This window comes from Mycobacterium sp. 852002-40037_SCH5390672 (genome assembly GCF_001665875.1).
In the GTDB taxonomy this organism is placed as follows: Bacteria; Actinomycetota; Actinomycetes; order Mycobacteriales; family Mycobacteriaceae; genus Mycobacterium.
The window spans coordinates 110,805-168,475 of the sequence record NZ_LZTA01000014.1 but is presented as its reverse complement, the minus strand read 5'-3'; the positions used below and the strand labels follow the sequence as shown (position 1 = coordinate 168,475).

Sequence of the window (57,671 nt, the reverse complement as noted above, 5' to 3'; positions counted from 1 at the left end):
GCGGACGCGATACACCCCGGTTACGGGTTCCTCTCGGAGAACGCAGACTTCGCGGCCGCCGTTTTAGGCGCCGGTCTGACATGGGTCGGGCCGCCGGTGGATGCGGTGCGCGCGATGGGCTCCAAGATCGAGTCCAAGAAGCTGATGGCCGCGGCCGGGGTACCCGTGCTCGACGAGCTCGACCCCGACACCGTCACCCAGGCACAGCTGCCGGTGCTGGTCAAGGCCTCCGCGGGCGGCGGTGGCCGCGGGATGCGGGTGGTGCGCGAATTGTTGGCGCTCGCCGAGGAAGTCGCCGCAGCGCGGCGGGAAGCGCAGTCCGCCTTCGGGGATCCGACCGTGTTCTGCGAGCGCTATCTGCCCACCGGACACCACATCGAGGTTCAGGTCATGGCCGACAGCCACGGCACGGTGTGGGCGGTGGGGGAACGGGAATGCTCGATCCAGCGCCGCCACCAGAAGATCATCGAGGAGGCCCCGTCGCCGTTGGTGCAGCGCATCCCGGGCATGCGCGCCAAGCTATTCGACGCGGCCCGGTTGGCCGCCGAAGCCATCGGTTACACCGGGGCGGGGACGGTGGAGTTCCTCGCCGACAACAACGGCGAGTTCTACTTCCTGGAGATGAACACCCGGCTGCAGGTCGAACACCCGGTGACCGAAGAGACCACCGGACTCGATCTCGTCGAACTGCAGCTCGCCATCGCCGACGGCGCCCGCCTGGACGCGCAACCTCCTGCCGCCCAGGGACATTCGATCGAAGCCCGGCTCTACGCCGAGGACCCCGCCAAGAACTGGCAGCCGCAGGCCGGCCTGGTGCGAGCATTCGGAGTGCCGTCGGTTCGGGCGGAGTTCAGCTCGCTGGGACAACGGACCGGGATCCGGCTGGATTCGGGCATCGTCGACGGGTTCACCGTTTCGATCCACTACGACCCGATGCTGGCCAAGGTTATCTCCTATGCCCCGACGCGCCGTCAGGCGGCCCTGGTTCTCGCCGGCGCGCTGGCCCGCGCCCGCCTGCACGGCGTGCGTACCAACCGCGATCTGCTGGTGAACGTGCTGCGGCATCCGGCCTTCCTCGACGGTGCCACCGACACGGCGTTTTTCGAGACCCACGACCTGGCGCTGCTGGCGGCCCCACTGGCCGACGCCGCGGCGGTCCGCCTGTCCGCCATCGCAGCCGCACTCGCCGACGCCGCGCACAACCGGGCTGTTGCCCCGGTGTCGGGTGCCGTTCCCAGCGGCTGGCGGAATCTGCCGTCGGGGTGCCAGGTCAAGGACTACCACGACGACGCAGGTGACGAGCACCGGGTTCAATACCGGTTCACCAGAACCGGTTTGATACTCCCCGACGACCCGTCTGTGCACCTGGTGTCGGCCACGGCGCACGATGTCGTGCTGCGGGCGGACGGTGTCGACCACGGCTTCTCGGTGCGGCGCTACCACGCGGGCGATTCCGACATCTATGTCGATTCCGCACGCGGACCGGTGCACCTGATTGCGCGGCCGCGTTTCCCCGAGCCCGGTTCGACCGTCGAAAAGGGCTCATTGGTGGCGCCGATGCCCGGCAGCGTCATCCGGCTCGGCGCCGCGATCGGCGACACCGTCACCGCCGGCCAGCCGCTGATCTGGCTGGAGGCCATGAAGATGGAGCACACCATCGCCGCCCCGGTCGACGGGGTACTGGCCGAACTCAATGTCAAGACCGGTCAGCAAGTCGAAGTTGGCGCTGTGCTGGCAAGAGTGGAAGCGCCACAATCAGAAGGAGATTCAGCATGACCGACACCAGCTTCATCGAGAGTGAGGAGCGTCAGGCCCTCCGCAAATCGGTGGCCGCGTGGGCGGCCAACTACGGCAGCGAGTATTACCTGCGCAAGGCCCGCGCTCACGAACACACCGACGAATTATGGTCAGAGGCAGGCAAACTCGGCTTCCTCGGCGTCAATCTGCCCGAGGAGTACGGCGGCGGCGGCGCCGGGATGTACGAGCTGTCGCTGGTCATGGAGGAGATGGCGGCCGCGGGTAGCGCGCTGCTGCTGATGGTGGTGTCGCCCGCCATCAACGGCACCATCATCAGCAAGTTCGGCACCGAGGAGCAGAAGAAGCGCTGGATCCCCGGTATCGCCGACGGGACGCTGACGATGGCGTTCGCCATCACCGAGCCGGATGCGGGCTCCAACTCGCACAAGATCACCACGACTGCCCGCCGCGACGGCAGCGACTGGATCCTCAAGGGCCAGAAGGTTTTCATCTCCGGCATCGATCAGGCGCAGGCGGTGCTGGTGGTCGCCCGTACTGAGGAGGCCAAGACCGGCAAGCTGCGGCCCGCGCTGTTCGTGGTGCCTACCGACGCGCCGGGCTTCAGCTACACCCCGATCGAAATGGAGTTGATCAGCCCTGAACGCCAGTTCCAGGTCTTCCTCGACGACGTGCGGCTGCCCAGCGACGCGCTCGTCGGCGCCGAAGATGCCGCCATCGCACAGCTTTTCGCCGGGCTCAACCCCGAACGCATCATGGGCGCGGCGAGTTCCGTCGGGATGGGGCGGTTCGCCCTCGACCGGGCCGCCGAGTATGTCAAGACCCGCCAGGTGTGGGGCACGCCGATCGGCGCGCACCAAGGCTTGTCACATCCGTTGGCGCAGTGCCACATCGAGGTCGAGCTGGCCAAGCTGATGCTGCAGAAGGCCGCGGCCCTCTACGACTCGGGCAACGACATGGGCGCGGCCGAAGCCGCGAACATGGCCAAATACGCTGCGGCCGAAGCGGCTACGCGGTCGGTGGATCAGGCGGTGCAGTCGATGGGCGGCAACGGGCTGACCAAGGAGTACGGCGTGGCGGCCATGCTGACCTCGGCCCGGCTGGGTCGCATCGCCCCGGTCAGCCGCGAGATGGTGCTGAACTTCGTCGCGCAGACCTCGCTGGGTCTGCCCCGAAGCTACTGATGGACGCGCTCGTCGAATACGCCGGGCCCGCGGACACGGGCGGGCCGTACGCGCGGCTGACGCTGAACTCACCGCACAACCGCAACGCGCTATCCACCACTCTGGTCAACCAATTGCACCAGGGCCTGCGCGACGCCTCGGCCGACCCCGCGGTACGGGTGGTGGTGCTGGGCCACACCGGCGGCACCTTCTGTGCCGGTGCGGATCTGAGCGAGGCCGGCGGGGGCGATCCTAGTGGCGATCGCCAGGGCGGCGCAGCCGGGCGAAGCGGGTCGCCACCGTCGGCATACGACATGGCCGTCGCGCGGGCGCGGGAGATGACCGCCTTGATGCGGGCCATCGTCGCCTCGCCACTGCCGGTGATCGCCGCCATCGATGGGCACGTCCGGGCGGGCGGATTCGGCCTGATGGGTGCGTGCGATATCGCGGTCGCCGGCCCGCGCAGCACCTTCGCGCTCACCGAGGCCCGGATCGGCGTCGCCCCGGCGATCATCTCGTTGACGCTGCTGCCGAAACTGTCGTCGCGGGCCGCGGCGCGCTACTACCTGACCGGCGAGACGTTCGGCGCCGGCCAGGCGGCGGAGATCGGACTGATCACCGTGGCCGCCGACGACGTCGACGCCGCGGTCGACAAACTGGTCTCCAATATCGGCCGTGGTTCGCCTCAGGGCCTCGCGGCTTCCAAGGCACTGACCACGGCGGCGGTGCTGCGGGGGTTCGACCGCGATGCCGAACGCCTCGCCGAGGAGTCGGCCCGGCTCTTCGTCTCCGACGAAGCCCGCGAGGGCATGCTGGCGTTTCTTCAGAAGCGCGCACCCCACTGGACGAGTTAGCCAGCCGAGAAGTTAGCCAGATGTCAAACAGTGGCTCTGGCCGAACGGCCGGCGGTGCGATGCGGGCCGGCGCAAGGTTGCAGTTTAGCCAATCCTCTTGCAGCAAAACCTGTACGTCGTAGGCTCGTGGGTGATGAGCAACTCAACGCAACGGGATGCGGAGGACACGCGCGGCGAGCCGTCGCGCGCGGCCGACACCGACCGCATCCAGATTGCGCAGTTGCTCGCCTATGCGGCCGAACAAGGCCGCCTGCAGCTGAATGACTACGAAGACCGTCTGACCAGGGCATACGCAGCGACGACCTATGAGGAACTGGATCGGCTGCGGGCCGATCTGCCGGGGACGCCGATCAGCCCGCGCCGCGGCGGCAAAACCAATCCGGCGCCGTCGACGCTGCTGCTGGCTTTGATGAGCGGGTTCGAGCGGCGCGGCCGATGGAACGTCCCCAAGAAGCTCACCACCTTCACCCTGTGGGGCAGCGGAGTGGTCGATCTGCGCTACGCAGACTTCACCTCAACCGAGGTCGACATCCATGCGATGTCGATTATGGGCGTGCAAAACATTTTGCTGCCGCCCGAGGTCAACGTCGAGGTGCACGGCCGCGGCGTGATGGGTAACTTCGACCGCGCCGTCCACGGGCAGGGCACCCCCGGAGCCCCGACCGTGCACATTCGCGGCTTCTCGCTGTGGGGCGGGGTCGGAATCATCCGCAAAGCCCGCCGACCACGCGGCTAGCGGAAGCCTTTAGTCGGGCACGTAATCAAACGTGTCGGGGTTGGGCCCATGGCGTCCGGACTCACCCTTGTCCAGCGCCGAGATCGCATCCATCTCGGAGTCGTCCAACTCGAAGTCGAACAGGTCGAAGTTGGCTTTGATCCGTTGCGGTGTCACAGATTTCGGGAAGACGATGTCGCCCCGCTGAATGTGCCAGCGCAACACCACCTGCGCCGGTGACCTGTCGCGGGCCTCGGCGATGCGGGTGATCACCGCGTCGTCGAGGACCCTGCCCTGGGCGATGGGCGACCACGCCTCGGTCGCGATGCCGTGCTCGCGCCCATAGGCCCGGACTTCGTCATTGGCGAAGTAGGGATGCACCTCGATCTGGTTGACCGACGGGACGGTGTCGGTTTCGGCGGCGAGCCGATCCAGGTGTGCGACTTGGAAATTCGAGACACCGATGCTGCGGGCGCGTCCGTCGCGCGCGAACTCTTCGAACACTTTCCACGTGGAGACGAAGTCGCCGTCGTAGAGCGTGGGCAGCGGCCAGTGGATGAGGAACAAATCGACGTAGTCGGACTCCAGCTTCTTCAGCGTCTGGTCGAAGGCGCGGCGCGCATCGTCGGGCTTGTGAAATCCGTTGTTGAGCTTGCTGGTGACGAAGACCTCGCCGCGGTCCAGACCCGCGTCGCGAATGCCTTGCCCGACTTCCTTTTCGTTGCCGTACATCTCGGCCGTGTCGATGTGACGGTACCCGATCTCGAGCGCTTTCCTCACCGCCGCGGCGGTCTCGTCGGGCTTGATCTGAAACACGCCAAAACCCAGCTGCGGAATGCCGACACCGTCGTTGAGTTCGATCGTTGGAACCTTGCTCATGCGTCTCCTCCTTCTTCGTCCCTGTACCCCGTCGAGAACGCACCTACCCCTTGACCGGCGTTGCCGCCCGGCGCGCCGAGAAGCTAACGGCGGCGCGACCGCAGGTAGTCGCCGACCACGGCCGCTCCCAATCCGTCGAGATCGGGCACCACGACCCGTCCCTCGACACGTCGGGCGACCTGGTCGATGAACCGGGCCAGACCCGGATCGCTGCCCAGCCGAAAAATGGTGATCTGGGCGCCCAGGCGCGCCATCTCGTCGAAACCGCGCACGGTGTGGGCGATGGTCCGCGGATGCGGTGGATAGTCGAAGAACACGGTCGTGCCGTCACCGTCGAAGTCCTCCAGGTGCGCGGTCGGCTCACCGTCGGTCACCACCAGCACGACGGGCTGCGCGTTGGGATGCCGGCGCAGATGACGGCCGGCCAGCGCCAGCGCGTGATGCAGGTTGGTGCCCTGCTCGTAGACCCCTTCCAGACCGGTGAGCTCGGCGGCGGTCACCGTTCGGGCGTAGCGGCCAAAAGCGATGATCTGCAAGGCATCCGACCGAAAGCGCGTGCACACCAAGTGGTTGAGCGCCAGGGCCGTTTGCTTCATGGGCAGCCAGCGATTCTCCATCACCATCGAGAATGAGGTATCGACCAGCAGTGCGACCGCGGCCTGGGTACGTGTCTCGGTTTCGGAGATCTCGACGTCGTCGACGGTGATCTTCAACCGGCCGTCCGGGCCGTCCGCGGTGGCGGTTCCCGCCTGTCGCAGCACGGCGTTGGTCAATGTCCGGGAGATGTTCCACGGCTCGGTATCCCCGAACTGCCAGGGCCGAGTCGCGCCGGTGAGTTCGCCGGCCGCTCCGGCGCGCCGATGATCGCGCTCGCCGCGACGCCCGGAAAGTTGTTGTGCCACATCGCGTAGCGCCGCCTCACCAAGCTGGCGCATGGCCTTCGGCGACAGCCGCCATTGTCCGTCCGAACCGCGGTCCAAAAAACCCTGATTGACCAGTGCGCGTTCCAATTCGGCAAGTGTGCGGGCATCGACGGCCGCCTCGTCGCCGAGCTGGCGTGCCAGCGCGTCGAGGTCGACGTCGTCCATGGTGGCGCCCGGATAGCTCTGCGAGAGCTGCTCGGCCAGTTGCTCCAGCTCGGCGATGTCGGACAGCGCCTGGGTGCCCTCGCCCATGCCGAACGGGTTGTCGCCGGAGAACTGCTCGGACCCGCTCCAGTCCTCCCCCGGCCGCGCCGCCTGCAGGTGCGCATCGAGCCGATTCAGCGCCTGCATCAGCGACGGAGAGCCGAAAGCCTGCTGCGCCAAGGCATCCAGCTCCGCGCGTTGCTCGGCACTCAGACTGTTGCGGAATCGCTGCGCGGCGGCGGCGCGCTTGGCAAGCGAGTCCAGCAGCTCATCGACGTTGCGCGGGTTCTCCGGAAAGAACTCACCATGGGAGTCCATGAAATCTTCAAAATCTTGTTGGGTGTCCTCACCGCGGGCGTGCTTGTCCAGCAGCTCGTTGAGGTCATTGACCATGTCATTGACCCGCTGACGATCCTCGTCGGTGGCGCCTTCCAGCGCCTGCTTCATGCCCGCGAAACGTTGGTCGAGCATCTCGCGGCCGAGCAGATCCTTGATCTGGTCGTACTTTTGGCGGGCCTCGCCGCTGCGCCAGTTGTAGTCGGAGAGCTCCTGGACGGCCTTGGCCGGCGACGACGGCAGCGCGTCCAACTGCAGTTCGCCGAAGCGGGCGTCGTCGTCGAGTGCGCGGGCCAGCTCCTTGCGTTCGGCCAGCACGGCCTCGTCCAGCAGCTTCTTGATCTCCTGCAGGGTTCCATCTAAGTTGTTGCGCCGCAACAACTCCCGTCGCCGCCGATTGGCCTCGGCGGCCAGCCGGTCCGCTCCGGGCAGGTCCTTGGTGCCGCGGCGCAGCAGTTCGGACAGCGCACGGCGCGGCGACGTGCCGGCCATGACATCCTGGCCGATCTGTTCGAGCGCCTCGCGCAGATCCACCGGCGGGGCCAGCGGGTCGGGCCCGCCAGTGTAGGCCGAGTATCGAAGAGAGTGCCCCTTAACGGGTTCAGCCATAGACGGTTTGACCCTCCCCGGATACCTTGTCGATTCGCTTGGCCAGGTACAGGGCCTCGAGCGCCAGTTCCAGCGCCGCGGCGCGTTCGCCTTCCGACTGCGCACCGACCTTGGCCGCGATCTTGTCCACCACCGCCAGGCTCGGGACGGCGGCCAGCACGTCCTTGGCCGACACCCGCTCTCCCGTCGTCACCGCCGAACCGCCCTCGACCGCGGTCACCAACGAACCGACGTCGATGCCGCCCAGCACCCGCGAGGCGGTGTCCGCGGTCGCCCGGCGCAACAGGTGCTCGAGCACGGCCTGTTCGCGACCTTCCTCGCCGGACTCGAATTCCAGCTTGCCGCGCAGGACGTCGATCACCGTGCCCAAGTCGACCACCCGGGCCACCGGATCCGTCTCCCCCAGCACCGCGCCGCGATGCCGCGCGGCGGCGGCGACGGTCTCCGCCGCCGCAATCGCGAACCGCGCTGACACCCCGGAGCGTTGATCGACGGAGTTGGACTCCCTCAGGTAGCGGGCGAACCTGGCGATGATCTGCATCAGGTAATCGGGAACCTGGGCGGACAGGTGCGCTTCTTGCGCGATCACGCCGATTTCCGCGTCCAGCTCCAGCGGGTAGTGGGTCCGGATCTCCGCACCGAAACGGTCTTTGAGCGGGGTGATGATGCGTCCCCGGTTGGTGTAGTCCTCGGGATTGGCGCTGGCGACCACCAACACATCCAGCGGCAGGCGCAGAGTGTAACCGCGGACCTGGATGTCGCGCTCCTCCATCACGTTGAGCATCGACACCTGGATGCGCTCGGCGAGGTCGGGCAGTTCGTTGACCGCAACGATGCCCCGGTGCGCGCGCGGAATCAGTCCGTAGGCGATGGTTTCCGGATCCCCGAGGCTGCGGCCCTCGGCGACCTTGATCGGGTCGATGTCACCGACCAGGTCGGCCACACTGGTGTCCGGGGTGGCGAGCTTTTCGGTGTAGCGCTCGCTGCGGTGCTTCCATTCCACCGGCAGGTCGTCGCCCAAGGTGGCGGCCTTGCGGATCGACTCCGGGGTGATCGGCGAGAAAGGGTGCTCACCGAGTTCGGCGCCGGCGATCACCGGTGTCCACTCATCGAGCAATCCGGTCAGCGCACGCAGCAGCCGGGTTTTACCCTGGCCCCGCTCACCGAGCAGGACGAAGTCGTGGCCCGCGATCAAGGCCCGCTCGAGCTGGGGCAAGACGGTGTCGTCGAATCCCAGAATGCCCGGCCAGATGTCTGCGCTATCTGGCCCGTCGGCTAAGGCGGTGAGCAGATTCTCGCGGATTTCCTGCTTGACTCCCCGTTCACGATGACCGGCGGCACGCAGTTCGCCGACGGTGCGGGGCAGGTTGCTCGGTGACGTCACCACTCCACGCTACGACGCGCGCTCAGACGAGTCATGTCAAGGGCGTTCACTGCACGCTTATTGACATCCGCGTCGGTCGCGTGCGCCGCTGCTAATGCGCGAAGTGGCGCGCCCCGGTCAGATACAGCGTGATGCCGGCGTTGGCGGCCGCGGCGGTCACCTCTTCGTCGCGCACCGATCCTCCGGGATGCACGATCGCCTTCACTCCGGCGCCGGTCAGCGTCTCGAGTCCGTCGGGGAAGGGGAAGAACGCATCCGAGGCAGCGACCGCGCCGCGCACCCGATCGCCGCCGCGTTCGACGGCCAGCCGCGCGGCGTCGACCCGGTTCACCTGACCCATGCCGACGCCGATGGTGGCGCCGCCGCCGGCGATCACGATCGCGTTCGATTTGACCGCGCGGCACACGCGCCAGGCGAACACCAGGTCGGCCAGCGTCGCCGGATCGGCGGGTGAGCCGGTGGCCAGGCTCCAATTCGCCGAATTGTCGCCGTGCGCGTCGAGCTCATCACGCTGCTGCACCAACAGCCCGCCGCTGATCGGCCGCAGCTCGGTGCCACCGGTCAACGGCTCCGAGCCCACCAGTACCCGGATGTTCTTCTTGCGGGTCAACACCTCCAGGGCCGCCGGCTCGTAGGCGGGCGCGACGATGACCTCGGTGAAGATGGTGCTGACGTACTCGGCCATCTCAACGCTCACTTCGGTATTGGCCGCGATGACTCCGCCGAATGCGCTCAGCGGATCGCACTCGTGCGCTTTGCGGTGTGCGTCGGCGACCGATGCCGACGAGATGGCGATCCCACATGGGTTGGCGTGCTTGATGATTGCCACGCAGGTCTGCTCGTGATCGAAGGCGGCCCGCCAGGCCGCGTCTGCATCGGTGAAGTTGTTGTAGGACATCTCTTTTCCGTGCAGCTGCTCGGCCTGCGCCAGTCCCGGCCAGGCACCGGGGTCGCCGTACAGCGCCGCCTGCTGGTGGGGGTTCTCGCCGTAACGCAGCATCGCCGAGCGGCGCCAGCTGCGGCCCAGCCACTTCGGAAAAGTCGTCGGCGGATGTTCGGGAGCCAGCGTCGACTCCATCCAGCTCGCGACCGCGATGTCGTATTCGGCGGTGTGCGCAAACGCCAGCGAGGCCAGCTTTTTGCGCTGAGCGAGGCTAAAGCCGCCTTCGCGGACCGCGGCGAGCACTCCGTCATAGCCCTGTGGGTCGGTGATCACCGCCACGCTGGGATGGTTTTTCGCGGCGGCCCGCACCATCGAGGGGCCGCCGATGTCAATCTGTTCGACGCATTCGTCGATGCTTGCCCCGGAGTCGACCGTCTCGGTGAAGGGGTACAGATTGACGACGACGAGTTCGAACGCCGCAATCCCGAGTTCCTCCAGCGCGGCGGCGTGCTCCGGTTTGCGAAGGTCCGCCAGCAGGCCCGCGTGCACCCGCGGGTGCAGTGTCTTGACTCGGCCGTCGAGCACTTCGGGAAAGCCGGTCAACTCCTCGACTCGGGTTACCGGAATGCCTTGGCCGGCAATGACCTTCGCCGTGGATCCGGTCGAGACGATCTCGACGCCCGCGGCCGCCAAGTCCTGGGCGAGGTCGACCAGCCCGGTCTTGTCGTAGACGCTGATCAAGGCGCGCCGGATCGGCCGTTTGGCATCGTCCCGCCAGTCGTCGGTGCTCATCGGTTCGTCGCCTTTCGTCCGATCGTCGCTTTTCTCCCGACCAGGGTCAGGCCTCCTGTTGCGATCGCGGCCACCACGTCCACCAGTAGCTTCCGTTCGGTGACTTTGATGCGTTCGTGCAGAGTCTCTTCGGTGTCGCCGTCGAGCACCGGAACGGATTCCTGCGCCAGAATCGGCCCGGTATCCGTCCCGGCGTCTACCAGGTGCACCGTACAGCCTGTGACCTTCACACCGTAGGCCAACGCGTCGGCCACTGCGTGCGCACCCGGGAACGCCGGCAACAGCGCCGGATGGGTGTTGATGACGCGGCCGTAGAACCGCGAAAGGAATTGCGGCCCAAGTATTTTCATGAAGCCTGCGGAGACCACCAGGTCGGGGGAATGCGCGACGGTCGCCTCGGTGATTGCCGCGTCCCAGGCGTCGCGGTCCGGGTGATCGCCGAGCCGGACGGTGAAGGCCGGTACGGAGGCCGCCGCGGCGATCTCGGTGGCCAGACAGTCGCGGTCGGCACCGACGGCGACCACCCGGGCCGGATAATCCGCGATGGCGGAAGTCATCAGAGAGTTCAGCAGCGACCCGGTGCCCGACGCCAGTACCACTACCCGCGCCGGTGCGTTCGGGGGCACATGGAGCGGTTCGACCACATCGGCGAGCCTAGCCCGACGACGATGCGCGTCGCGCAGCGACGTGAGGAGGAGTGGGGCAGCGACGTGAGCAGCAGTCGGGCAGCGACGTGAGCAGCAGTCGGGCAATCGACTCTGGCGACGACGTAGGCCCGACGATCAGGCTGGCCGCATAGGGAATTGCCCGCCTCTGAGCGACAATCACCGCTGTCGCGCTCGGGCGAACCGAAGTTGTCGCTGCGAGGCGGGCAAAACGATTAATCCCCGGAATCTCGCTCGGTCGCTCCGCGCTCCGGTTCGCCGGGAGGGCGCTCGCCGTCGGTAACCGGCGGATCGCGTTCGCCGGATTCGTCCGGCGGCGCATCGCGCACGTCGCCCGGGTCGGCCGGGTCGCCGGAGCCCACCGGGATCTCGTCGTCCCCAAGCTCCGCATCCTCGGGCAGCCGATCGTCGTCGAAAACGCCCGCGAAGTCCGCGGGTTCCTCGGTCGCCGCGGCGGGCGCCGGTTTGGGAGGCTTGAGCCGCCGGGGACGACGCCTGATTCCGCCGGTCATCGCCACGGTGACTCCGCCGACGACCGCGAACCAGAGGAAGACACCGATGAGCAGCGCGCCCTGGTCGACGCCGACGTGGCCGAAGTTACCCAGCTGGCCGCTGCCGGCGTACGCGAGCAAGCACATCACCAGCGCGCCGGCGACCGCGGCGACCGCCAGCTTGGCGGCGGCCGCAAACAGCGGCAACGCACGGCGGGCGCACTGCTGGCCGAGCGCCACACCGGACGACGCACCGATGATGAGCAGCGCCACCCAGACCGGCCCCAAGGGAGGCCTAGGGACGGCGGCCAGCACCGGCAAGGCCGGGATATCGCCACCGAACACGGTGAAAGAACTGAAGGTGGCGAAGCCGATATGCGCGCTGGACCCGACGGCTATCGCCGCGGTTCCCACAATTACGTTGGGCGCGTACAGCATTGACAGCACGGTGAGGCTGAACTCGCCGAAGATCGAATCGGTGATGCCGTAGAGCTCTTGCATGGTCGACCAATGCACCACCAGCGAGCCCGCCGTCACCAGGCCGGACAACCCGAGCAACGCCAACACTCCGGCCGAAGCGGCGCGCAGGGAATCGCCCAGCCAAAACGGCAGCGACGCCGCCGCCAGCGCGCGTGGCGCCACCCGGGACCACACGCCGATCGCGGCGCCGGCGGCGTGAACCACGAGCACACTGAGGAACGCACGTAGCGCGCTGGGTGTTTGCAGCTCGGTGATCACCGACGACGCGTCGTGGATGACGGCCAGGGCGATCGCCGTCATCAGCAACGGGCCGCCCAGCGCCGAGGCGATAACCCAGCGGACGACAAGCCACGACGAGTAGGGCGTGGTTGCCCGCGCCGTGCTGCGCGCGGTAGCCCAGACCATCAGGAGGACCGGCAGCAGCGGCATCACACCCAGTTCGCGGCCACCGATCGAGACCGGTACCTGGTGCACGCCCAGCCACATGCTGGCGATGGCGCCCAGGGCGCCGGTCATGTCGCTGTTGGCGATCAACAACTGGATCAGCGTGACCGCGGCGATGATGACCAACGCCACCACCGCGGGGGCGAACGCGACCCTGACAAGGTCACCCGCTTGGCGAGCGCCTGCTGCCCGGTTGTCCTCCACGCGTGTCACTCTGGGGCACGTCCCCGACTATGCGCGACAGCGCACGGTTAGGAGGGCGCTGGCCCAGACGGTGACGACGGCGACTGGTGCTCCTGTCCGAACTGCTGGCCACCACCCTGCTCGGAGAAGTTTGCCGTCGCCGAGCCGGCATCCGATCCGCCGGCGTTCGGCGGCGGGCTGAAGCTGGGGAAGCCGGTGGGCGGCGTGGACGGCCCCTGCTGTTGCGCGGACGGCTGAGGTCCCGACTGGGGCGAAGGCTGTGCACCGAAACCGCCGGTCGGAACGCCGCTCTGGGTGGGCGCCGCGCTCGGCGAATAGCCGCCGTACTGCGACCCATATCCCTGCGGCGACTGCTGCTGGCCGGCGTGCTGCTGGCCGGCGTGCTGCTGGCCACCCGGCTGCTGACCGTAGTAGGGCTGTTGACCGTACTGGCCGTATTGCCCGTACTGGCCATACTGCGCGTACGGGTCGTACTTGGGCCGCGGCGCCGGCGCGGTGATCACCCCGGAGTCCAGCAGGACCACGACGACAGCGGCGATCGCCTGGAGCACGACGGCCGCCACCAGCGGCCACATCGCCCAGCCGATCGCGAAACCGGCGGGCAGGTTGATCGTCTCGGTGATGGCGAGCAAGGCACCCAGAACCGCGATGACCGCGACGATCCCCGCATAATTCTTGGCCTTCGGCACCAGGCTGAGCCCGGCGAGCAGCGCGGCCAGCACAGCAACAACCACCGCGGTGCCCGCGTCGCCGGCGCGCCCGCCGATACCCGGGCCGAGGTCGGCGCCGATGGTGAAGGTGGGCCCGAAGTTCAGGAGGTAGGCGGCCAGACCCAGGACCACCACCGCGATATTCAGGTAGAACGGGAGCTTGCTCGTCCCGTCGTCGTCCTTGGCGAAGGACGGTGTGGCGCCTGCATAGGTGCCGCCGGGCTGCGCCGGTGGATAGCCCGGGCTTCCGGGAGAGTAGGTCATGGCTCCTCCTGTTGCTTCCAGTGCCTTGAACTGCCTGGCGGTCGCCACGGTTGCAGTGCAACGCTGTGCTTCCAGGCGCCTCGCTGCGTTAGCGACGCGGTCGATCACCCACGCTAGCGCACGTGCGGTAACCCGTGCCGTTGCCACCGGCTTGGACAGCGGCGCCCACACCGGCTGCCCCGCGGCCTGCTCGCGAGACGGTCCGTGTCACGACGGCTTGCTCAGCAGAGGTAGAACACGTTCTAATTCTCTGCATGGATTACGGGCTTGTGCTTTTTACCAGCGATCGTGGCATCTCTCCGGCGAGGGCCGCGAAGCTTGCCGACGATCACGGCTTTGCGACCTTCTACGTGCCAGAACACACTCACATTCCGGTGAAGCGCGAGGCTGCTCACCCCACCACGGGCGACGAATCGCTGCCCGACGATCGCTACATGCGGACACTAGACCCATGGGTGAGTCTGGGCGCGGCGTGCGCGGTCACCTCGCGGGTGCGGTTGTCCACCGCGGTGGCCCTACCGGTCGAACACGACCCGATCACGTTGGCGAAAAGTATTGCCACCCTTGACCACCTGTCCGGCGGACGGGTCAGCCTGGGCGTCGGGTTCGGTTGGAACACCGACGAACTCGCCGACCACGGCGTGCCGCCGGGCCGGCGCCGCACCATGCTGCGCGAGTACATCGAGGCGATGCGGGAACTATGGACCAAAGAGGAAGCCAGCTACGACGGCGAATTCGTCAAGTTCGGGCCCAGCTGGGCCTGGCCCAAGCCCGTGCAGTCACACATCCCGGTGCTGGTCGGGGCCGCGGGCACCGAGAAGAACTTCAAGTGGATCGCGCGCAGCGCCGACGGTTGGATCACCACTCCGCGCGACTTCGACATCGACGAACCGGTGAAGTTGCTGCAGGACACCTGGGCGGCGGCGGGCCGCGACGGTGCTCCCCACATCGTCGCGCTGGACTTCAAGCCGGTGCCCGAGAAGCTCGCCAAATGGGCCGAGCTCGGGGTGACCGAGGTGCTGTTCGGGCTGCCGGACAAATCCGAAGACGAGATCGCCGCCTACGTCGAGCGCTTGGCCGGCAAGCTCGCCGCCCTGGTCTAGGCCCGCGCGCGTACGACGGGGTCTAGCCCAGCGACGCCCGGTTACCGTTGTCGGTCGACCACACCGAGATCTCCACACCGAGCGGATCGCCGTCGCACATCAATGCGACGAGGTCGTCGTCGTCGGTCGTGGCCATGAATCGCGTGTTGTCCGCCGCGAGCCGGCCGACGATGATGCCGGTGCGGACCGGCCAGCCGTAGCGCACTGAGTACGTCTCGATGGTTGCCGCGCCGTCGGGTGTCTTCGTGACGTCGATCTTCGGCAGAGCATCGATCTCCTTCTTCAGCTCCGCACGGTTATCGGTGCGCCACTCCGCCGGCGTGGTCGAGTAGATACCGACCGAGTACTTGCTCATAATGCCGCCGTTGGCGCCGACGAGGCCGAATTGCCCTGGCCTGTCTCGCATCTGCGTGACCGTCTCGGCGATACCGTGCAGCGAGTAGCTGTTCCCGGGTCCGCCGAAGTACGGTAATCCGCCGGTCAGGGTCAAACCGCGCGGGTCGTCGCCGTCGATGCCGAGGGCTTCGCAGATGACGAACACCGGGAACGGGAAGCAGCTGTACAGGTCGAAGGTGGCGATGTCGTCGATGCCGATTCCAGCTACCCGCAACGCTTCTCGGGCCGCATGGACCGCCGCCGGGCTGGCGCCGAGGTCGACGCGATCCAGCATCGCCTGCTCGATCATGTCCGAGTGGCCGTGCACATAAACCCACTTGTCCTCGGGCACACCCAGGCGGGTCGCCGCCTCCACTGACATCAGCACCGCCGCTGCGCCCTGGTTGACCTGATCGCGGGCGACGAGCAGACGGGGGTACGGGTCACAGATCATCCGGTTGTCGTCGGTGATGGTGATGATCTCGTCGACCGACCGCTCCACCGGTGATGACGAAAACGGGTTCTTGGCAGCCACTTTGGACATCGGGGCGAACAGTTCGGCCATCTCGCGCCGATAGTCGGCCACGCTGTATCCGAGGCGGGCGCGGCGGGCATTCTCCAGGAGCCCGTACTGCACGGGCGCCCCGGTCAAGCCGTGCTGGATCGTGTATTCGTCGATGTAGCTGGAGATCTGGTGGCCACGATCCTCGAGTTGGCCCTCGACATGTTCGGTGAAGTCGGGCTTGTCATCCCGATCGGCGAAGTAACGGGCCGTCGACCCCGGCTCCGAGCCCATGATCAGTACGACGTCGGCTTCGCCCGCCGCGATTGCATTGCCCGCCTCGGTGACAAGCTTCTGCGGACCCTGCCCACCGACTGGTTCGAGTACCACGCGGGCCGGGTCGCCGCCGAGACGGTTCATCACCGAACGCGGGTAGTTGTTCGACTTGCCGAGCTTCGCCGGCATCGGTCCAGAGATCTCGAACTGCCGTAGCCCGAAGACCGTGTCGACGGCCTGGGCAACGCTTTTGGCGCCGGTGTCTTCAAGAGCCGCGCGGGCGGCCGCCGTCGCGAGGTCGACCGCCGACATGCCCCGATAGTCGGGGTCGTCGATGCGCTCGGTGAACTGGCCGACACCGACGAGCACCGGAGTACGCGGATCGACCGGCATGAAAACCTCCTGGCAACTGTTAGTTCGTCAGGCTAACCGATGGCTGGAACCAACACGAAACTGCGGCCAGCTCGCGAATTCTGGTGAAAACGCGATCTGACCGCAGTCTCGGCGAAGAACTACAGGCTCTGCAGGATCTCCCGGGCCAGCGCGGCGGTCTCCGACGGCGTCTTGCCGACCTTGACGCCGGCCGCCTCCAAGGCCTCCTTCTTGGCGGCCGCGGTGCCCGACGAGCCAGACACGATGGCACCCGCGTGGCCCATCGTCTTGCCCTCCGGCGCGGTGAATCCCGCGACGTAGCCGACGACCGGCTTGGACACGTTGGCCTTGATGTAGTCGGCCGCACGCTCCTCGGCATCACCGCCGATCTCGCCGATCATCACGATGATCTTGGTGTCGGGGTCCTTCTCGAACGCCTCGATGGCGTCGATGTGCGTGGTCCCGATCACCGGGTCACCGCCGATACCGATCGAGGTGGAGAAGCCGAAATCGCGCAGCTCGTACATCATCTGGTAGGTCAGGGTGCCCGACTTGGACACCAGGCCGACCGGGCCGGGTCCACTGATGTTCGCCGGGGTGATGCCCGCCAGCGCCTCACCCGGGGTGATGATGCCGGGACAGTTCGGCCCGATGATGCGAGTCTTCTGCCCCTTGTCGACGTTATAGGCCCACGCATACGCGCTGTCCTGCACCGGAATTCCCTCGGTGATGACCACCAACAGGGGGATCTCGGCGTCGATGGCCTCGATGATCGCGTCCTTGGCGAACTTCGGCGGCACGAAGACGACCGACACGTTGGCGCCGGTCTCCTTCATCGCCTCGGCGACGGAGCCGAAGACCGGAAGTTCGACATCCTTGCCGACGGGATCCACGTGCGACACGGTGGTGCCGGCTTTGCGGGCGTTGACCCCACCCACCACCGCAGTGCCTGCCTTCAGCATCAGCGCGGTGTGCTTGGTGCCCTCACCGCCGGTGATGCCCTGGACGATCACTTTGGAGTCTTTGTTCAGGAAGATCGACATCGCTTGGTTCCTTACTTGTTCGCCAGCTCGGCGGCTTTGTCGGCGCCCGCGTCCATGGTCTCGGCCTGGATCACCAGCGGGTGGTTGGCGTCGGCGAGGATCTTGCGGCCTTCGTCGACGTTGTTGCCGTCGAGCCGGACCACGAGCGGCTTGTTGGCCTCGTCGCCGAGCATGTTCAGCGCGGTCACGATTCCGTTGGCGACGGCGTCGCAGGACGTGATGCCGCCGAACACGTTCACGAACACGCTCTTGACCTGCTTGTCGTTCAGGATGACGTCGAGGCCTGCGGCCATCACCTCGGCCGAGGCGCCGCCGCCGATGTCCAGGAAGTTGGCCGGCTTGACCCCGCCGTGCTTCTCGCCCGCGTAGGCGACGACGTCGAGCGTCGACATCACCAGGCCCGCGCCGTTGCCGATGATGCCGACGGCGCCGTCGAGCTTGACGTAGTTCAGGTCGTGCTCCTTGGCCTTGAGCTCCAGCGGGTCGGTGGCGTCGCGGTCCTCGAACTCGGCGTGGCCGGGCTGACGGAAGTCGGCGTTGGCGTCCAGGGTGACCTTGCCGTCCAGCGCCAGGATTTGGTCTTGCGGGTCGCGCACCAACGGGTTGACCTCGACCAGGGTGGCGTCCTCGGCGACGAAGACCTCCCACAGCTTGTTGATGGTCACCGCGGCGGCGTCGAGCACCTCGGCGGGCAGGTGGCCCTGCTCGGCGATGGAACGCGCGGTCGCCAGGTCGACACCCTTGACGGCGTCCACCGGAACCTTGGCCAGCCGCTCCGGCTTGGTGGCGGCCACCTCCTCGATCTCCATGCCGCCCTCCACCGAGCACATGGCCAGGTAGGTGCGGTTGGCACGGTCGAGCAAGAAGGAGATGTAGTACTCCTCGGCGATGTCACTGGCCTCGGCGACCAGCAGCTTCTTCACCACATGTCCCTTGATGTCGAGACCGAGGATGTTCTTGGCGTGCTCGTAAGCGTCGTCGGGTGTCGCCGCGTACTTGACGCCACCGGCCTTGCCACGTCCGCCGACCTTCACCTGCGCCTTGACCATCACCGGGCGACCGATCTCGGTGGCGATCTCCCGAGCGCCCTCGGCGGTGTCGGTCACGCGTCCCGGCGTAGTCGGTACGTTGTGCTTGGCGAACAATTCTTTTGCTTGATACTCGAAAAGGTCCATGGACTCTCTGTCTTCGCTCGACTCAACTACTAGGCCTTGTGGTGGGCGGCGCCGCACTCGGCGACTCGCACGGACGAACTGTATCCATCCCTTAAACGGCTATTACGGCCGCGTCCGCCGATGTGGCACAGCTCACGGGCTATGGGTTGACCGCCCGCGTGATACAAATCACAATTCCGCCCGGATTGTGCAACGAGGTTGCCAGTCCCGCGCGTCAGCGGATACCTTCCTAGGGTCCAGATAACGTTATGGTCACGATACGAGGACATTTCAGGTTGTCCCAGCACCGTTTTGCCCGGCCTTCTGCCGTAACTGAAGGCGTTGTGAGAGTGGGTCGCGCAGCAGGCGCCCGGTGGTCGGAAGCACCCCATCGCACCGAAGTCACCGAAATCCTCCCCCTCGACGGCTTTGACTTCGACGACTTCGAATTCAGCGACGACGCCGGCGATCTCGGCGACCTGGATTTCAGCAACGACTCGACGTTCGACAACGAAGCGCAGGTGCTGCTGGCACCGGAGCTCGACGACCTGCACGTCGCCGACGATCTACGCCCGCTGTGGCTGGCCGCGCCCGTCACCGAGGTGCTGCCGCGGGTGGTCGTCGAGCCACTCACCGAGCGGCGCCTCGACCGCCCCCACACCGCCGACGTCGTCGGCGTCGCACCCCGCGGAGGGCAGCACCGCAAGCAACCGACCAGCGCGGCCCGGGGCCGCCTGCTGATCTCGGCGATGGCCGCCGGCGCCGCCGCCGCTGCCGCCCACACGGCCACCAGCCACGCCGACACCCCCAAGACCGAGGCCGTGCTGACCGCGAACGCATCCGCACTCACCGGCGGGGCGGGCGGCACCAACACCGTCCGCGGCCCGCAGGTGATCGCCGCGGAGCCCGCGGCCACCGCCGCACTGCACAATCAGGAACTCGCCAAGGGCGTCGCCTACGCCAACGACCGCGCTCAGCGCGAAGCGCGGTTGTCGCAGCCGCTCTACGTGATGCCGACCAAGGGGATCTTCACCTCCAACTTCGGCTACCGCTGGGGCGTGCTGCACGCCGGTATCGACCTGGCCAACTCGATCGGCACACCGATCTATGCGGTGTCCGACGGCGTCGTCATCGACTCCGGTCCGGCCAGCGGCTACGGGATGTTGGTCAAGCTGCGCCACGCCGACGGCACGGTCACGCTCTACGGTCACATCAACACCACGTTGGTCAGCGTTGGTGAGCGCGTGATGGCCGGCGACCAGATCGCCACCATGGGCAACCGGGGCAATTCCACCGGCCCGCACCTGCATTTCGAGGTGCTACAGGGCGGCAGCGAACGCATCGACCCCGTGCCGTGGCTCGCTAAGCGTGGTCTTATGGTCGGCAACTACGCTGGTTGAGGTGACCGCGCCGAACGAACAACCTTCCGGTCCGCGTCCGTCCGAGCCCACTTCAGAGCAGGACTCGCCCTCCGACACACGGACCCGGATCATCCGGCGTGCGCCGACCGGGCCCATACCCACCACGCCGGACACCCCGACCACTCACTTCGCCCCGCAACCGTCGCCCTACCGGGCCGGCTCTCGTGCGGGTCGCCCAGGTTATGCCGGAGTGCCGGCCGTTGAGCCCGCCGATCGGACGGCCGTCGCCGCGTGCGCGGTGAGCATCGTCAGCGGGTGGGCCACCTCGGTGGTGGCCACCGACCTGATCGCCGGTTGGTGGCGAACCGACCGCCTGTTCTGCATCGCGGTCGCATTTCTGGCGCTGGTGTTCGCCGGCACCACGGTGTCGGGGGTGATCTTGCTGCTGCAGCGCCGATCGATCAGCCGCTACCTGCTGATGGCCGGCGCGCTGGTCGCCTTTCTCACGTACATCGGCGTGTTCATCGCCGGTGCCCGGGTCGCGTGGGTTGTGCACCTGCTGCCGGTATTGCCGATCGCCACGGTGGTGCTGGTGATGCTGCCGCAAACCAAACGCTGGCTGGACGCCTGACGCGACGCCGTTAGACCACCTGCCGGGGTCAGAGCTTGCCGATCGGGGCGTGGTTGTGCATCAGCTTCACGCGTCCCGAGCTGCCGAAGTCGATCAGGGACATCGCCGATTCCCCAACGCCGGACACTTCCTCGACCCGGCCCAGCCCGTACTTGTCGTGGGTCACCCGGTCGCCGGGCTCAAGAACCAGTAGCGGGCGCTTGCTCATCCCCGAACGGGTCGGGGACACCCGTGGCGTGCCGAACCGGCCCGCGCCACTCACCGGCGCGCTGAACGACGGGGCCGGCGCCGTACGCCGCCATTCGATGAGTTCTTGTGGAATCTCTTGCAGGAAGCGCGATTCCGGGTTGAGCATGGGCTGCCCCCAGGAGGACCGGACGATCGCCCTGCTCACATAGAGCCGTTGCCGGGCCCGGGTGATCCCGACGTAGGCCAGCCGCCGCTCCTCGCAGAGTTCGACCGGATCGTCCAATGAGCGCATGTGGGGGAACATTCCGTCCTCCCAGCCGGTGACGAACACCACCGGAAACTCGAGGCCCTTGGCGGTGTGCAACGTCATCAGGGTGACCATGCCGGCGCCGTCCTCCGGGATCTCGTCACTGTCGGAGACCAGCGAGACGCGCTCCAAAAACTCCGCCAGCACACCGGTATCCGGTACGTCTTCGTCTTCGGGGGTTTGCAAGGATTCGCCCAGTGCCGCGGCGTTGGCCCGATCGGTGCTGAATTCGTGTGCCACGCTGACGAGTTCGTTGAGATTGTCCAAGCGCGCCAGTTCTTGGGGATCGGTGGAGGATTCCAGTTCCCTGCGATATCCGGTGCGTTCGAGCACCGACTCGACCAGATCTCCGAGATCGTCGTCCAGGCGGCCGCGCAGCTCGTCCAGCAGCTCGACGAAACCGGCGATCGCCTTCTCCGCACGCGAATTCAGCATCGGCACTTTGCCTTCGGCCGCGGCCACCAGTGCGTCGGCGAAACTGGCGCCGGTGTTCTCGGCATACACCGCCACGCACGCCTCGGCACGATCACCGATGCCCCGACGCGGGGTGTTGAGGATGCGCCGCATGCTGACCGCGTCCCCGGGGTTGTCCAGTACCCGCAGATAGGCGACGATGTCGCGAATCTCCTTGCGCTCGTAAAAACGCACTCCGCCAACGACTTTGTAGGGGATTCCGGCGCGGATGAACACCTCTTCGAACGACCGCGACGAGTTGTTGGTGCGGTAGAAGACGGCGACGTCGTTGTAGGTGATCTCGCCCTTCTCGGCGAGCGCGTCGATCTCCTCGGCGACGAATCGGGCCTCGTCGTGCTCGTTGTCGGCGACGTAGCCGACGATCAGCTCGCCGGCGCCTTCGGCGGTCCACAGTCGCTTGTCGCGACGCCCGGAGTTGCGGGCGATCACCGAGTTGGCCGCGGACAGGATGTTCTGCGTAGAGCGGTAATTCTGTTCCAGCAGAATGGTGGTCGCGTCCGGGTAGTCGCGTTCGAAGTCCTCGATGTTGCGGATGGTGGCGCCGCGGAACGCATAGATCGACTGGTCGGCGTCGCCGACCACACACAGCTCCGCCGGCGGCACGTCGTCGGATACCTCGTCACTGCCGTGTCGATTCGGCGGTCCCAGCTTCGCCTCGCCTGCGCCGGCCCCGGGGCCAGCTCCGGCGAGCCTCGCTGAACTGCCGCGGCCGGCCAACTCGCGCACCAGCACGTACTGCGCGTGGTTGGTGTCCTGGTACTCGTCGACGAGCACATGCCGGAACCGCCGCCGGTAGTGCTGGGCAATCTGCGGGAAGGCCCGCAGCACCGCGACGGTTTCCCCGATCAGGTCGTCGAAGTCCAGCGCGTTGGCCGCCCGCAGCCGCCGCTGGTATTCGCCGTAGACGCTGGCCACCGTGCGGGACAACTCGTCGGAATCGTCGGTCAGGTTGCCCACCGCCTCGGCGGGGCCGATCAGCTCGTTCTTCAGGTTGGAGATGGCGTTGGCCAGCAGCCGTGGCGAGTAGCGCTTGATGTCGAGCCCCATGTCGCGCCCGATCATCTGCAGCAGACGCCGTGAGTCGTCGGCGTCGTAGATGGAGAAGTTGGAGTTGAGGCCCTCGATCAGGGACGCCTGGTTGCGCAGAATGCGCACGCAGGTCGAGTGGAACGTGGACACCCACATGGCGCGGGCCCGGTTGCCCACCAGCCGCACCACGCGTTCGCGCATCTCGGCGGCGGCCTTGTTGGTGAAGGTGATGGCCAGCACCTGACCGACCCCAACCCCACGTTCCGCGATCAGGTAGGCGATCCGGCGGGTCAACACCGCGGTCTTTCCCGAACCCGCGCCCGCGACGATCAGCAGTGGGGAGCCTTCATGCACCACCGCTTGGCGCTGTTGCGGATTGAGGCCCTCGAGCAGTTGATCTGCCTCGGAGGCCGGCTTGGCATCTGTTGCGTGCACACTCATGTCAGTCCAAACTTACCGCCGCCCACTGACGCACAGCGCCCTGGCATCAGACCAGGCTAGTGGCGCGGGTGGCCGGGACGGCGTCAGGGACGCTACCGGAAATTCGGCGTGTCGGAATGCAATTTCCAAACCGCGTTTTGTCCGATCCGGTAATTGCACCCAAGTCCAAAAAGCGCAGCTTAAGCATCATTTTTTGCGCGTTCACTGATTTTAGTGGCACACTCGATTTCGTGTTCAACGTGCAGTGTCGGCGACGCTCCTCGACCCAGGAGTGGCGCCGCCGATTTCCCTACGGGTACCAGTTCGCGGTACCTGTGGTCTAACTGCTTCCGCAGAGCCCCGTGGTCCGCTTCCGGCACTCGGGGCTCGTCTTTTGTGAGGCCCGATACTGCATGAGACCAGAACCCCCACATCACGACGAAGACGCGGAGTCAGCAGAGATGAACATCGAGACGGTGGCGACCCAAGAGGCCACCGACATAGACGAGTTGCGCCACGAGATCGACCGGCTCGACGCCGCGATTCTCGCCGCGGTGCGGCGCCGCACCGAGGTGTCGCAGGCGATCGGCAAGGCCCGGATGGCGTCCGGCGGCACGCGGCTGGTCCATAGCCGCGAAATGAAGGTCATCGAGCGCTACAGCGAGCTCGGCCCCGAAGGCAAGGACCTGGCGATACTGCTGCTGCGGCTGGGCAGGGGACGGCTCGGTCACTGACCTCGGGGGTTCATCGGCCGGGCGCAGAGCTCGCGGCTACACCTGGCTCCGTCACGTCGCAGCCCATAGGGTCGAAGCATGACCTCCGTGCACACCCTCCCCGACATCACCGCCACCCGGGCGTGGGACGCCCTGCGCAGGCATCATGAACACATCGGCGACACCCATCTGCGCCAATTCTTCGACGACGATCCCGACCGTGGCCGCGAGCTGACCGTCTCCGTCGGCGACCTATACATCGATTACAGCAAGCACCGCATCACGCGAGAAACGCTGCGGCTCTTGGTCGATCTGGCGCGCACGGCCCACCTCGAAGAGCGCCGCGACCAGATGTTCGCCGGAGTGCACATCAACACCTCCGAGGATCGCGCGGTCCTGCACACCGCGCTGCGACTGCCCCGGGATGCCGAACTCATCGTCGACGGCGAAAACGTCGTCCAAGACGTGCACTCGGTGCTCGACGCCATGGGTGACTTCACCGATCGGTTGCGCAGCGGTGAATGGACGGGGGCCACCGGGAAACGGATCAGCACGGTGGTCAACATCGGCATCGGTGGATCGGACCTCGGCCCGGTGATGGTCTACCAGGCACTGCGCCACTATGCGGATGCCGGGATCTCAGCGCGCTTCGTCTCCAACGTCGACCCGGCCGATCTGATCGCCACCCTGGCCGACTTGGACCCGGCGACAACGCTTTTCATCGTCGCGTCGAAAACATTCTCGACGTTGGAAACCCTGACCAACGCCACGGCCGCGCGCCGCTGGATCACCGACGCCCTCGGCGACGCCGCGGTATCCCAGCACTTCGTCGCCGTCTCCACCAACAAACGCCTCGTCGACGACTTCGGCATCAACACCGACAACATGTTCGGGTTCTGGGATTGGGTCGGAGGCCGCTACTCGGTGGACTCGGCGATCGGCCTGTCGGTGATGGCCGTCATCGGCCGAGAAGCCTTCGCGGACTTCCTATCCGGGTTCCACATCGTCGACCGGCATTTCAAAACCGCGCCGCTGGAGTCCAACGCCCCTGTGCTGCTTGGACTTATCGGCCTGTGGTACTCCAATTTCATGGACGCGCAATCGCGCGCCGTGCTGCCCTATTCCAACGACCTGGCACGTTTTGCGGCCTACCTTCAACAGCTGACCATGGAATCCAACGGTAAGTCGGCCCGCGCGGACGGCAGCCCGGTCACCACGGACACCGGTGAAATCTTTTGGGGCGAACCGGGAACCAACGGGCAGCACGCGTTCTACCAGTTGCTGCATCAGGGCACCCGGTTGGTGCCGGCCGACTTCATCGGGTTCAGCCAACCCCTCGACGACCTGCCCACCGCCGAAGGCAGCGGCAGCATGCACGACTTGCTGATGAGCAACTTCTTCGCCCAGACCCAGGTGCTGGCCTTCGGCAAGACCGCCGAAGAGATCGCCGCCGAAGGCACGCCAGCCGACGTCGTGCCGCACAAGGTGATGCCCGGTAACCGGCCGTCGACCTCGATTCTGGCCAACCGGCTCACCCCATCGGTCGTGGGCCAGCTGATCGCGCTGTACGAGCATCAGGTCTTCACCGAGGGGGTGATCTGGGGAATCGATTCGTTCGACCAATGGGGCGTGGAGCTGGGCAAAACCCAGGCCAAGGCCTTGCTTCCGGTGATCACCGCGGACGGCTCGCCGGCGCCGCAGTCGGACAGCTCCACCGACGCTCTGGTGCGCCGCTATCGCAGTGAACGCGGGCGAACCAGCTGACGAAGTCCTCAGGCGAACATCTTGGTCAGCTGAGGCGGCAGCACCCGCATCAACTGCACCAGCGGCGCCCACGGCCACCATGGCACCGCCGCCCGGCCGGGCTCACGCTCCATGGCGGCGACGAGTGCGTTGACGCCGGTTTCGTTGTCCACCATCAACATTGTGCTGTTCGACTTGGCCGTCATCTCCGATTCGATGTAGCCGGGCTCGATGACCGAAACCTTGACGGGTCCCTTGGCGTATTCGGCACGCAACGATTCACCCAGTGAGCTCACCCCGGCCTTGCTCGCCGCATAGGCCGCCTTCACGCCGGGCACGCCCTTGTTGCCGAGCACGGATGAGATCAGCACCAGGTGGCCCGAACCGTTCTTGTTGAACATCTCCAGTGCTGTCTCGATCTGCACCAGCGCTGAGACCAGGTTGGTTTCGAGGGTGGCTTTGTTGGCCCACAGCTTGCCGGAGCCAAGTTTTGCGCCCTTGCCGATCCCGGCGTTGACGACGATGCGGTCGATGCCGCCGAGGTCGTCGGAAAGCTCCGCGAACACCTTCGGCACCTGCTCGTGGTCATTGACGTCCAGCGCGGCGACCGCGACGGTGATGCCCGGATACTTCTGCGACAGCTCGGCTTTCAGCTCATCGAGCCGGTCGGCGCGGCGTGCGCACAGCGCAAGGTCGCGGCCCTTCGCGGCGAAGGCGCGCGCCATGCCGGCACCCAGGCCGGAGCTGGCACCCGTGATGAGAATCTTCTGGCGAGTCATCGGGGCAGCATATCGACAGGTGTCAAGTCCGGAGTTGGGCGACTACTTCAGCAAACGCGACATCCGTCGGTCGGCCAGCATCTTGCCCCCGGTCTGGCACGTGGGACAGTACTGAAAAGACTTGTCCGCGAAGGACACTTCACGCACGGTGTCGCCGCATACCGGGCAGGGCAGCCCGGTGCGGGCGTGGACCCGCAATCCGGAGCGCTTCTCACCTTTGAGCATGGCCGCCCCCTGGCCGACGGATCGGCTCACCGCATCGGTGAGCACCGAGACCATCGCCTCGTGCAGCGTGGCGAGTTGCTGGTCGGACAGCTTGCCGGCCGTGGCAAAGGGCGAGATTCGCGCGACGTGCAGGATCTCGTCGCTGTAGGCGTTGCCGATCCCGGCGATCACCTTCTGGTCGGTGATGACGGTCTTGATCCGGCCGGTGTTGCCTGCCAACAGATCGGCCAGCGCATCGACGTCCAGATCCATCGCGTCCGGGCCCAGGGTGGCGATGCCGGGGACCTGAGCCGGGTCATCGACCAGCCACACCGCCAGCCGTTTTTGGGTGCCGGCCTCGGTGAGGTCGAAGCCGGGCGCCTCGCCGGGCGTGCCCAGGTGAACCCGCAGCGCGATCGGGCCCTTGCCGGGCCGCAGCGGCGCCGCGGCCAGCTTGTCGGACCACCGCAGCCAGCCCGCACGAGACAGGTGCGTGATCAGGCAGAGGTCGTCTGTCCGCAGCCCGAGATACTTGCCCCATCGCTCGGCCCCGGCAACGGTCTGGCCGTGCAGCGCGCCGATCGGCGGGTCGAAGGTCTTCAGCACGGACAGGGCGGCGACGTCGACCCGGCCGATCGTCAGGCCTACCGCATGGCGCCGCAGATGGTCGACCAGCGCTTCGATCTCGGGTAGTTCGGGCACGGTTTCAGTGTGCCGGTCTGAGCAAATATGTGTCCATGATCCAGCCGTGTCGGGCGCGGGCTTCGGCTCGCAGCGCCGCGATGCGGGCACCGACCTCACCCACGGTGCCCGCGACGAGTAGTTCGTCGCGCGTGCCGAGGTAGGCGCCCCACCAGATGAGCGTGTCCGGCGGAAAGTGCCGGAAGGAGCACTCGGCGTCGAGCATGACGACGGCCGCGCCCGACAACCCGTTCGTGCGCAACTGCCTGCCGGTGGTGATGACAACCGGCTCACCGACCTCGTTGAGCGGGATGCGGTGCCGAGCCGTCAGCGCCTGCACGGCGGTGATCCCCGGAATGACGTCGAAGGTGAAGTCGACCTCGGCCGCGACCACCTCGAGGATGCGCAGCGTGCTGTCGTACAGCGACGGGTCACCCCAGGCCAGGAAGGCGCCCACGCCGTCGGGGCCCAGCTCGGTCGAGATGGCCGCCCCCCACACCCGGGCGCGGGCGGCGTGCCAGTCGGCAACCGCACCCCGGTAATCGGCATCGCCTGCCCGCTTGGGGTCGGGCAGCTCGACGAAGCGGTAGCCCGGCTCCCGGATGAACCGACCGCAGATCTCGCGGCGCAGCGCCACCAGGTCGCGTTTGGCCTCGCCCTTGTCCATCGCGAAGAACACCTGGGTGTCGTTCAGCGCCTCGATCGCCTGCACGGTCACATAGCCGGGGTCGCCCGCCCCGATGCCGATGACGTGGATGTGCCGGCCCACTACGTCGCCTCCTGATGCTCGTTGCCAGTCAGATTGCCTGAATCGCAACCTTCAGCATCTAGTCGGGTCCACAAGTACCCGGTACCATGGGTACCGTCTGAAGCACCCAATGGAGGGACGCCAGCGATGACCCGCGCAGCGACAACGCAGAGCGAAGGGATGGCCGGCAGCGGCACCACGACCGCTGTTGGGAAGCCAGCGGGGCCGAGTCGTGAAGACTTCTCGGACCGATTGCTGAAGGGCTCGGTCAAAAAGTCCTACGAGCCGGTCGTCGATATTGATTGGGACGCCCCACTGGACCCGGACAAGTTCTATTTGCCGCCCCGCCTGGTCTCGCTCTACGGCACGCCCATGTGGGACGAGATGACCCGCGAACAACAAATCGAGCTGTCCCGCCACGAACTGGTCAACACGCTTTCGGCCGGGATCTGGTTCGAGAACATGCTCAACCAGGCGCTGCTGCGCACGATCCTGCACGAGGACCCGACCAGTAGGTCGACGCATTACAAGCTGACCGAACTGGGCGACGAGACCCGGCACATGGTGATGTTCGGCAAGGCCATTGAACGCATCGGGGCAAAGCCGGTGCGCCCCCGGCTATTTCACCGGATGATCATCAATGCGCTTCCGCTGGCGTTCCAGCGCGGCTCGATGCTCTGGGTGGCCGCCCTGATCGGCGAGGAAATCTTCGACTCGCTGCAGCGGCAGATGATGGACGACCCCGAATTGCAGCCAATCATCCAGCGGCTCATGCGCATTCACGTCACCGAAGAGGCCCGCCACATCCAGTTCGCGCGGGACGGCGCACGCAAGCGCGTCGTCGAGATGCCCCGGATCAACCGCTGGTTCATGGCCAACATCAACGGCCTGGGCGGATACTTCTTCAACTACCTGTTCAGCAATCCAGTTCCTTATGCGCGAACGGGTCTCGACGCCAAGCGTGCCCGAAAGATCGCGCGCACCAGCCCGCATCGCCGCGACATACAGGTTGCCGGCTTCGCTCCGCTGGCGGCGTTTTTGACCGAGGTGGGCCTGATGGGCCCGATCGCGCGCCGCGGCTGGAAGCGCAGCAGGTTTCTGTGACGGCTGGGCATCCGCTGGTCATCCTCGGCGCGGACGCCTGCGCCCACAACGTCCGATCCGTTTTGCAGTCGGCCGGCGTGACCGACGTCGCGATGCTGGACAGATCGGTCCTGCGTTCGGTGTTCGACGAGGACACCGACAGCTGGACGCTGCAGACCGCCGCCGGCGAAGTGATTCGGGCGCACGTCGTCGTCGACGCACACCGTCAGCCGGGTATCCCCTGGATACCGAAGCTGCCCGGACACAACGACTTTCGCGGTCCGTCATTTCACGCCGCGGCATGGGATTCCGGATTCGATCCGTCCGGCAAGCACATCGCGGTGGTCGGCACCGACGCCGCGGCGGCCCACCACCTCGGGCGGCTGGCCCACGCAGCGGCATCGGTCACGGTGTTCGCCCACGCGCCGCGTCGCGTCGTGACCGACATCCCGGTGTGGTCCACCCGCGCCAAACGCTGGCTTCGTCGCCACACCCGGCCAGCGGAGCGGCCTCGGGTCGCGATCGCCGCGTCGGCGATCGAGGCGGTGACCGCGTCGGGCGTCCGCACCGTCGACGGCGTCGACCACCGCGTCGACGCCATCGTCTACGGCACCGGCTTCCACATCCCCGAGGACGTCGCCGACGACGCCTGGGTCGGCACGGCCGGGCTGCCGATCCGGCGGGCGTGGCACGACGGCATGGAGCCGTTCTGCGGAGTGGCGGTTCGCGGGTTGCCCAACTACTTCTTCATCGCCGGACCCGATCCCGACGCGCAGGCGCGCTACGTCGCCGAATGCCTGAAAGTCATGGAGTGCACCGCCAGCGGTCGCATCGAGGTGCGCGCGAGCAGCCAGCAGGTGTTCAACGAGCGCGCTCAGTTGCGACCGGCCGAGCCGCCCCCGGTGGCATCCGCCTTCGACCTGTCGGCCAGCGCGCCCGCCGGCGACGACACGTACGACGGAGCGGCCACGCTGGACATCGCCGGCACCCGCCACTCGGTTCGGGTCCGGCTGACCGGCCATTTAGACCCGATCGACGGCCACTACCACTGGCAGGGAACGGTATTTGGTTCCGCGTCGGGCCCCTTGCCCGATGACATCCTCAAGCAAGCGCGGACCGCCACACTGACGGTCGGTGAAAGCAGCGCGCCGGCACGCATCGTCGAACACACACCGTGGGGGACGCACTCCGTCGCCGGAGTGGGCGCCCCCCCATACACACTGAGCAACCCCTGAGCCGATATGTGCACCGCGGCGCGGCGTCGCCGCCTTTGCGCTGGTTAACACCGCCGGGCGAACATACCGAAAAGTTTGGCGACGCACGCCGCGTGGTAATCCCGATGCAAGCGCGTGCCGGGTGATGGACTCCACAGCGCGGCGGGGTGCGGTGAATCGACGCCCCGACGGGTGGGGAGGGGAGCACATGATGCTTCTGCTACGGGCTTGCGGCATAGGTTCGGGACAGCCCGATCTCAGCCTGCGGCTTGCGGCTGCATTGAAGCCGACGGTTTGCGAAGTAGACTTTTGCCGCTGAGAGCGGATACTCAAGCAATCGGCCCGGCAGAATGCGAGGAGCGGTAAATGGAACCGGACGCCAGGACCGAACTGGGATGAGCCCGGTGGCCGTTGCGATGCGGACCGATGACAAGGTAGCCGTCCTGACCGTCGACGGTGAACTTGATACCGCCCACTCCATCACCCTTCGCGAGCGCATTCTTCAGGCCACGCTGGACGACGCCGCCGCCGTGATCGTCAACGTCTCCGGGCTCAAGATGCACACCGACTCGGCATGGTCGACCTTCATGGGCGCGTACTGGCAGGTTGGCAGCGCTCCCCACATCCCGATCGCGTTGGTCTGCACCAACCGGGCGACCCGCGAAGCGATCAGCAGTAGCGGTGTCACCCACTTCATGCCGGTGTATTCGAGCGAAAAAGCAGCGATCAAGGCGCTCGGCCAGAACAGCCGTCGCCCGGTGCGCCGCGCCGATGTCCAGCTGCCCGCCGACCTGACCAGCCTGCGCGAGTCGCGGCGCATGGTCCGCGAATGGCTCACCACGTGGTCGCAATCCAAGCTCATTCCGGTGGCATTGGTCGTCGTCAACGTGTTCGTCGAGAACGTGCTGGAACACACCGCCAGCGTTCCGGTGGTGCGGATCGAAGCCCAAGGCACCACCGCGACCATCGCGGTGTCCGACGCCAGCAACACACCCGCGCTGCGACTGCCGTCGCCGCCGAAGGGCATCGACGTGTCCGGACTGGCGATCGTCGACGCATTGTCGCGCGCGTGGGGCAGCACGCCCACCTCGTCCGGAAAGACGGTGTGGGCGGTCATCGGTCCCGAGAACCAGCTCTAGTTCGAAACCAGCCCCGCTCGCCCATCCAGGTTTCGTCGCGCCCAGCTGCCGGTTGTGCTGAAACTAGAACACGTTCTAATGTCGAGGGACGACCCCTCCAGGAAGGCAGATGACGTGCGGTTTACCTACGCAGAGGCGATGACGGACTTTAGGTACTACATCCCGCTGGCCAAGGCAGCCGAGGCGGCCGGCTACGACGCCATGACGATCGCCGACAGCATCGCCTATCCCTACGAATCCGACTCGACGTATCCCTACACCCCGGACGGCGACCGCGAATTCCTGGACGGCAAGGAGTTCATCGAAACCTTCGTGCTGACATCGGCATTGGGCGCGGTGACCTCCAAACTGCGGTTCAACTTCTTCGTGCTCAAGCTGCCCATTCGGCCACCGGCGTTGGTGGCCAAGCAGATCGGGTCGCTGGCCGCGATGACCGACAACCGAGTGGGTTTCGGCGTCGGCACCAGCCCGTGGCCCGAGGACTACGAGCTGCTGGGTGTCCCGTTCGCCAGGCGCGGCAAGCGGATGGACGAATGCATCGAGATCATCCAGGGCCTCACCACCGGCGACTACTTCGAATTCCACGGCGAGTTCTACGACATTCCCAAGACGAAAATGACACCCGCGCCCACCAAGCCCGTCCCGATTCTGATCGGCGGGCACGCCGATGCGGCCCTGCGGCGTGCGGCGCGCCTGGACGGCTGGATGCATGGCGGCGGGGACTCCGAGGAACTCGACCACCTGTTGGCCAAGCTCAAGAAGTTCCGCGAAGAAGCCGGTAAGACGGGGCCGTTCGAGATTCACGTCATCTCGGCCGACGCGTACACCGCGGACGGCATCAAACGGCTCGAGGACAAGGGCGTCACCGATGTCATCGTCGGCTTCCGCATCCCCTATATCAAGGGCAACGACGCCGAGCCGCTGGACAGCAAGATCCGCAATCTGGAGATGTTCGCCGAGAACGTTATCGCGAAACTCTAGCGCTACAGCACATCCCATTTCGGAGCGCGCTTTTCCCGGTGCGCCATGGCGGCCTCTACCGGATTGCTCGTGAAACCGCTGAGAATCTGGGTGCGGTTCTCGATCTCGATGGCATGGCGCAGGCTGGGCGCGTCCAGCGCGGCGTTGAGCCCAATCTTGGTCTGCCACACACCGTAAGCATTGTTCTCGGCGATCGAGCGGGCCAACGTGAGCGCGGCGGGCATCAGCTCATCGGGGGCGACGACCTCGTGTACCAGCTTGATGCGGTAGGCCTCGGCCGCGTCGATGATGCGACCGGTGAGCATGAGTTCGCGGGCCACCCCGGCGCCGACGATCTTCGGCAGCAGATAGCTGGTGCCCATGTCCATTGACGAGAACCCCGCCTTGATGAACACCGACCCGAACCGCGCCTGCTCGGAGGCGACCCGGATATCGCAGACCAACGAGAACGCCAAGCCACCACCGACGGCGACACCATTCACCGCGCCGATCACCGGAATGTCCATCTCGTAGATCCGGGTGTACAGGTTGGCCAACCGGACCTGCGCGTCGTAGTTGACCTTGAACGCCGGTGTGGTCGGCTTGTTCTGCGTCCACGGCTGGCCGGTGCCGCTCAAATCGGCGCCGGCGCAGAATCCGCGCCCGGCGCCGGTCAGGATCGCCACCCTGAACTCACCGGTGTCCAGCACGTCGAGGGCCTCGTCGACGCCGTCGATCAACGACCCATCGATGGCATTGAGGCGCTGCGGCCGGTTCAGGGTGACGCAGGCGATGTTGTCTTCGAGAGCTTCCAGTGTCACTGCAGGCATAGGGGAACCGTAGGCGACGTGGGCTGTTTACCGATGAGGCATACCGTGGTTTTGCCACCACATCAAAGGAGAAGCCATGGCACGAACCGAAGGTGACAGCTGGGACCTGGCCAACAGCGTGGGCGCCACCGCCACCATGGTGGCCGCGGCCCGCGCGGCCGCCACCAAACGTCCACAGCCGGTCATCACCGATGATTTCGCCGAGCCGCTGGTACGTGCCGTCGGGCTGGACGTCTTCACGAAACTGGCGACCGGCGAACTCGATTCGGCAGATGTCGAGAAGGGCGTTGCTTTTTCGCGAATGGTCGACACGTTCGCCGCCCGGGCCCGCTTTTACGACGACTATTTCGCCGCGGCCGGCCAGGCCGGGCTGCGCCAGGTCGTGATCGTGGCATCGGGCCTGGATTCGCGGGCCTTCCGGCTGCGGTGGCCGGTCGGGACGACCGTGTACGAGATCGATCAGCCGGAGGTGATCGCGTTCAAGATGGCGACGCTGGCCGAGATCGGCGCGGCACCCACCGCCGAACTGCGCACCGTGGGTATCGATTTGCGCGAGGACTGGCCGGCGGCATTGCAGGCGGCGGGTTTTGACCCGGCTCAGCCGACGGCGTGGCTCGCGGAGGGGGTGCTGATCGGATTCCTTCCGCCCGAGGCCGAAGTTCGGTTGCTGGACGCCATCATTCCGTTGTCCAGCGAGGGCAGCCGGTTCGCCGCGGATTTCGGGACCCTCGCCCCGACAACGCCAGAGGGGCAGGAACAGGCCCGGCTCATGACCGAGGGATGGCGACGGCAAGGGCTCGATCTGGACATCGCCGGCTTGGCCTACCCGGGCGAGCACACCGACGTCGCCGCTCACCTGGCGGGAAACGGGTGGGATACCACCACATTTCGGCTCACCGACCTGTTTTCCGCCGCGGGCCTGCCGGAATTGGGGCCCGCCGAGCAGCAGGTTCCCGCCACCACGATCAGCTTTGTCAGGGCGGTGCGTCTTTAGTCGACGAGCCTATGGACCACGTTGATTGCCTTAGCCGTGCGTAGGGTCCACACTCGCCGCGCGGACTGCCGGTGCAATCAATCACGAGGACCGTTTGGCCAGCCATTCCGCCTGCATGACCAGCAAGGACATGACCTCCAATTGCGGTGTCTGCGGATCGAGTTCACGATATCGCTGATAGACGTTGACGACGACGCGCTCGGCGTCCAGCCAGGTGCCGTACTCGCCGAGGTCGATGGTGTCGGCGGCCTCGGCCCACGACACGCCCCGCCGGTAGGCGGCCTCGGCCTGTTCGGCGACGTGCACGAGATAGCCACGCACCGCACGGATTCCATCCGGGTCGGTGACCGGGCCGTGGCCGGGGACCACCGTCGGTGCGTCCAGCGCGATCATCGCGTCGCACGCAGCCACCCAGTTGGCGATCGGGCCCGCCCACACGATGGGTGTGCACCCGATGAACAACAGGTCACCGCCGAACAACACCCCCGCGTCGGGCACGTGCACCACCGAGTCTGCGGCGGTGTGCGCGGGCCCCAGATTCAACACATCGATCCGCCGTCCACCCACCTCGACGCACAGCTCGCGCTCAAAGGTCTGGTCGGCGTTGCGCAGCGTGATGTTGCTGAAGTCGAAGTGCCCGAACCGTTCTCGCGTGTACGGGGTCGCCACGGGTCCGAGGTTGGCGGTTTGCGCCATGGCCAGCATCTCGGGGGCCATGCCGTGCTCGATCTCCTCGGCGGTGCCGTGCGCGGCGATGATGCGAACCGACGCGTCGAGCAGTTGATTGCCGTGGGTGTGGTCGCCATTGGAATGGGTGATCACCGCGTCGCTGATCGGCGCTGACTCGGTGATGGGCCGCATCGCGGTGAGCATTTCGCGGGTCAGGGCGAGGTCGAACAGGGTGTCCACCAGCAGCGAGGCTCCCTGCCCGGCGATCAGTCCGGCGTTGCTCCACCCGTAGCCCCCATCCGGCAGCGTCCATGCCCACACCCGGTCGGCGACCCGATGCAGCCCGCGGGTGTAGGGCACCCGGGCGGGCGCCCGGTTGACCCGCTGCGCGGCGGGCGCGGCGGCGGGATTGGGCCGGGCGGCCAACACATGGGGTGCACCGCTCGCGCGGACCGTTTGCCGGGTCTCCCCCAAGCCCTGAACCTGGAGCGTGACGACGTCGCCGTCGTGCAGCCAGCCCGGAAACGATTCCAGCGCCGCGGGATTGAGGTGCTCGACCAGTGTGCAGGTGGGCACCGTCCCGGAACCGATGACGTCGCCGGGATTGAGTGTGACGCCGCGCGACGCGTAGGAGATGACCTCGCCGAAGGTCCAGTCCATTTGGGCCGTCGACCCGGTACCGATGACGGTGTCGTTGACCAGGGCGGTGACGTGCAGGTCCAGCTTTCCGTCGCGCCGGTACGGCTCGAGCTCGTCGGGCGTCACCAGGTATGGACCCAGGGTGACCCCGCTGTCTTTGCCCTTGCCCTGCCCGATCCCCAGTTGGCTTTCCATCTGCTGCAGGTCACGCGCGGACCAGTCATTGAAGATGGTGTAACCGATGATCGCCTGTTCGGCCTGCTCGACGGTGAGATCCTTCCCGCCGGTTCCGATCACCGCCGCGATCTCCAATTCGAAGTCCTGCCAAGCACTTCCGGGTGCGGTCGCGGCATCGTCGTAGGGACCCAAAACGGTTGCCGGACAGGCGAAGTAAAACGCCGGGATGCGATACCAGGTGTCGGCCAGCAGCCGCCCGGCGCCCAGCGCGGCTTGACAGTTGCGCATGTGGTCCAGGAAACACAGGGAATCCCGGATCGACGGCGGACGCGGGATCGGCGCCAGCAATCGCACGTCGGCCAGCGGCACGGTCCCCGCCGGCGAGCGCTGCACTTCCTCGCCTGCTTGCCGCAATTCCTCTGAGCCGCGCGCGATCAGCTCGAGTAGCGTGATTCCCGACGCCACCGCGTAGATGGTGTCGCCGGAAAGGACCCCGACGCGCTCGCCGTCATCACCTTGGTAGGTAACCCATTTCACTCGCGTACCACCTCACTTGCTTCCTTGTCCGGCCGCAGTCCCCGCCAACTCGATTGGCGTAGCCGGTTATCCGGGGTCCACTCGCTGTAGCGCACCTCTCCCACCAGGACCGGCTCCACGTACGTCACGCCCCGGGCTTCGGCTCGGGGCAGCGGGGGGTGGAACGGGGATTCGTCGGTATGCAGCGGGGCCAGTGTCTTTTTCAAGTTGGCCAGGTCTCGTTCGGTGAACCCGGTGCCGACGCGCCCCGCGAAGTGCAGGCCGTCGGCGGTGGGGATGCCCATCAGCAGTGAGCCGATGCCGCTGCTACGTCCGCCTTCCCCGGCCTTCCAGCCGCCGATCACGACTTCCTGGGTGTTCCAGTGCTTGTCCTTGATCCACGACGACGAGCGACGACCGGGCTGGTAGGTGGAGTCGTGCCGCTTGGCGATCACGCCCTCCCAGCCGCGCTTGCCGGAGTGCTCCAGCGCTTGCGCGCCGTCTCCGGGCAGCAGTTCGGGAACGATGAGGTCGCTGCCGGCGGCCAGCATTTCCAGCACCTTTCGCCGGTCCCGGTAGCGGGCCCGCAGCAGCGAGCGGCCGTCGAGGTAGAGCACATCGAACGCCCAGAATTCGACGCGCGAGCCTCGGCCGCGGTTCTGCATCTCGTGGAAGTTGGGCACACCGGAGGCGTCCAAAACCACGGCCTCACCGTCGAGGATCACGTGGTGCTCAGCGAGCTTTGTTGCCAGCGAGCGTAATTCGGAGTATTCCTGGGTGACCTCGCGGCCTCGACGAGACCGTACCCGCAGGGCACCGTGGTCGGCCTCGATCAAGAGCCGGTAGCCATCCCATTTGCCTTCGAACGCCCATTGGCTCGCCTTCAACGCCGTCACCGAACCGTGCGTGGCCAGCATCGCAGCGATCGTGTCGAACTCGAAAACCTTCTGGTCCTTCATCCGGTGCGCCAGCCACTGATTGCCGTTGGTTTGAATCAGTGCATAACGTCCGGAGATCTTGCTGCCGTGCAGATTGACGATGACCTCATCGTCAAGGAACTTCTCGGCCTCGTAGGTTCCGGAGTCCCAGATGATCACCTTCCCCGCGCCATACTCCCCTGTGGGGATGACGCCTTCAAACCCGCCGTATTCCAACGGATGATCCTCGGTGTGGACGGCCAGGTGGTTCACCGAGGTGGTGTCGGGAAGGTTCTTCGGTACCGCCCAGGACACCAGGACGCCGTCTCGTTCCAGGCGGAAGTCGTAATGCAGCCGGCGCGCATGGTGTTCCTGGATGACGAAGCTGTTACCTTGCCCGACAGCGGGTTTCGCTGCCGGGACCGGCTCGGGGGTTTTCGCCGCGTCGCGCATGCTGCGGTATTTGGTCAGCCGATCCGGGACCGGCGCGTCCTCGTCCAGCGGTGCCAGCAGATCGCCGTCGCGGACGACCCGCTCCAGCACTTCGTCATAACGCAACTGGCGCAGCGCCGGGTCGTCGAGTTCCTCCCAGGTGCGCGGGGCGGCGACGGTAGGGTGTTCACGTCCGCGCAGTGAGTAGGGCGCGATGGTCGTCTTGGAGCCGTTGTTCTGACTCCAGTCCAGGAAGATTTTTCCGGCCCGCAGGCTCTTGGTCATGGTCGCCGTCACCAGCTTGGGCATCGTCTTTTCCAGCTGTTGCGCAACACGTTTGGCCAGCACCGTGGCGCCCTGACTGCTCACCGGCTCGGCAAGCGGCGTGTAGAGGTGCAGCCCTTTACTGCCGCTGGTGAGCGGATAGGTGGTCAACCCGATTCCGGTGATCAGTTCGCGGACGGCGTGCGCCACCTCGGCCAGTTGGGACATGGTGACCCCTTCGCCCGGGTCGAGATCGAACACCAGACGAGTCGCCGGACCGGGTTTCAGTTCCTCGGCCCGGCTGCGCGTCCATTCGGCGACGAAGCGCCACTGCGGCACGTGGACCTCCAGCGCGGCCTGTTGGGCGATCCAAGCCAAACCGGTGGGGCTGTCGATGATCGGATACGTCGTCGTTCCGGATCGATGGGTCACGCTGGCGCGTGGCAACCAGTCGGGCGCCGACGCGGCCAGTTGCTTTTCGAAGAAGGACTCTTCGTCGACGCCGTTGGGCCAGCGCTTGCGCGTTGCCGGACGCCCGGCAATGTGCGGGATCATCACCTCCGCGATGCGCGTGTAATAGTCGAAGATTTCGCTCTTGGTGGTTCCGGTGGCGGGATACAGCACCTTCTCGGCGTTGGTCAGTTTCACCCGCGGCGCCATGTTGTCAACTTACGCGTTTCGCGCGTGTTAACCGTTTTGACCACCGGTAATCGCGCGACCGTGGATTTATTTTGTGACATGACCCACGAACACGTTAGATCGGCGATCACATTGGGGCACAGGAAGGCAATGTTTGATGTCATCCCCTCCCCCTGGCGTCCAAAAGGCGGCGTCCCCCTGAGCGACGCGACACTGCGACTGCACTCGCGACGAGTCGACGTTCCGACTTACGACCGGTCGGCGCTTGGCCGAGGAGTCGTCCACATCGGCGCGGGCAACTTCCACCGCGCACACCAGGCCGTCTATTTCGACGACCTTGCCCGCTCGGGCATTTCAGGACGTTGGGGAGTGACCAGCGTCAGTCTCCATTCCCCCGACGTCAAACACCTGCTGTCAGCCCAAGACGGGCTGTACACAGTGGTACAGCGCGGCCATGACCGCCAAACCGCCCGCGTGGTCGGCTCGATCGGCTCTGTTCATTACGCACCGAATGACGGCGCGGCGGTCCGTGCCGCCCTGGCAGATCCCCAAACCCGCATAGTCAGCCTGACCATCACCGACAACGGATACTTCCTGAATCCGGTCACCGACGAGTTCGACGCCACCCACCCAGACGTGCGCGCCGACCTCGTCGCCTCCAACGGCTACGCCACCGCGTGGGGATACCTGGCCGAAGCCCTCGACCGGCGTCGCCGCGCCGGCGTCGCGCCGTTCACCGTGCTCTGCTGCGACAACGTTCCCGGCGACACCCAGCCGGCCAGAACCGCGCTGGTGTCGTTCGCCGCGTTGAAGAACCCCGGACTCGCCCGCTGGATCGACATGCACGTCGCGTTCCCGGCGACCATGGTCGACCGCATCACCCCACAAACCACCAAATCGGAGCGCAAATTCGTCGAGCAGACTTTCGGCGTCGCCGATAAATGGCCGGTGGTGACCGAGCCGCATACCCAGTGGGTGATCGAGGATTCCTTCTGCAATGGGCGGCCACCGCTCGACGAGGTCGGTGCCGAATTCGTTGCCGATGTCAGCGACCACAAGTTGATCAAGACCCGCCTCCTCAACGGAACCCATATCGCGCTGGCATGTCTGGCGATATTGGCCGGCTACCAGCGCACCGATGAAGCGATGCGGGACCGCGTCATCCTGGATTACGTCGAGAAGCTCCTTCGGGACGAAATTCAGCCGCTGCTGCCCGCGGTTCCCGGGATGAACACACCCGAGTACCGGGGCACCTTGCTCGATCGGCTCAGCAATCCCCGAATGAGTGACCAGCTGTCTCGGCTGGCCCGACGGGGAACGGGCAAGATCGCGACGTTCGTGCTGCCCTCCCTGCGCGAGGCGATCGCGCAGGGCAGGCCGCACACGCTGCTGATGTTGGCTGTCGCCGGATGGGCCCGTTACATGCGCGGCCACGACCTGAGCGGGCGAAAGCTTCGCCTCGAAGACTCGCAGGCGATACCGGTGGCTAGGTTGGCCAACATGGCACGCAGTAACCCTGATCCGCTGCTGGGGCACGAGATGTTCGCCGAAGTGCGCGCGGTTCCCGGTTTTGCCGCGCGCCTGGGCGCCATGATCGCCGATATCGACGAGCACGGTGTGGTGCCCACGCTGCGTGACGCGATGCGCAATGACGAGCGGGAGTTGGTGTCGCGATGAATGGCGGACTGACCTTTGTGCGCGCCTTCGACCCGGCGCCGCTCACTACCTTGCTCTGCGACGCAGATGACAACCTGTTCGGGTCGGAGAGACCGGCATTCGACGCCTCGACCGAGGTGACCAACCGTTTCCTGGCCAGGTTCGGCGTGCGGGCTCCGCTGAGCTCCGAGGAGTTGCGCATACGGGCCGTCGGGAAAAACTTCCGTAACACCGCTCTCGACCTGGCGGTGCAGTGCGAGGTGCCGCTCGAGCACACGTTGACCGAGGGCCGTCCCGCAGCGGTGGTCGCCTCGGCCAGCGACCTCGCGAGCGGCAACGCGTTGTCCGCCGATGAACTCGAGCAGTGGGTGCGCGAGGAGCGCGAGCGGGTCACAGCTCATCTGGCTGTCACCCTGACCCCCGATCCGGAGGTGCAGGAGCCGTTGCGAGACCTCGCGACGCGCTACACACTCGCGGCAGTGAGCTCCAGTGCCACCCAGCGTCTGCGTGCCTGCTTCACTGCCACCGGCCTCGACTCGCTGATATCGGAGGCGGTGACCTTCAGCGCGGAGGATTCTCTGCCGGTGCCGACAAGCAAGCCCGACCCTGCGGTGTATCTGCATTGCGGCCAGGTGTTGGGCGTCGCGGCCGAACAAGGACTGGCCATCGAAGACTCCGTGGCCGGCGTGAGATCCGCGGTCGCGGCCGGCTACGCCACCGTCGGCAACCTGATGTTCGTGCTGCCTGACGAACGGGATTGCCGCCGTGAGGAATTGATCGGTGCCGGCGCAGTCGCGATCACAGATTCGTGGCGCGCTCTCGCGGATGTCCTGCTGTTATCGGCCACGCCGACTGGAGGTTCCCGAGCCCGGTAACGATCCGGGCACTGACCCGGGGAGGAGTTGGCCAATGGAGGCTGGCGGAATCAACCTGAACAATGGTGCGCTCGCGACGCTGCCGATCGAAGCACCCAGCTACGACCGCAGCAGCGTGACCGTCGGAATCGCGCATATCGGCGCCGGTCATTTCCACCGCGCACATCAGGCCGCGTACATCAACCTGCTGCTGCAGCAGGGCCTGGCGCACGAGTGGGGCATCTGCGGTGTGGGGGTGATGCCCGCCGACTGGACCATGCGCGACGTCCTTGATGGTCAGGACGGGCTCTACACGCTGATCCTGGAAAATCCCGACGGCAGCCGGGACGCACACGTGATCGGCTCGATCATCGACTACCGTTACGCGCCCGATGATCCCGAGTCAGCGCTGGAGGTGCTTGCCGCACCGTCCACCCGGATCATCTCGCTGACCATCACCGAGGGCGGTTATCGCGACGCGGACGGGCCCGCATTCGCGTTGATTGTCGAGGCCCTGGACCGGCGTCGCGGGCGCGGGATCGCAGCGCCGACGATTGTGTCGTGCGACAACATCGAGAACAACGGTGAGATCGCCCGGCGGGCCGTCCTGGCGAATGCCGAAGGCCGAGATCCCGGACTGGCACAGTGGATCGGTGAAAACGCCCGGTTCCCCAGTTCGATGGTCGACCGGATCACCCCGGCCACCACCCTGCAGATGGCTGCGGAGGTGCGGCGCGACTTCGGCATCAACGACCGGTGGCCGGTGGTGGCCGAGCCATTCACCGCCTGGGTGCTCGAAGACGATTTCGCTGATGGCAGGCCACCGCTGGAAAAGGCGGGCGTGCTGCTGGTGGACGATGTCGCCCCGTACGAATTGATGAAGCTGCGGCTGCTCAACGCGGGGCATCAGTGCCTGGCCTACTTCGCCCATCTGTGCGGCTTCACATTCGTACACGAGGCCGCGAGCGATCCGTTGTTCGCCGAATTGTTGCGTGCCTATTTCGAATCCGAGGCCATTCCGACGTTGCCGCCGGTGCCCGGGATCGACCTGCATGACTACACAAGCACGCTGGTCGAGCGGTTCGCCAACCCCGGCGTGCGCGACACCGTGCCGCGGTTGTGCGCCTACTCGTCGGACCGCATCCCGAAATGGCTGATCCCGGTGATCTGTGACAATCTCGCCAGCGACGGCCCGGTCCGGGTGGCGGCCGCGGTGGTGGCGAGCTGGGCCCGCTACGCCGAGGGCACCGACGAATGGGGTAGGCCGTACGAGGTGGTGGATCAGCTCGCGGATTCGCTGATCCCGATCGCGCGCTCGCAGTACGAGAATCCCACCGCGTTCATCGAGATCGCCGCCGTGTTCGGCGATTTGGCCCACCAGCCACGCTTCGTCCAGGCATATAGCTGGGCGCTGGACTCGTTACACCACAAAGGAGCTCGCGCGACGCTGGAGGCCTTGGTGCGATGACCCGCGGGCTGGTGATCGGCGAGTCGCTGATCGACATCGTCGACAGCGACGAACATGTCGGCGGCAGTCCGCTCAACGTCGCCGTCGGACTCGGCCGGCTGGGCCGCGAGGTCGACTTCTTGACCTCGGTCGCCGACGACTCGTATGGCCGGCGCATCACCGACTACGTCGAAGCCGCAGGGGTGCAACTGGTTTCGGAAAGCAAGGCAGCGAAGCGCACGGCGACTGCGCGGTCAACCATCGCGGAAGACGGATCGGCCGACTACGTGTTCGACCTGGATTGGCGACTTTCCGGAACGCCGCCGGTCGCGCCGCCGCTTTTCGTCCATACCGGATCGATTGCCGCCGTGCAGGATCCGGGCTGCCTGGCGGTCGCGGCGTTGATCGATACCTATCGCGTCTCGGCCACAGTCACCTTCGATCCCAACGTGCGGCCGTCGCTGATCGCCGACCGGGAACTGGCCGTTGCCCGCATCGAGCATCTCATCGAACGCAGCGACATCGTGAAAGTCAGCCAGGAAGACCTGCGCTGGATCGACCCCACTCGGCCGCCCGCGCAGATCGCGCAAACGTGGCTGCGGTTAGGCCCCGCCATCGTTGCGGTGACGATGGCCGACCGGGGCGCGGTGGCTTTCTGCCCAGCAGGGGTCGCCCGGGTGCCGACGCGCGCGGTGCGCGTGGTCGACACCGTCGGCGCCGGTGACGCGTTCATGGCCGGTCTACTCGACGCGTTATGGCAATCGGGGTCGTTGGGAGGCGACCAGCGCAGCGAACTGCACGGGATCGCTGTGGATGCACTGACGGCGGCGCTCGAGGGGGCCAGCCTGTGTGCGGCGCTCACCATCGCTCGCACGGGAGCTGACCTGCCGGATCGGGCTGCGCTGGACGCTGCTTCGCGTCCTTAGGCGCCTATCCCGACGGTTCGGACGCCGGGTCCAACGATCCTCGGTCGTAGCCCTGTCGTGCTGTTTTGCCATAGGCCCTGCGGGCATACTGATTCACATGCGCTCCATCTGGAAGGGTTCCATCGCGTTCGGGCTGGTGAACGTCCCGGTCAAGGTGTACAGCGCCACCCAGGACCACGACATCAAGTTCCACCAGGTACACGCCAAGGACAACGGCCGCATCCGGTACCAACGCGTGTGCGAGGTGGACGGCGCAGTCGTCGAATACCGTGATATCGCCCGGGCCTACGAATCCGATGACGGCCAGATGGTCATCATCACCGACGACGACATCGCCACCCTGCCCGAGGAACGCAGCCGCGAGATCGAAGTGCTGGAGTTCGTGCCGGCCAGCGAGGTGGACCCGATGCTGTTCGACCGCAGCTACTTCCTGGAGCCGGACTCCAAGTCATCGAAATCCTATGTGCTACTTGCCAAGACGCTCGCCGAGGCGGATCGGATGGCGATCGTTCATTTTACGCTGCGCAACAAGACCCGGCTGGCGGCCTTGCGCGTCAAGGACTTCGGCAAGCGCGACGTGATGGTGATTCACACCTTGTTGTGGCCCGACGAGATCCGCGACCCGGATTTCCCCGTCCTGGACAAGAAGGTCGAGATCAAGCCGGCCGAACTCAAGATGGCCGGTCAAGTGGTGGAGTCGATGGCCGAGGACTTCAATCCCGACCGCTACCACGATACCTACCAGGAGCAGCTGCAGGAGCTTGTCGACGCCAAACTCGAAGGCGGAGAAGCCTTTACCACCGAGGAGCAGCCGAAGGAGCTGGACGAGACCGAAGACGTCTCCGACCTGCTCGCCAAACTGGAGGCCAGCGTGAAGGCCCGCTCCGGGAACGGCAAGGCACCCGCGAAGAAGACCACGGCGAAAAAGGCCCCCGCGAAGAAGACGGCCGCCAAGAAGGCCCCGGCAAAAAAGGCGGCCTCAAAAGCGTCGTCGAAATCCTGACCCGGCCCCGGGTCAGCGTTTGCGGCTGGCCAGAAAGCGCGTCAGCGCCGCGACGATGTTGATCACGGCGACCATGATGATCAGCGTCAGCGCCGCACCCCAGATCCGCAGGAAACCGGCGTGTTCGGGATTGGTGAGCTCGGTGTAGATCAGCAGCGGCAGCGAAGCCATGTTGCCGTGGAAGATGTCGGCGTTGATCGATCGGCTGTAGCCGACCAGCACCAGCACCGGCGCGGTTTCGCCGATCACCCGCGCGATGGACAGCAAGATTCCGGACACGATGCCGGGCATAGCGATCGGGAAGACGATCCGCACGATGGTCTTCCATTTGGACACACCGAGCGCGTAGCTGGCCTCACGCAGGTCGTCGGGCACCAGCCTGAGCATCTCCTCGGCGGAGCGCACCACCACCGGCAACATCAGCAAGACCAGGGCCAGCGACACCGCAAACGAACTCTGCTGGAAGCCCAACGTGGCGATCCAGAGGCTGAAGATGAACAGCGCCGCCACGATCGAGGGCACTCCGGCGAGCACGTCGACCATGAACGTCGTCAGCCGCACCAGGCGCCCGGATCCGTATTCCACCAGGAAGACCGCGGTCATCAAGCCGAGGGGCACCGCCAGGGCTGCGGCCACCCCGGCCTGCACCACCGTGCCGTACAGCGCGTGGTAGACGCCGCCGGCGAACTGTTCCGGCAGCACGCCGCGTAGCGAGTGGGTCCACCATTCCGACCGCGTGACGGCGTACCAGCCTCGTTCGACCACGATCCACAGCACCCAGATCAGTGGCACCAGCGCGACACAGAACGAAGCGAGGAAGAAAGTCGTCGCGGCGTTGTTGGTGATCCGGCGCCGGAAGCTCAGCGGCCTGAACACCTCGACTTTGACCGGCCGGTCAAGCGCTTCGACGCTCATCGGCGCCGCTCCTCCTCATCGCTTCGCTCTGCATCGTCGCCCGCGCGGATCATGGGCGCCGCTCCTCATCGCTTCGCTCGGCATCCTCGTCCGCGCGGATCATGGGGCGCCGGTCTTTCTCGCCGCGCATCATCCGTTGACCTTGCCGCCGGCGATCGCACGAGCGAGCGCGTTGACGACGAACGTCAGGACGAACAGCGCGAAGCCGGCCGAGATGTACGCCCCGGTCGGCAGCGGCGCACTGAACTCCGCGGCCGCCGAGGCGATCTTCGAGGCGAAGGTGTAGCCGCCGTCGAACAGCGACCAGTTCCCGGGGCGGGCGGCCGAACGCAAGATGATCAGTACCGCCACTGTCTCGCCCAGTGCGCGGCCCAGCCCCAGCATCGAGGCCGCGATCACACCGCTGCGGCCGAACGGCAGCACAGTCATGCGCACCACCTCCCATTTGGTGGCGCCCAGGGCTTGGGCCGCTTCCATCTGGATGTGCGGGGTCTGCCGAAAAACCTCACGCGAGACGGAGGTGATGATCGGCAGGATCATCACCGAGAGCACCACGCCGGCGGTGAAGATGGTGCCGCCGCCGGCCAACGAAACGTTGCCCTGCTTGAACAGGAAAAACCAGCCAAGGTGGCGATTGAGAAACGCCGCTACCGGCTCGATCTGGGGCGCGAGCACGAAAATGCCCCACAGCCCGAAGATGATCGACGGCACCGCGGCGAGCAGATCCACCACCGCGCCGAACGGGCGCGCCAGCCGCTTCGGTGCGTACTGGGTGAGGAACACGGCGATACCGACTGCGATCGGAACGGCCAGCACCAGCGCGCTGAGCGAACTGAGCACCGTGACCATGAGCAGGTCGCGGATACCGAACGCGAGCTTGTCCGGGTCGCTGGTGCTGAATTTGGCGCTGGTGAAGAAGTTCGCGTGGTTGACGCGCAACGACGGCACGGCACGCAGCAACAGGAATACCGCGATCAGCAGGATGGCGAACACGATCGTCGAACCGGCAGCGGCGGCGGTCAACTTGAACAGTCGATCAGCCCGCCGCCCCACGTGTTCACTCAGCGCTGTTAGTGCCGGCTTCTCCGCGGTCGACGGGCTGATTGATGTTCCTCGTGTCACGACCACCTCAGGTTATGTGATGGCGTTGATGGAAGCAGACAGTCTCGCCTTGAACGCGTCAGGGATCGGGATGTAGCCATTGTCGGCCAGGCCGCTTTGGCCGGCGCCGATGGTGCTTTGCAGGAACGCCTTTACGGCCGTACCGACCTGCGGGTCGGGATACTTCGAGCAGACGATCTCATAGGTCGCCAACACGATCGGGTAGGAACCGGCCTGCGTCGGCTTGTAGAACGAGAGCGTGTCCAGCACCAGGTCGTTACCCTGGCCGGCGATCTTGGCGCCGGCGATCGTCTTGCCCACCGAGTCGGCGCTGATCGACACCGCATCCGGGCCGGCCGAGGTGACGATCTTGGCCATGTTCAGTTTTTGCGCCTGAGCAAACGACCATTCATTGTAGGTGACGGATCCTTCGGTTGCCTTGATCGCCGCCGACGTCCCGTCGTTACCCTTGGCTCCCTCGCCGACACCGCCCTTGAAGGTCTTTCCGGCGCCCTTGCCCCACGCGCCGTTGGAGGCGGCATCGAGATACTTCTGGAAGTTGTCCGTGGTGCCGGATTCGTCGTTGCGGAACACGACGTGAATCGGCTCGGCCGGCAATGCGACACCGGGGTTGAGCGCCTGGATGGCGGGGTCGTTCCACGTCGTGATCGCGCCGTTGAAAATCTTGGCCGCCGTGGCGCCGTCCAAGCTCAGCGAATTGAGACCCTTGACGTTGTAGGTGATGGCGATCGGCCCGAAAACCACCGGCAGGTTCAAGGCCGGTGAACCGCAACGTTGTTGCGCCGCGGCGTATTCGTTGGGCGCCAGTGGCGAATCAGAACCACCGAAATCGGTTTGCTTGCCGTTGAATTCGCTGATTCCCGCGCCCGATCCGTTGGCGGTGTAGTTCAGTGTCTGTCCGGGGCAGGCCTGCTCGAACGCGTTGACGAAACGGGTCATCGCATTGGCCTGCGCCGTGGAACCGCTGGCCTTGAGGGTTTTCGCCCCGCCGCAGCTCACCTTGCCCGAGGAGCCGCTCGTTGCGCTCGCGCCGGTCCCGTTGTTATCGCTTCCGCATCCGGACAGCGCCAGCGCGCCGGCACTCAGGACACTCAGCACGGCGCCAAATCGGTTGAGTTTCAATTCGCTTCCTTACGGTAGGGATGAAACAGGATCGCCGCCGGTCAGTAGCGCTGCGCCCCGACCGGCCCGTCTCGCAGCCACGAAGCTAACAGTAACAAGGTTAACGTTGAGCAAATTGTCTGGCGCTCGCCGCTGAACGCCGTGGCGACCGGCGGCGACGTGGGCGGGAGCCGAACTCCATGACATCTCGGCACAATGCCTCAGCAAAGGAAAGCGCGGGTGTATGCCTACGCGCCGATGGCACCGCGAAGTCCGGTGTCGAATCACGAAATGGCGTCGATGGATTCCGACAACCGGGACTTGAATGAGTCCGGTACCGGGATATATCCATTGTCCGCAAGGCCGTTCTGTCCGGCACCAATGGTGCTTTGCAGGAAGGCCTTTACCGCCGCACCGACCTGCGGGTCGGGGTACTTCGAGCAGACGATCTCGTAGCTGGCCAACACGATCGGGTAGGAACCGGGCCGGGTCGGCTTGTAGAACGAGAAGGTGTCCACGACCAAGTCGTTGCCCTGCCCGGTGAGGGTGGCACCGGAAATCGTCTTCCCGACCGAATCCGCACTGATCGACACCGCATCCGCCCCGGCCGAGGTGAGGATCCTGGCCATGGTCAATTTCTGCGCCGCAGCGAACGACCATTCGTTGTAGCTGATCGACCCCTCGGTGGCTTTCACTGCCGCCGACGTGCCGCCGTTGCCGTCGGCGCCCTCGCCGACGCCACCGTTGAATGTCTTACCGATGCCCCGATCCCAAACGCCGTCGGAGGCGGAGTCCAGATATTTCTGGAAATTGTCCGTGGTGCCGGACTGGTCGCTGCGGAACGTCACCCGGATGGGCTCGGCGGGCAGCGCGGGGCCGGGGTTCAGCGCCTGGATCGCGGGATCGTTCCAGGCGGTGATCGCGCCTTTGAAGATCTTCGCGGTGGTGGCCCCGTCGAGGATCAGCGAGTTGAGGCCCTTGACGTTGTAAGTGACGGCAATCGGGCCGAAAACCACCGGCAGATTCCACGCCGGCGAACCGCATCGCGTCTGGGCCGCGAAGTATTCGATTGGGGCCAGTGGTGAATCCGAGCCTCCGAAATCGGTTTGACCTCCGGTGAATTCACCGATCCCCGCACCCGAACCGTTGGGGGTGTAGTTCAGTGTCTGGCCGGGGCAGGCCCGCTCGAATGCGTTGACGAAGCGGGTCATGGCGTTGGCCTGGGCGGTCGATCCGCTGGCCTTCAAGGACTTCTTTCCGCCGCAACTGACCTGGCCCGACGGGGTCGCCCCACTCCCCCACGCTCGGGTGCCGTTGCTCCCGCATCCCGACAACACCAGCGCGCCGGCCGTCAGGACACTCAATGCGGCACCAAATCGGTTGCGCCTCAAGTTACTTCCTCACGGTGAAGACCAAACATGATCGCCGCCGCTCAGCTAACAGCACCAAGGTTAACGGCGGGCGAATGGCCGCGCGGTCCCCCGCGGTACCGCTGGCGCGGTCCGGTCGCCCAACGGTCGGGCGCGTGCACGCCTGCGCAGGCCCATCGACAGGCCCGATCGGCGCGCCCGGATGCAAAAGTAGAACCTGTTCCAGAAATGCCCGATCTGAGACGGTGCGGCTTGCTACCGTGTCGGCTGACACCGAAAACAAGAGAGGCCGCCATGATCCTTGACAGGTTCCGTCTCGACGACAAAGTCGCCGTCATCACTGGTGCAGGCCGCGGCCTCGGGGCAGCCATCGCGCTGGCCTTCGCCGAGGCCGGCGCGGACGTGCTCATCGCCTCACGCACGGAATCACAACTAGAAGCCGTCGCCGAACAGGTCCGCGGCGTCGGACGGCGGGCCCATGTCGTGGCCGCCGACCTGGCGCATCCCGAGTCCACCGCGGAACTCGCCGGCCAGGCCGTCGAGGCCTTCGGGAAACTAGATATCGTCGTGAACAACGTCGGCGGGACCATGCCCAACACGCTGCTGACCACCTCGACGAAGGATCTCAAAGAAGCCTTCACCTTCAACGTCGTCACGGCCCACGCGCTGACGCTGGCGGCGGTGCCGTTGATGCTGGAGCATTCCGACGGCGGCAGCATCATCAACATCACCTCGACCATGGGCCGACTGGCCGGGCGTGGTTTCGCCGCCTACGGCACGGCCAAGGCCGCGCTGTCGCACTACACCCGGCTGACCGCCCTCGATCTCTGCCCACGTGTTCGCGTCAACGCGATCGCCCCGGGTTCAATCCTGACCTCCGCGCTGGACGTGGTTGCGTCCAACGACGAACTGCGAGCGCCGATGGAGAAGGCCACACCGATGCGCCGGCTCGGCGATCCCGTCGACATTGCCGCTGCCGCAGTCTATTTGGCCTCCCCCGCCGGTAGCTTCCTGACCGGTAAGACGCTTGAGGTCGACGGCGGCCTGACCTACCCCAATCTCGACATCCCCGTCCCGGATCTGTGACCCCCAACCGCTAAGGAGCTAGTCATGCCCATCCCCGTCGTCCAATTGGGCACCGGCAACGTCGGTATCCACGCTCTGCGGGCGCTCATCACCAATCCGGAGTTCGAACTGAAAGGCGTCTGGGTGTCGTCCGACGCCAAGGCCGGTAGGGACGCGGCGGAGATTGCGGGCCTGGCGGAATCGACAGGTGTGCTCGCCAGCACCGACCTGGACGCCGTGCTCGCCACCGGGACGCAATGCGCCGTGTACAACGCACTGGCCGACAACCGGTTGCCCGAGGCGCTCGAGGACTACCGGCGCGTGCTGGCGGCGGGAATCAACATCGTCGGCAGCGGACCGGTCTTCTTGCAGTATCCGTGGCAGGTCATCCCCGAGGAGCTTATCAAGCCTCTGGAAGATGCGGCGCGCGAAGGGAATTCGAGCGTCTACGTCAACGGCATCGATCCGGGCTTCGCCAACGACCTGCTGCCGCTGGCGCTGGCGGGCACCTGCCAGAGCATCCAGCAGATCCGGTGCATGGAGATCGTCGACTACGCCACGTATGACAGCGCCGCGGTCATGTTCGACGTCATGGGATTCGGCAAGCCACTGGACGAGATCCCCATGCTGCTGCAACCGGGCGTGCTCAGCCTGGCGTGGGGATCGGTGATCCGCCAGATGGCGGCGGGTTTGGGCATTTCGCTTGACGAGGTCACCCAGGACTACGTCCGCGTTCCGGCCCCCGAGGACTTCGACATCGCGTCGGGGCATATCGCCAAGGGCACCGCCGCGGCGCTGCGTTTCGAGGTGTTCGGGATGGTCAACGGCCACCCTGTGGTCGTCCTCGAACACGTCACCCGGCTGCGCGAGGACCTGTGCCCCGACTGGCCGCAGCCCGCCCAGGAGGGGGGCTCCTATCGCATCGAAATCACCGGCGAACCGTCCTACGCGGTGGATGTCTGTCTGAGCAGCCGCAAAGGCGACCACAACCACGCCGGGCTGGTGGCCACCGCGATGCGGGTCGTCAACGCCATCCCCGCAGTGGTGGCCGCCCAGCCGGGCATCGTGACGACCCTGGACCTTCCCCTGGTCACGGGGAAGGGTCTCTACCTCCCGCAGTGAGGCCCGAGGGCGGGAAACGCCCTAGCCGCTGAGGGTCGCGCGGCGATGTTCGACTAACCTCACTTTCTTATTCGGTGAAGTGAATCGAGGTCGGCACGTTGGGGCAGCGCACCCAGGGCTCGCTCAAGGGCAACTGGTATTTGCTCGGGCCCGCTTTTGTCGCCGCCATCGCCTACGTCGACCCCGGAAATGTCGCTGCCAACGTCAGCGCCGGCTCGCAATACGGCTATCTGCTGCTGTGGGTCATCGTGGCGGCCAATGTGCTGGCAGGCCTGGTGCAGTACCTGTCGGCGAAGCTGGGGTTGGTCACCGGACGCTCCCTGCCCGCAACGATCGGCAGGCGGATGGGCCCCGCGGCGCGGCTGGTCTACTGGGCTCAGGCCGAACTCGTGGCCATCGCCACCGATGCGGCCGAAGTCGTCGGCGGGGCCATCGCTTTGCACATATTGTTCAACCTGCCGCTGCTGGCCGGCGGTCTGATCACCGGCCTGGTGGCGCTGCTGCTGCTGGGGATTCAGGACCGGCGCGGACAGATCATCTTCGAGCGGGTCATCACCGGCCTGCTGCTGGTCATCGCGATCGGGTTCGCCGCGAGTTTCTTCGTCAAGACGGCCCCTCCGGAGGAGATGCTCGGTGGGCTGGTCCCCCGCTTCCGCGGCACCGAAAGCGTGCTGCTGGCGGCCGCCATCCTCGGCGCCACCGTCATGCCGCACGCGGTGTACATGCATTCCGGTCTCGTCCTGGACCGGCACGGGCATCCCGACGAGGGGTCACACCGGCGTCTGCTGCTGCGCGTCACCCGCTGGGATGTCGTGCTGGCGATGACGGTGGCCGGCACGGTGAACGCCGCGATGCTGCTCATCGCCGCGATCAACCTGCAACACCGCGACGTGAGCGCCTCCATCGAGGGCGCCTACTCCGCAATTCACAACACGCTGGGCGCGACCATCGCGGTGCTGTTTGCGGTCGGGTTGCTCGCGTCCGGTCTGGCGTCGTCATCGGTGGGCGCCTACGCCGGCGCCATGATCATGCAGGGGTTGTTGCACCGGTCGATTCCCATGGTGGTGCGACGGTTGGTCACCCTGGTGCCCGCCCTGGTGATCCTGGCGGTGGGATTCGATCCCACCCGCGCGTTGGTGCTGTCCCAGGTGGTGCTGTCGTTCGGAATACCTTTTGCGGTGCTGCCTTTGATCAAGCTGACCAGCAATCGCGAGCTGATGGGTGGCGACGTCAATCACCGCATCACCACGATTCTTGGCTGGGCCGTCGGCGTATTGATTAGTCTGCTTAACGTGGTGCTCATCTGGCTGACGGTGACCGGCTGAATGCCGGCCCGCCGGCATCTCTACTTCGCATACGGGTCGAACCTATGCGTCAGGCAGATGGCGCAACGCTGTCCCGACGCCGCGCATCCGCGGCCCGCGGTCCTGGCCGATCACGACTGGCTGATCAACCAGCGCGGCGTGGCCACCGTCGAACCGCTGGCCGGTAACCGGGTGTACGGCGTGGTCTGGCAGATCTCCGACGGTGACTTGGCGACGTTGGACAGCGCCGAGGGTGTGCCGGTGCGCTACCGGCGCGACGAAATGACCGTCCACACCGACGACGGCCCGTCACCGGCCTGGGTCTACATCGACCACCGGGTGACGCCGGGCCCGCCCCGACCGGGGTACCTGCCCAAGATCATCGACGGCGCCACGCAGCACGGGCTGCCACAACGCTGGGTCGACTTCTTGCGCCGCTGGGATCCCGCCGGCTGGCCACGCGCGAAATCGTCGGCGTCCGGGCCGGGGCCGCGGTCGCTTTCAGCGTTGCTGAATGAGCCGGGCATGACCGAGTTCAGCCAATTACGTTCGCGTTTCGGCTTTCTGGCGATCCACGGCGGCGGGCTGGAAGAGATGACCGATGTGATCGCCGAACGCGCCGCCGAGGCAGCCGGAGCGTCGGTGTACGTGGTGCGCCACCCCGACCACTACCCGCACCACCTGCCGTCGGCACGGTTCGACCCGGCCGAATCGACGCGGCTCGCGGAGTTCCTCGACCATGTCGAGGTCGCGGTGTCCCTGCACGGGTACGGCCGCCATGGTCGCAGCACCCAGCTGCTGGCAGGCGGTCGCAACCGGACATTGGCCGCTCACCTAAGCAGGCACATCCAGCTGCCCGGCTACCAGGTGATCACCGACCTCGACGACATCCCGCCGGAATTGCGGGGCCTGCACCCGCGCAACCCGGTGAACCGGGTGCGTGACGGCGGAACCCAACTGGAGCTCTCGGCGCGGGTCCGGGGGATCAGCCCGCGCAGCCCGCTGCCGGACGATGACGGTTTGTCGTCGGTCACCAGCACCTTGATTCAGGGGTTGGTGGACGCCGCCCGTAGTTGGTCAATGTCGGATCGTTGAACGGAGATTGTTGGTGGCCAAGGACTTTCGCTTCGGAATGAGTATGCGGTTCTTCAAGTCGCGCGAGGCACTGCTGGAGAAGGCCAAGCGCGCTGAAGACGCCGGCTTCGACATTCTTTGTGTGCCCGATCATTTGGGCGCCGCCGCGCCCTTCCCGACCCTGACCGCGGTCGCGATGGTCACGAAGACGCTGCGGCTGAGCATGTATGTACTCAATTCCGCGTTCTACAAGCCGGCCCTGCTCAGCCGGGACATGCAAGCCTTGGATCTGCTCAGCGACGGTCGCCTCGAGATCGGACTCGGCACCGGCTACGTCCGGGAAGAGTTCGAAGCCGCGGAGATCCCGTATCCCAGCGCCGGCGCCCGGGTCGACTACCTCGAACACGTGACGAAGTATCTCAAGGAACACCATCCATCGACGCCGCTGATCATCGCCGGCAATGGCGACCGGGTGTTGACCATCGCTGCCCGCAACGCCGACATCATCGGGCTGACCGGCTCCAAGGTGCGCGACGTCGAGGATCCGTTCGCCGAGCGTGTCGACTTTGTCCGCAAGGCCGCCGGGGATCGGTTCGACTCACTCGAGCTCAATCTGGCCATCACGGCGATGCCGAGGGCCGGGGAGACCGAGCCAGACCTCAAGCTGACCCGCACTTACTCGCCGGACCTGTCCGATGAGGAGATCCTGTCCCAGCCCTCGGTGCTCAGCGGTTCGCCCCGCGAGATTGCCGACACCTTGTCCGCATACCGGGAAAAGTACGCCGTGTCGTCCTTCACCGTGCAGGACAACAACATTGACAACTTCTCGAAAGTGATCGCCGAACTGCGCTGACCGCCGCGACGATATATGGGCAGGCCTGCCGGTAAGCTCAGGCCCGTCCGCCCTCGTAGCTCAGGGGATAGAGCACGGCTCTCCTAAAGCCGGTGTCGCAGGTTCGAATCCTGCCGGGGGCACAAGCTGGCCAGTTGATCGGTCAGCCCCCACTCTCCTTCGGGCAGCCGATCATCATTCGATTGGGCTTGTTCAGCTCCCGCTCCTAGCTGTACTGAGGTGAGCCCTTCGTAGTGGTCCAGTCGTTGTGTGACCCTGATGCCTGAATGTTCGGGCAGGAAGAGTCGACGACGACATGGCAGCGAACAAGCGCCGGCGGCACACGCCGGATCAGATCATCCGCAAGCTCGCCGAGGGCAACAAGCTCCTCGGAACAGGGCAGGAGCTCAGCGAAGTGTGTCGCCACCTCGAGATCACCGAGTCGACCTGGCATCGCTGGGTCGCCCAGTACGGCGGGATGAAGGCCAGCGACGCCAAGCGCCTCAAGGAACTTGAGGCCGAGAACGCCCGGCTCAAGAAGCTGGTCGCCAACCAGGCCCTTGACATCGACATGCTCAAGGAGATTTCGGCGGGAAACTTCTGACCCCGAATCGCAAGCGCAGCGCCGTTGGGATGCTGCGCGAGCGGTTCGGGGTCTCCGAGCGGCGGGCGTGTGCGGTGGTCGGTATCCACCGTTCCACCATGCGTCTGCAATCACCGCCGATCAGCGATGAGGAGGCCGAGTTGCGGGCCTGGCTGCGCGCGTTGTCCACCGAGCGGCCCCGCTGGGGATGTCGCCGTGCCGCGATCGCGGCACGGCGAGCTGGTTGGAAGGTCAACAACAAGCGCATCCGCCGGCTGTGGCGCCAGGAAGGCCTGCGGGTTCCGCAGCGCCGCAGAAAGAAACGCTTAACCGGCATCGGTGCGCCGGTCGGGGCGATTTGCCCGATCCGACCGAACGTGATCTGGGCGATGGACTTCCAGTTCGACACCACCGCTGATGGCCATCTCGGCTAGTTCAGCGGAGGCACGGTGATGCTCGTTGGATTCGCCGCGCTAGTACTGTCAAGGGCCTTTGCGCAGCGCTTCTATTGCGGTGTCGAGGTCTCGGATCGCTTGCTGGACAAGCGTGGTCATGGATTTCCGATTTCCGGGTTGCAGCCAACTTTGGAAGGCATCGGCGAGGGCGAGTGCGCCGAAGTTGGCGGCCAGGTTCGCGACAGGCGGTTTTACCCCGCGCGCGACCAGCGCGTCAGCTATCGCCGTTGTCAGGGCGGCGGCTTTGAGCAGGTCTCGCTCTTTGAGTTCGGGATTGGCGTCGATGACGGCTTGACGTTTGGCCACAAGTTCGCGGCGGTCGTCTGTGAAGCCGGCGGCGAACGCGGTCAGTGCGGCCCCGATCGCTTCCATGGGGCCGGCTTCGTCGGGCGCACCGGCGATGGCGTCGGCGAACATGCCGCGGTAGGCATCCTGGCCGCGGAATAGAATCTCGCGTTTGTCGGCGAAGTGACGAAAGAACGTCCGTTTGGTCAATCCCGCGCGCTCAGCGATCTCGACGACCGTGACGTCCTCATATCCGCGCTCGGCGAACAATTCCACCGCCGCGGCTCCCAATCGCTCGGCCGCGTTGGGTTCCCACCGACTCATATCCGCATTCTAAAGCGCGAAGACGTAGTGATGACACCAAGTGCCGTATTGATGTAGTGTGATGACACCTGGTGCCGTGCTGTCGGCGCCGGAATATGACCCTCTGCGCAGACAGGAATCGGAATGAAGGATCTTCGCGCAGCCTACGGACAGTACGCACTCGTGACCGGGGCGTCCTCAGGCATCGGAGAGCAATTCGCACGCCACCTCAGTGCGGCGGGCGTCAACGTCATCTTGGTGGCGCGCCGCAAAGACCGTCTGGACGCCTTGGCCACCGAGCTCTCCCGTGCACACGGCACCGAGAGTGTCGTGCTCGCCCTGGATTTACTTGCCGAGGGTGCAGTGGACGAACTGGCCCGTCGGGTCACCGATCTCGACGTCGGGTTAGTCGTGGCCAATGCCGGCATCTCTTCTGCAGGGCCGCTGGTCAACAGTTCGCTTGCCTACGAACTCGAAGTCCTCACCCTTGATGCGGTGGTGCCACTGCAGATGGCGTACGTTTTCGGCAATGCGTTCGTCCGGCGGGGTCGCGGAGCCATCGTTTTGGTGGCGTCCAGCCTCGACGCCAGCGCCGCGCCCTACGTGGCCAACTACGCCGCGGCCAAGGCGTACATCTCGTCACTGGGCCAGGCGTTGCACTACGAACTGAAAAAAGACGGCGTCGACGTCCTGGTCCTCTCGCCTGGGATGACGAAGACCGAAATCACCGAAAAATCCTTTGGCCTTGACCCTCAGAAGATCAGCGGCCCAAGAATGGCGGCGTCGCAGGTTGCCGAGGCGGCGTTGAACAGCCTGGGCGCGCGGGCGCGCGTCATCCCAGGCGTCACCAACAGCGCTGCGGATCTTCTGGTTAAACACCTGATTCCGCGATCCCTGTCGGCCAAGATGTTCGGCTGGCTGCTCGGCCGCGCTCTCATCGAGACCGCGCCGCATGTGCCATGAGGCGTAAATAGCCTTTACTGCAACGTATTTCGAGAGGAGTCATCCCTTGCACATTCCCGGCATGCCAGTCGATATCCCTGACGAAATGCTCTCGGCAGTGCTCCGGCCCGAATTCGACACTCTGGCACCGGTGGAAGTCTTCCCCGGGGTAGCGAGTCATCTGGATCGCCCGTACGCCACTCGCATCGGATTTCGGCAACTCACCATGGATCTGCACATCCCGCACCATCCTGCGGCCACACCGGTTCCCGTGATCGTGTACGCACATCCGGGAGGCTTTTTCACCGGCATCAAGCAAATGGGCCCATGGCGATTTCTGCTCGAGGCGGGGCTGGCGGTGGTGTCGGTCCAGTACCGGCTCAGTGGCGAGGCCGTCTTTCCTGCGGCCATCCAAGATGTCGCTACGGCCGTGCGCTGGGTGCGGACCAACGCCGATCGCTACAGCTTGGATTCTGAGCGCATCGTGGGCTTCGGTTCCAGCGCAGGCGCCTACCTCATCAGCGCCGTTGCGCTCGCCGAAGACGACAGCGACCTGGTGAGCAGCACCGAACCCTCTTCGGAGGTGTCCTGCGGTCTGACTGCTGTCGTGGAGCACTACGGACCCACCGATTTCCTCAAACACGATGAGGACGCACACCCCGACGCCATCGAACGAATGCACGGTCCAGACACCACACTGGCGCGCTTCTTCGGATTCGTGCCATCCAGCCAACCGCAGGTGGTGGAGCGGGGAAACCTGTGCCGCCTGGCACATCCCGGCGCGCCACCCTTCCTGATCGCCCACGGGGACAGGGATCGTCGCGTCGGCATCGAGCAGAGCCGGCGCCTGCATCGCGCACTCACAGCCGTGGGGGTCCGGGCGGACCTGGTGGAGATCGTCGGCGGCGACCACGGGTCTGCTCACTTCAACGCGGCTCCGCTGCATCACAGAACGTTGGCATTCCTCGAATCTGTTCTGG

At 66.0% G+C, this 57,671-nt stretch carries 48 protein-coding genes, 1 tRNA gene and 2 pseudogenes (2 of these 51 cut by a window edge); 28 read left to right on the top strand and 23 right to left on the bottom strand.

The window, feature by feature from the left end; translation table 11 throughout:
- The 4 genes from A5782_RS03860 to A5782_RS03845 form a co-directional block, all read left to right on the top strand.
- Positions 1-1,776 carry the 3' portion of a biotin carboxylase N-terminal domain-containing protein gene (locus A5782_RS03860; RefSeq protein WP_067095379.1) on the top strand. It extends 213 nt beyond the left edge of the window, so the window shows 1,776 of its 1,989 coding nt (coding positions 214-1,989); the start codon falls outside the window, past its left edge; the stop codon is at positions 1,774-1,776.
- Positions 1,773-2,939 carry an acyl-CoA dehydrogenase family protein gene (locus A5782_RS03855; RefSeq protein ID WP_067095374.1) on the top strand — a complete coding sequence of 389 codons (1,167 nt, stop codon included), beginning with the start codon at positions 1,773-1,775 and terminating at the stop codon, positions 2,937-2,939. The genes A5782_RS03860 and A5782_RS03855 overlap by 4 nt, the downstream gene beginning before the upstream one ends.
- A complete protein-coding gene (locus A5782_RS03850) occupies positions 2,939-3,772 on the top strand; it encodes an enoyl-CoA hydratase family protein (RefSeq protein ID WP_067095371.1) in 834 nt (277 codons plus the stop codon). Before A5782_RS03855 ends, A5782_RS03850 begins: the two co-directional genes overlap by 1 nt.
- A 133-nt stretch (positions 3,773-3,905) precedes the next feature.
- Complete coding sequence (locus A5782_RS03845; protein WP_067095369.1) at positions 3,906-4,508, top strand: DUF1707 domain-containing protein; 603 nt, start codon at positions 3,906-3,908, stop codon at positions 4,506-4,508.
- Between the two features lie 9 nt (positions 4,509-4,517).
- Here the strand turns inward: A5782_RS03845 and A5782_RS03840 are convergent, their stop codons facing one another.
- The 7 genes from A5782_RS03840 to A5782_RS03810 form a co-directional block, all read right to left on the bottom strand.
- On the bottom strand, positions 4,518-5,366 hold the full coding sequence (locus tag A5782_RS03840; RefSeq protein ID WP_067095366.1) for an aldo/keto reductase: 849 nt from the start codon (positions 5,364-5,366) through the stop codon (positions 4,518-4,520).
- Positions 5,367-5,449: 83 nt separating this feature from the next.
- Positions 5,450-7,438 (bottom strand): VWA domain-containing protein, encoded by a 1,989-nt coding sequence (locus A5782_RS03835; RefSeq protein ID WP_067095363.1) that lies wholly within the window; start codon positions 7,436-7,438, stop codon positions 5,450-5,452.
- The gene (locus A5782_RS03830) at positions 7,431-8,825 is read right to left on the bottom strand and encodes an ATP-binding protein (protein WP_067095360.1); all 1,395 of its coding nucleotides are present in this window, start codon (positions 8,823-8,825) and stop codon (positions 7,431-7,433) included. The genes A5782_RS03835 and A5782_RS03830 overlap by 8 nt, the downstream gene beginning before the upstream one ends.
- An 88-nt stretch (positions 8,826-8,913) precedes the next feature.
- Positions 8,914-10,497: a bifunctional phosphoribosylaminoimidazolecarboxamide formyltransferase/IMP cyclohydrolase gene (gene purH / locus A5782_RS03825; protein WP_067095357.1), complete on the bottom strand. Its 1,584-nt coding sequence runs from the start codon at positions 10,495-10,497 to the stop codon at positions 8,914-8,916.
- On the bottom strand, positions 10,494-11,141 hold the full coding sequence (gene purN, locus A5782_RS03820) for a phosphoribosylglycinamide formyltransferase (protein WP_067095354.1): 648 nt from the start codon (positions 11,139-11,141) through the stop codon (positions 10,494-10,496). Before purN ends, purH begins: the two co-directional genes overlap by 4 nt.
- A 236-nt stretch (positions 11,142-11,377) precedes the next feature.
- A complete protein-coding gene (locus A5782_RS03815) occupies positions 11,378-12,781 on the bottom strand; it encodes a DUF6350 family protein (RefSeq protein WP_082942766.1) in 1,404 nt (467 codons plus the stop codon).
- A gap of 47 nt (positions 12,782-12,828) precedes the next feature.
- The gene (locus A5782_RS03810) at positions 12,829-13,755 is read right to left on the bottom strand and encodes a DUF5336 domain-containing protein (RefSeq protein WP_067095351.1); all 927 of its coding nucleotides are present in this window, start codon (positions 13,753-13,755) and stop codon (positions 12,829-12,831) included.
- A 254-nt stretch (positions 13,756-14,009) separates the two neighbouring features.
- Between A5782_RS03810 and A5782_RS03805 the strand changes: the two genes are divergently transcribed.
- Complete coding sequence (locus A5782_RS03805; protein ID WP_067095345.1) at positions 14,010-14,858, top strand: LLM class F420-dependent oxidoreductase; 849 nt, start codon at positions 14,010-14,012, stop codon at positions 14,856-14,858.
- Between the two features lie 22 nt (positions 14,859-14,880).
- On the opposite strand, the gene A5782_RS03800 is transcribed toward A5782_RS03805, so the two are convergent.
- From A5782_RS03800 to sucC, 3 genes are all read right to left on the bottom strand, one after another.
- Positions 14,881-16,404: an acetyl-CoA acetyltransferase gene (locus A5782_RS03800; protein WP_067095341.1), complete on the bottom strand. Its 1,524-nt coding sequence runs from the start codon at positions 16,402-16,404 to the stop codon at positions 14,881-14,883.
- A gap of 119 nt (positions 16,405-16,523) precedes the next feature.
- Positions 16,524-17,426, bottom strand: coding sequence for a succinate--CoA ligase subunit alpha (sucD, locus tag A5782_RS03795; RefSeq protein WP_067095338.1), 903 nt, complete (start codon positions 17,424-17,426; stop codon positions 16,524-16,526).
- 11 nt (positions 17,427-17,437) lie between these two features.
- Complete coding sequence (sucC, locus tag A5782_RS03790; protein ID WP_067095335.1) at positions 17,438-18,601, bottom strand: ADP-forming succinate--CoA ligase subunit beta; 1,164 nt, start codon at positions 18,599-18,601, stop codon at positions 17,438-17,440.
- 329 nt (positions 18,602-18,930) lie between these two features.
- Here sucC and A5782_RS03785 point away from each other — a divergent pair, with 329 nt between their 5' ends.
- Both A5782_RS03785 and A5782_RS26405 read left to right on the top strand, forming a co-directional pair.
- Positions 18,931-19,980 (top strand): M23 family metallopeptidase, encoded by a 1,050-nt coding sequence (locus A5782_RS03785; RefSeq protein ID WP_082942765.1) that lies wholly within the window; start codon positions 18,931-18,933, stop codon positions 19,978-19,980.
- Position 19,981: 1 nt separating this feature from the next.
- Positions 19,982-20,572, top strand: coding sequence for a hypothetical protein (locus A5782_RS26405; protein ID WP_197694090.1), 591 nt, complete (start codon positions 19,982-19,984; stop codon positions 20,570-20,572).
- Positions 20,573-20,600: 28 nt separating this feature from the next.
- On the opposite strand, the gene pcrA is transcribed toward A5782_RS26405, so the two are convergent.
- Entirely contained in the window at positions 20,601-23,012 is a 2,412-nt protein-coding gene (gene pcrA, locus A5782_RS03775) for a DNA helicase PcrA (RefSeq protein ID WP_067095326.1), read from the bottom strand.
- A 392-nt stretch (positions 23,013-23,404) separates the two neighbouring features.
- On the opposite strand from pcrA, the gene A5782_RS03770 reads away from it, so the two are divergent.
- Together A5782_RS03770 and pgi are read left to right on the top strand one after the other, a co-directional pair.
- Complete coding sequence (locus A5782_RS03770) at positions 23,405-23,725, top strand: chorismate mutase (protein ID WP_082942764.1); 321 nt, start codon at positions 23,405-23,407, stop codon at positions 23,723-23,725.
- Positions 23,726-23,803: 78 nt separating this feature from the next.
- Entirely contained in the window at positions 23,804-25,468 is a 1,665-nt protein-coding gene (gene pgi, locus A5782_RS03765; RefSeq protein WP_067095320.1) for a glucose-6-phosphate isomerase, read from the top strand.
- Between the two features lie 8 nt (positions 25,469-25,476).
- Here the strand turns inward: pgi and A5782_RS03760 are convergent, their stop codons facing one another.
- From A5782_RS03760 to cobF, 4 genes and pseudogenes are all read right to left on the bottom strand, one after another.
- On the bottom strand, positions 25,477-26,226 hold the full coding sequence (locus A5782_RS03760) for an SDR family oxidoreductase (RefSeq protein WP_067095317.1): 750 nt from the start codon (positions 26,224-26,226) through the stop codon (positions 25,477-25,479).
- A 42-nt stretch (positions 26,227-26,268) separates the two neighbouring features.
- Positions 26,269-26,703: a zinc finger domain-containing protein gene (locus A5782_RS26660; RefSeq protein ID WP_231986589.1), complete on the bottom strand. Its 435-nt coding sequence runs from the start codon at positions 26,701-26,703 to the stop codon at positions 26,269-26,271.
- A gap of 186 nt (positions 26,704-26,889) precedes the next feature.
- Positions 26,890-27,132: pseudogene (locus A5782_RS26655) on the bottom strand (DNA-formamidopyrimidine glycosylase family protein); the annotation flags it as partial.
- A gap of 4 nt (positions 27,133-27,136) precedes the next feature.
- Positions 27,137-27,880: a precorrin-6A synthase (deacetylating) gene (gene cobF / locus A5782_RS03750; RefSeq protein WP_067095312.1), complete on the bottom strand. Its 744-nt coding sequence runs from the start codon at positions 27,878-27,880 to the stop codon at positions 27,137-27,139.
- Between the two features lie 159 nt (positions 27,881-28,039).
- Between cobF and A5782_RS03745 the strand changes: the two genes are divergently transcribed.
- The 4 genes from A5782_RS03745 (at position 28,040) to A5782_RS03730 (ending at position 32,276) form a co-directional block, all read left to right on the top strand.
- Positions 28,040-28,963: a diiron oxygenase gene (locus tag A5782_RS03745; protein ID WP_156623782.1), complete on the top strand. Its 924-nt coding sequence runs from the start codon at positions 28,040-28,042 to the stop codon at positions 28,961-28,963.
- Positions 28,960-30,177 (top strand): DUF4873 domain-containing protein, encoded by a 1,218-nt coding sequence (locus tag A5782_RS03740; protein WP_231986586.1) that lies wholly within the window; start codon positions 28,960-28,962, stop codon positions 30,175-30,177. Before A5782_RS03745 ends, A5782_RS03740 begins: the two co-directional genes overlap by 4 nt.
- A 374-nt stretch (positions 30,178-30,551) precedes the next feature.
- Positions 30,552-31,295 (top strand): STAS domain-containing protein, encoded by a 744-nt coding sequence (locus A5782_RS03735; RefSeq protein ID WP_067095306.1) that lies wholly within the window; start codon positions 30,552-30,554, stop codon positions 31,293-31,295.
- Positions 31,296-31,409: 114 nt separating this feature from the next.
- Positions 31,410-32,276: an LLM class flavin-dependent oxidoreductase gene (locus A5782_RS03730; RefSeq protein WP_067095303.1), complete on the top strand. Its 867-nt coding sequence runs from the start codon at positions 31,410-31,412 to the stop codon at positions 32,274-32,276.
- A gap of 2 nt (positions 32,277-32,278) precedes the next feature.
- Here A5782_RS03730 and A5782_RS03725 read toward each other — a convergent pair whose 3' ends face one another.
- Entirely contained in the window at positions 32,279-33,085 is an 807-nt protein-coding gene (locus A5782_RS03725; protein WP_067095300.1) for an enoyl-CoA hydratase/isomerase family protein, read from the bottom strand.
- A 76-nt stretch (positions 33,086-33,161) separates the two neighbouring features.
- Here A5782_RS03725 and A5782_RS03720 point away from each other — a divergent pair, with 76 nt between their 5' ends.
- A complete protein-coding gene (locus tag A5782_RS03720) occupies positions 33,162-34,079 on the top strand; it encodes an SAM-dependent methyltransferase (RefSeq protein ID WP_067095297.1) in 918 nt (305 codons plus the stop codon).
- An 81-nt stretch (positions 34,080-34,160) separates the two neighbouring features.
- On the opposite strand, the gene A5782_RS03715 is transcribed toward A5782_RS03720, so the two are convergent.
- Together A5782_RS03715 and A5782_RS03710 are read right to left on the bottom strand one after the other, a co-directional pair.
- Complete coding sequence (locus A5782_RS03715) at positions 34,161-36,101, bottom strand: fumarylacetoacetate hydrolase family protein (protein WP_067095294.1); 1,941 nt, start codon at positions 36,099-36,101, stop codon at positions 34,161-34,163.
- Entirely contained in the window at positions 36,098-38,353 is a 2,256-nt protein-coding gene (locus A5782_RS03710; protein WP_067095291.1) for an ATP-dependent DNA ligase, read from the bottom strand. Before A5782_RS03710 ends, A5782_RS03715 begins: the two co-directional genes overlap by 4 nt.
- Positions 38,354-38,482: 129 nt before the next feature.
- Between A5782_RS03710 and A5782_RS03705 the strand changes: the two genes are divergently transcribed.
- The 5 genes from A5782_RS03705 to A5782_RS03685 all read left to right on the top strand — a co-directional run bounded on the left by A5782_RS03705 (position 38,483) and on the right by A5782_RS03685 (position 44,218).
- On the top strand, positions 38,483-40,009 hold the full coding sequence (locus A5782_RS03705; RefSeq protein ID WP_067095288.1) for a mannitol dehydrogenase family protein: 1,527 nt from the start codon (positions 38,483-38,485) through the stop codon (positions 40,007-40,009).
- Positions 40,006-40,863 carry an HAD family phosphatase gene (locus tag A5782_RS03700; RefSeq protein WP_067095285.1) on the top strand — a complete coding sequence of 286 codons (858 nt, stop codon included), beginning with the start codon at positions 40,006-40,008 and terminating at the stop codon, positions 40,861-40,863. The genes A5782_RS03705 and A5782_RS03700 overlap by 4 nt, the downstream gene beginning before the upstream one ends.
- Before the next feature lie 34 nt (positions 40,864-40,897).
- The gene (locus tag A5782_RS03695) at positions 40,898-42,310 is read left to right on the top strand and encodes a mannitol dehydrogenase family protein (RefSeq protein WP_067095282.1); all 1,413 of its coding nucleotides are present in this window, start codon (positions 40,898-40,900) and stop codon (positions 42,308-42,310) included.
- Positions 42,307-43,215 carry a carbohydrate kinase gene (locus A5782_RS03690; protein WP_067095278.1) on the top strand — a complete coding sequence of 303 codons (909 nt, stop codon included), beginning with the start codon at positions 42,307-42,309 and terminating at the stop codon, positions 43,213-43,215. Before A5782_RS03695 ends, A5782_RS03690 begins: the two co-directional genes overlap by 4 nt.
- Positions 43,216-43,312: 97 nt before the next feature.
- Positions 43,313-44,218, top strand: a complete 906-nt coding sequence (locus A5782_RS03685) for a Ku protein (protein WP_067095276.1) — start codon at positions 43,313-43,315, stop codon at positions 44,216-44,218.
- A gap of 12 nt (positions 44,219-44,230) precedes the next feature.
- On the opposite strand, the gene pstA is transcribed toward A5782_RS03685, so the two are convergent.
- The 4 genes from pstA to pstS (A5782_RS03665) all read right to left on the bottom strand — a co-directional run bounded on the left by pstA (position 44,231) and on the right by pstS (A5782_RS03665) (position 48,747).
- Positions 44,231-45,133 (bottom strand): phosphate ABC transporter permease PstA, encoded by a 903-nt coding sequence (pstA, locus tag A5782_RS03680; RefSeq protein ID WP_067095273.1) that lies wholly within the window; start codon positions 45,131-45,133, stop codon positions 44,231-44,233.
- A gap of 129 nt (positions 45,134-45,262) precedes the next feature.
- Positions 45,263-46,237 (bottom strand): phosphate ABC transporter permease subunit PstC, encoded by a 975-nt coding sequence (gene pstC / locus A5782_RS03675; protein ID WP_156623780.1) that lies wholly within the window; start codon positions 46,235-46,237, stop codon positions 45,263-45,265.
- Between the two features lie 30 nt (positions 46,238-46,267).
- On the bottom strand, positions 46,268-47,377 hold the full coding sequence (pstS, locus tag A5782_RS03670) for a phosphate ABC transporter substrate-binding protein PstS (RefSeq protein ID WP_067095266.1): 1,110 nt from the start codon (positions 47,375-47,377) through the stop codon (positions 46,268-46,270).
- A 263-nt stretch (positions 47,378-47,640) separates the two neighbouring features.
- Positions 47,641-48,747, bottom strand: a complete 1,107-nt coding sequence (gene pstS / locus A5782_RS03665; RefSeq protein ID WP_067095264.1) for a phosphate ABC transporter substrate-binding protein PstS — start codon at positions 48,745-48,747, stop codon at positions 47,641-47,643.
- 273 nt (positions 48,748-49,020) lie between these two features.
- On the opposite strand from pstS (A5782_RS03665), the gene A5782_RS03660 reads away from it, so the two are divergent.
- The 7 genes and pseudogenes from A5782_RS03660 to A5782_RS25125 form a co-directional block, all read left to right on the top strand.
- Positions 49,021-49,812 (top strand): SDR family oxidoreductase, encoded by a 792-nt coding sequence (locus A5782_RS03660; RefSeq protein ID WP_067095261.1) that lies wholly within the window; start codon positions 49,021-49,023, stop codon positions 49,810-49,812.
- A gap of 24 nt (positions 49,813-49,836) precedes the next feature.
- A complete protein-coding gene (locus A5782_RS03655; RefSeq protein WP_067095258.1) occupies positions 49,837-50,913 on the top strand; it encodes a diacylglycerol kinase in 1,077 nt (358 codons plus the stop codon).
- Positions 50,914-50,996: 83 nt separating this feature from the next.
- Positions 50,997-52,238 (top strand): Nramp family divalent metal transporter, encoded by a 1,242-nt coding sequence (locus A5782_RS03650; RefSeq protein ID WP_197694093.1) that lies wholly within the window; start codon positions 50,997-50,999, stop codon positions 52,236-52,238.
- The gene (locus A5782_RS03645) at positions 52,239-53,312 is read left to right on the top strand and encodes a poly-gamma-glutamate hydrolase family protein (RefSeq protein ID WP_067095252.1); all 1,074 of its coding nucleotides are present in this window, start codon (positions 52,239-52,241) and stop codon (positions 53,310-53,312) included.
- Between the two features lie 7 nt (positions 53,313-53,319).
- Positions 53,320-54,144: an LLM class F420-dependent oxidoreductase gene (locus A5782_RS03640; RefSeq protein WP_082942763.1), complete on the top strand. Its 825-nt coding sequence runs from the start codon at positions 53,320-53,322 to the stop codon at positions 54,142-54,144.
- A gap of 49 nt (positions 54,145-54,193) precedes the next feature.
- Positions 54,194-54,266, top strand: a tRNA-Arg gene (locus A5782_RS03635).
- 173 nt (positions 54,267-54,439) lie between these two features.
- Positions 54,440-55,128 (top strand): annotated as a pseudogene (locus A5782_RS25125) (transposase); the annotation flags it as partial.
- A 60-nt stretch (positions 55,129-55,188) separates the two neighbouring features.
- Here the strand turns inward: A5782_RS25125 and A5782_RS03620 are convergent.
- Positions 55,189-55,770 carry a TetR/AcrR family transcriptional regulator gene (locus tag A5782_RS03620; protein WP_067095245.1) on the bottom strand — a complete coding sequence of 194 codons (582 nt, stop codon included), beginning with the start codon at positions 55,768-55,770 and terminating at the stop codon, positions 55,189-55,191.
- Positions 55,771-55,893: 123 nt separating this feature from the next.
- Here A5782_RS03620 and A5782_RS03615 point away from each other — a divergent pair, with 123 nt between their 5' ends.
- Both A5782_RS03615 and A5782_RS03610 read left to right on the top strand, forming a co-directional pair.
- Positions 55,894-56,712, top strand: a complete 819-nt coding sequence (locus A5782_RS03615; protein ID WP_067095242.1) for an SDR family oxidoreductase — start codon at positions 55,894-55,896, stop codon at positions 56,710-56,712.
- Positions 56,713-56,773: 61 nt separating this feature from the next.
- Positions 56,774-57,671: the 5' portion of an alpha/beta hydrolase gene (locus A5782_RS03610; RefSeq protein WP_082942762.1), read on the top strand. 20 nt of this gene lie beyond the right edge of the window; 898 of the gene's 918 nt are visible here — the first part of the coding sequence; it begins with the start codon at positions 56,774-56,776; its stop codon lies beyond the right edge, outside the window.

Excerpts from the sequence above, each read along its gene's own strand:
- A5782_RS03855 (WP_067095374.1), top strand. The coding sequence starts at position 1,773 with ATGACCGACACCAGCTTCATCGAGAGTGAGGAGCGTCAGGCCCTCCGC.
- A5782_RS03850 (WP_067095371.1), top strand. The coding sequence starts at position 2,939 with ATGGACGCGCTCGTCGAATACGCCGGGCCCGCGGACACGGGCGGGCCG.
- A5782_RS03845 (WP_067095369.1), top strand. The coding sequence starts at position 3,906 with ATGAGCAACTCAACGCAACGGGATGCGGAGGACACGCGCGGCGAGCCG.
- A5782_RS03840 (WP_067095366.1), bottom strand. The coding sequence starts at position 5,366 with ATGAGCAAGGTTCCAACGATCGAACTCAACGACGGTGTCGGCATTCCG.
- A5782_RS03835 (WP_067095363.1), bottom strand. The coding sequence starts at position 7,438 with ATGGCTGAACCCGTTAAGGGGCACTCTCTTCGATACTCGGCCTACACT.
- purH (WP_067095357.1), bottom strand. The coding sequence starts at position 10,497 with ATGAGCACCGACGACTGGCGGGACGATGCCAAACGGCCGATCCGGCGC.
- A5782_RS03810 (WP_067095351.1), bottom strand. The coding sequence starts at position 13,755 with ATGACCTACTCTCCCGGAAGCCCGGGCTATCCACCGGCGCAGCCCGGC.
- A5782_RS03805 (WP_067095345.1), top strand. The coding sequence starts at position 14,010 with ATGGATTACGGGCTTGTGCTTTTTACCAGCGATCGTGGCATCTCTCCG.
- A5782_RS03800 (WP_067095341.1), bottom strand. The coding sequence starts at position 16,404 with ATGCCGGTCGATCCGCGTACTCCGGTGCTCGTCGGTGTCGGCCAGTTC.
- sucD (WP_067095338.1), bottom strand. The coding sequence starts at position 17,426 with ATGTCGATCTTCCTGAACAAAGACTCCAAAGTGATCGTCCAGGGCATC.
- sucC (WP_067095335.1), bottom strand. The coding sequence starts at position 18,601 with ATGGACCTTTTCGAGTATCAAGCAAAAGAATTGTTCGCCAAGCACAAC.
- pcrA (WP_067095326.1), bottom strand. The coding sequence starts at position 23,012 with ATGAGTGTGCACGCAACAGATGCCAAGCCGGCCTCCGAGGCAGATCAA.
- A5782_RS03770 (WP_082942764.1), top strand. The coding sequence starts at position 23,405 with ATGAGACCAGAACCCCCACATCACGACGAAGACGCGGAGTCAGCAGAG.
- pgi (WP_067095320.1), top strand. The coding sequence starts at position 23,804 with ATGACCTCCGTGCACACCCTCCCCGACATCACCGCCACCCGGGCGTGG.
- A5782_RS03760 (WP_067095317.1), bottom strand. The coding sequence starts at position 26,226 with ATGACTCGCCAGAAGATTCTCATCACGGGTGCCAGCTCCGGCCTGGGT.
- A5782_RS26660 (WP_231986589.1), bottom strand. The coding sequence starts at position 26,703 with ATGGATCTGGACGTCGATGCGCTGGCCGATCTGTTGGCAGGCAACACC.
- A5782_RS03745 (WP_156623782.1), top strand. The coding sequence starts at position 28,040 with ATGGCCGGCAGCGGCACCACGACCGCTGTTGGGAAGCCAGCGGGGCCG.
- A5782_RS03735 (WP_067095306.1), top strand. The coding sequence starts at position 30,552 with ATGAGCCCGGTGGCCGTTGCGATGCGGACCGATGACAAGGTAGCCGTC.
- A5782_RS03725 (WP_067095300.1), bottom strand. The coding sequence starts at position 33,085 with ATGCCTGCAGTGACACTGGAAGCTCTCGAAGACAACATCGCCTGCGTC.
- A5782_RS03720 (WP_067095297.1), top strand. The coding sequence starts at position 33,162 with ATGGCACGAACCGAAGGTGACAGCTGGGACCTGGCCAACAGCGTGGGC.
- A5782_RS03710 (WP_067095291.1), bottom strand. The coding sequence starts at position 38,353 with ATGGCGCCGCGGGTGAAACTGACCAACGCCGAGAAGGTGCTGTATCCC.
- A5782_RS03705 (WP_067095288.1), top strand. The coding sequence starts at position 38,483 with ATGTTTGATGTCATCCCCTCCCCCTGGCGTCCAAAAGGCGGCGTCCCC.
- A5782_RS03700 (WP_067095285.1), top strand. The coding sequence starts at position 40,006 with ATGAATGGCGGACTGACCTTTGTGCGCGCCTTCGACCCGGCGCCGCTC.
- A5782_RS03695 (WP_067095282.1), top strand. The coding sequence starts at position 40,898 with ATGGAGGCTGGCGGAATCAACCTGAACAATGGTGCGCTCGCGACGCTG.
- A5782_RS03690 (WP_067095278.1), top strand. The coding sequence starts at position 42,307 with ATGACCCGCGGGCTGGTGATCGGCGAGTCGCTGATCGACATCGTCGAC.
- A5782_RS03685 (WP_067095276.1), top strand. The coding sequence starts at position 43,313 with ATGCGCTCCATCTGGAAGGGTTCCATCGCGTTCGGGCTGGTGAACGTC.
- pstA (WP_067095273.1), bottom strand. The coding sequence starts at position 45,133 with ATGAGCGTCGAAGCGCTTGACCGGCCGGTCAAAGTCGAGGTGTTCAGG.
- A5782_RS03660 (WP_067095261.1), top strand. The coding sequence starts at position 49,021 with ATGATCCTTGACAGGTTCCGTCTCGACGACAAAGTCGCCGTCATCACT.
- A5782_RS03655 (WP_067095258.1), top strand. The coding sequence starts at position 49,837 with ATGCCCATCCCCGTCGTCCAATTGGGCACCGGCAACGTCGGTATCCAC.
- A5782_RS03645 (WP_067095252.1), top strand. The coding sequence starts at position 52,239 with ATGCCGGCCCGCCGGCATCTCTACTTCGCATACGGGTCGAACCTATGC.
- A5782_RS03620 (WP_067095245.1), bottom strand. The coding sequence starts at position 55,770 with ATGAGTCGGTGGGAACCCAACGCGGCCGAGCGATTGGGAGCCGCGGCG.
- A5782_RS03615 (WP_067095242.1), top strand. The coding sequence starts at position 55,894 with ATGAAGGATCTTCGCGCAGCCTACGGACAGTACGCACTCGTGACCGGG.